This window comes from Pantoea sp. T14 (assembly GCF_036663535.1).
In the GTDB taxonomy this organism is placed as follows: domain Bacteria; phylum Pseudomonadota; class Gammaproteobacteria; order Enterobacterales; family Enterobacteriaceae; genus Pantoea; species Pantoea phytostimulans.
The window spans coordinates 1-51,928 of sequence record NZ_JAWUEB010000023.1 but is presented as its reverse complement, the minus strand read 5'-3'; the positions used below and the strand labels follow the sequence as shown (position 1 = coordinate 51,928).

The 51,928-nt window shown below is 51.7% G+C and carries 48 protein-coding genes; 14 read left to right on the top strand and 34 right to left on the bottom strand.

Translation table 11 applies throughout. From position 1 onward, the window contains the following. Positions 1-131 precede the first annotated feature (131 nt). Genes hemG through pepQ form a run of 4 tightly spaced genes read right to left on the bottom strand, consistent with a single transcriptional unit; the run spans position 132 to position 4,119 of the window. The gene (gene hemG / locus SC127_RS11240; RefSeq protein WP_243079690.1) at positions 132-668 is read right to left on the bottom strand and encodes a menaquinone-dependent protoporphyrinogen IX dehydrogenase; all 537 of its coding nucleotides are present in this window, start codon (positions 666-668) and stop codon (positions 132-134) included. An 18-nt stretch (positions 669-686) separates the two neighbouring features. After that, the gene (gene trkH / locus SC127_RS11235) at positions 687-2,138 is read right to left on the bottom strand and encodes a Trk system potassium transporter TrkH (protein WP_215847952.1); all 1,452 of its coding nucleotides are present in this window, start codon (positions 2,136-2,138) and stop codon (positions 687-689) included. 32 nt (positions 2,139-2,170) lie between these two features. After that, positions 2,171-2,788: an IMPACT family protein gene (locus SC127_RS11230; protein WP_243079691.1), complete on the bottom strand. Its 618-nt coding sequence runs from the start codon at positions 2,786-2,788 to the stop codon at positions 2,171-2,173. Further along, positions 2,788-4,119 carry a Xaa-Pro dipeptidase gene (gene pepQ / locus SC127_RS11225; protein ID WP_243079692.1) on the bottom strand — a complete coding sequence of 444 codons (1,332 nt, stop codon included), beginning with the start codon at positions 4,117-4,119 and terminating at the stop codon, positions 2,788-2,790. Before pepQ ends, SC127_RS11230 begins: the two co-directional genes overlap by 1 nt. Before the next feature lie 186 nt (positions 4,120-4,305). Between pepQ and fadB the strand changes: the two genes are divergently transcribed. Continuing rightward, entirely contained in the window at positions 4,306-6,489 is a 2,184-nt protein-coding gene (gene fadB, locus SC127_RS11220) for a fatty acid oxidation complex subunit alpha FadB (RefSeq protein ID WP_332626474.1), read from the top strand. A gap of 10 nt (positions 6,490-6,499) precedes the next feature. Beyond that, complete coding sequence (fadA, locus tag SC127_RS11215) at positions 6,500-7,663, top strand: acetyl-CoA C-acyltransferase FadA (RefSeq protein WP_243079694.1); 1,164 nt, start codon at positions 6,500-6,502, stop codon at positions 7,661-7,663. 72 nt (positions 7,664-7,735) lie between these two features. Here the strand turns inward: fadA and fre are convergent, their stop codons facing one another. The 3 genes from fre to pepE form a co-directional block, all read right to left on the bottom strand. After that, positions 7,736-8,437, bottom strand: a complete 702-nt coding sequence (gene fre, locus SC127_RS11210; RefSeq protein ID WP_215847956.1) for an NAD(P)H-flavin reductase — start codon at positions 8,435-8,437, stop codon at positions 7,736-7,738. A 41-nt stretch (positions 8,438-8,478) separates the two neighbouring features. After that, complete coding sequence (gene ubiD, locus SC127_RS11205; protein WP_332626472.1) at positions 8,479-9,963, bottom strand: 4-hydroxy-3-polyprenylbenzoate decarboxylase; 1,485 nt, start codon at positions 9,961-9,963, stop codon at positions 8,479-8,481. 80 nt (positions 9,964-10,043) lie between these two features. Beyond that, on the bottom strand, positions 10,044-10,769 hold the full coding sequence (pepE, locus tag SC127_RS11200; protein WP_332626470.1) for a dipeptidase PepE: 726 nt from the start codon (positions 10,767-10,769) through the stop codon (positions 10,044-10,046). A 208-nt stretch (positions 10,770-10,977) separates the two neighbouring features. Here pepE and rfaH point away from each other — a divergent pair, with 208 nt between their 5' ends. After that, entirely contained in the window at positions 10,978-11,466 is a 489-nt protein-coding gene (gene rfaH / locus SC127_RS11195; RefSeq protein WP_215847959.1) for a transcription/translation regulatory transformer protein RfaH, read from the top strand. On the opposite strand, the gene tatD is transcribed toward rfaH, so the two are convergent. From tatD to udp, 10 genes are all read right to left on the bottom strand, one after another. Next, positions 11,463-12,245 (bottom strand): 3'-5' ssDNA/RNA exonuclease TatD, encoded by a 783-nt coding sequence (gene tatD / locus SC127_RS11190; protein ID WP_332626468.1) that lies wholly within the window; start codon positions 12,243-12,245, stop codon positions 11,463-11,465. The two genes, rfaH and tatD, sit on opposite strands and share 4 nt — an antisense overlap. 100 nt (positions 12,246-12,345) lie before the next feature. Next, complete coding sequence (gene tatC / locus SC127_RS11185; RefSeq protein ID WP_243079696.1) at positions 12,346-13,104, bottom strand: Sec-independent protein translocase subunit TatC; 759 nt, start codon at positions 13,102-13,104, stop codon at positions 12,346-12,348. After that, positions 13,104-13,631 (bottom strand): Sec-independent protein translocase protein TatB, encoded by a 528-nt coding sequence (gene tatB / locus SC127_RS11180; RefSeq protein ID WP_215847962.1) that lies wholly within the window; start codon positions 13,629-13,631, stop codon positions 13,104-13,106. Before tatB ends, tatC begins: the two co-directional genes overlap by 1 nt. Positions 13,632-13,634: 3 nt before the next feature. Further along, on the bottom strand, positions 13,635-13,889 hold the full coding sequence (gene tatA, locus SC127_RS11175; protein ID WP_215847963.1) for a Sec-independent protein translocase subunit TatA: 255 nt from the start codon (positions 13,887-13,889) through the stop codon (positions 13,635-13,637). 111 nt (positions 13,890-14,000) lie between these two features. Beyond that, positions 14,001-15,638: a ubiquinone biosynthesis regulatory protein kinase UbiB gene (gene ubiB, locus SC127_RS11170; protein WP_332626465.1), complete on the bottom strand. Its 1,638-nt coding sequence runs from the start codon at positions 15,636-15,638 to the stop codon at positions 14,001-14,003. Then, complete coding sequence (gene ubiJ, locus SC127_RS11165; protein ID WP_243079698.1) at positions 15,635-16,240, bottom strand: ubiquinone biosynthesis protein UbiJ; 606 nt, start codon at positions 16,238-16,240, stop codon at positions 15,635-15,637. Before ubiJ ends, ubiB begins: the two co-directional genes overlap by 4 nt. Positions 16,241-16,252: 12 nt before the next feature. Continuing rightward, on the bottom strand, positions 16,253-17,011 hold the full coding sequence (ubiE, locus tag SC127_RS11160; RefSeq protein WP_215847965.1) for a bifunctional demethylmenaquinone methyltransferase/2-methoxy-6-polyprenyl-1,4-benzoquinol methylase UbiE: 759 nt from the start codon (positions 17,009-17,011) through the stop codon (positions 16,253-16,255). Between the two features lie 75 nt (positions 17,012-17,086). Continuing rightward, a complete protein-coding gene (gene rmuC / locus SC127_RS11155) occupies positions 17,087-18,586 on the bottom strand; it encodes a DNA recombination protein RmuC (protein ID WP_215847966.1) in 1,500 nt (499 codons plus the stop codon). Positions 18,587-18,671: 85 nt separating this feature from the next. After that, entirely contained in the window at positions 18,672-19,940 is a 1,269-nt protein-coding gene (locus SC127_RS11150) for a tetratricopeptide repeat protein (RefSeq protein WP_332626462.1), read from the bottom strand. Between the two features lie 97 nt (positions 19,941-20,037). Beyond that, positions 20,038-20,799 carry a uridine phosphorylase gene (gene udp / locus SC127_RS11145; RefSeq protein ID WP_215847968.1) on the bottom strand — a complete coding sequence of 254 codons (762 nt, stop codon included), beginning with the start codon at positions 20,797-20,799 and terminating at the stop codon, positions 20,038-20,040. A gap of 304 nt (positions 20,800-21,103) precedes the next feature. On the opposite strand from udp, the gene SC127_RS11140 reads away from it, so the two are divergent. Then, a complete protein-coding gene (locus SC127_RS11140; RefSeq protein WP_332626458.1) occupies positions 21,104-21,940 on the top strand; it encodes a dienelactone hydrolase family protein in 837 nt (278 codons plus the stop codon). 51 nt (positions 21,941-21,991) lie between these two features. Here the strand turns inward: SC127_RS11140 and metE are convergent, their stop codons facing one another. Beyond that, positions 21,992-24,262, bottom strand: a complete 2,271-nt coding sequence (gene metE, locus SC127_RS11135) for a 5-methyltetrahydropteroyltriglutamate--homocysteine S-methyltransferase (protein ID WP_243079703.1) — start codon at positions 24,260-24,262, stop codon at positions 21,992-21,994. A 144-nt stretch (positions 24,263-24,406) separates the two neighbouring features. Between metE and metR the strand changes: the two genes are divergently transcribed. Next, positions 24,407-25,333 carry an HTH-type transcriptional regulator MetR gene (gene metR / locus SC127_RS11130; protein WP_215847969.1) on the top strand — a complete coding sequence of 309 codons (927 nt, stop codon included), beginning with the start codon at positions 24,407-24,409 and terminating at the stop codon, positions 25,331-25,333. Between the two features lie 82 nt (positions 25,334-25,415). Next, positions 25,416-25,895 carry a DUF1456 family protein gene (locus SC127_RS11125; RefSeq protein WP_332626455.1) on the top strand — a complete coding sequence of 160 codons (480 nt, stop codon included), beginning with the start codon at positions 25,416-25,418 and terminating at the stop codon, positions 25,893-25,895. A gap of 115 nt (positions 25,896-26,010) precedes the next feature. Here the strand turns inward: SC127_RS11125 and SC127_RS11120 are convergent, their stop codons facing one another. Then, positions 26,011-26,871: a carboxylate/amino acid/amine transporter gene (locus SC127_RS11120; RefSeq protein WP_215847970.1), complete on the bottom strand. Its 861-nt coding sequence runs from the start codon at positions 26,869-26,871 to the stop codon at positions 26,011-26,013. Positions 26,872-27,236: 365 nt separating this feature from the next. On the opposite strand from SC127_RS11120, the gene glpT reads away from it, so the two are divergent. Beyond that, on the top strand, positions 27,237-28,577 hold the full coding sequence (gene glpT, locus SC127_RS11115; protein WP_332626453.1) for a glycerol-3-phosphate transporter: 1,341 nt from the start codon (positions 27,237-27,239) through the stop codon (positions 28,575-28,577). A 50-nt stretch (positions 28,578-28,627) separates the two neighbouring features. On the opposite strand, the gene yigL is transcribed toward glpT, so the two are convergent. Both yigL and pldB read right to left on the bottom strand, forming a co-directional pair. Continuing rightward, positions 28,628-29,428: a sugar/pyridoxal phosphate phosphatase YigL gene (yigL, locus tag SC127_RS11110; protein WP_243079706.1), complete on the bottom strand. Its 801-nt coding sequence runs from the start codon at positions 29,426-29,428 to the stop codon at positions 28,628-28,630. 55 nt (positions 29,429-29,483) lie between these two features. Next, positions 29,484-30,476: a lysophospholipase L2 gene (gene pldB / locus SC127_RS11105; protein ID WP_243079707.1), complete on the bottom strand. Its 993-nt coding sequence runs from the start codon at positions 30,474-30,476 to the stop codon at positions 29,484-29,486. A gap of 114 nt (positions 30,477-30,590) precedes the next feature. Here pldB and rhtB point away from each other — a divergent pair, with 114 nt between their 5' ends. Then, positions 30,591-31,214, top strand: a complete 624-nt coding sequence (gene rhtB, locus SC127_RS11100; RefSeq protein WP_215847973.1) for a homoserine/homoserine lactone efflux protein — start codon at positions 30,591-30,593, stop codon at positions 31,212-31,214. A 59-nt stretch (positions 31,215-31,273) separates the two neighbouring features. Here the strand turns inward: rhtB and rhtC are convergent, their stop codons facing one another. From rhtC to pldA, 3 genes are read right to left on the bottom strand one after another with little or no spacing between them, the layout of a single operon-like run. Next, positions 31,274-31,897, bottom strand: a complete 624-nt coding sequence (rhtC, locus tag SC127_RS11095) for a threonine export protein RhtC (RefSeq protein ID WP_332626450.1) — start codon at positions 31,895-31,897, stop codon at positions 31,274-31,276. Positions 31,898-31,909: 12 nt separating this feature from the next. Next, positions 31,910-33,736, bottom strand: coding sequence for an ATP-dependent DNA helicase RecQ (gene recQ, locus SC127_RS11090; RefSeq protein ID WP_215847974.1), 1,827 nt, complete (start codon positions 33,734-33,736; stop codon positions 31,910-31,912). 24 nt (positions 33,737-33,760) lie between these two features. After that, on the bottom strand, positions 33,761-34,639 hold the full coding sequence (gene pldA, locus SC127_RS11085) for a phospholipase A (protein WP_215847975.1): 879 nt from the start codon (positions 34,637-34,639) through the stop codon (positions 33,761-33,763). Positions 34,640-34,834: 195 nt separating this feature from the next. On the opposite strand from pldA, the gene SC127_RS11080 reads away from it, so the two are divergent. Both SC127_RS11080 and rarD read left to right on the top strand, forming a co-directional pair. Beyond that, the gene (locus SC127_RS11080; RefSeq protein ID WP_215847976.1) at positions 34,835-35,305 is read left to right on the top strand and encodes a thioesterase family protein; all 471 of its coding nucleotides are present in this window, start codon (positions 34,835-34,837) and stop codon (positions 35,303-35,305) included. Positions 35,306-35,359: 54 nt separating this feature from the next. Continuing rightward, positions 35,360-36,265 carry an EamA family transporter RarD gene (gene rarD / locus SC127_RS11075; RefSeq protein WP_332626446.1) on the top strand — a complete coding sequence of 302 codons (906 nt, stop codon included), beginning with the start codon at positions 35,360-35,362 and terminating at the stop codon, positions 36,263-36,265. Here the strand turns inward: rarD and SC127_RS11070 are convergent. From SC127_RS11070 to SC127_RS11030, 10 genes are all read right to left on the bottom strand, one after another. Continuing rightward, the gene (locus SC127_RS11070; protein WP_243079710.1) at positions 36,230-37,288 is read right to left on the bottom strand and encodes an AbrB family transcriptional regulator; all 1,059 of its coding nucleotides are present in this window, start codon (positions 37,286-37,288) and stop codon (positions 36,230-36,232) included. The genes rarD and SC127_RS11070 overlap by 36 nt on opposite strands. Positions 37,289-37,385: 97 nt before the next feature. Beyond that, positions 37,386-38,339 (bottom strand): magnesium/cobalt transporter CorA, encoded by a 954-nt coding sequence (corA, locus tag SC127_RS11065; protein WP_215847978.1) that lies wholly within the window; start codon positions 38,337-38,339, stop codon positions 37,386-37,388. A 188-nt stretch (positions 38,340-38,527) separates the two neighbouring features. Then, positions 38,528-38,584, bottom strand: coding sequence for a YsgD/CorL family protein (gene ysgD / locus SC127_RS22585; protein WP_370661507.1), 57 nt, complete (start codon positions 38,582-38,584; stop codon positions 38,528-38,530). A gap of 66 nt (positions 38,585-38,650) precedes the next feature. Next, the gene (gene uvrD, locus SC127_RS11060; protein WP_243079711.1) at positions 38,651-40,813 is read right to left on the bottom strand and encodes a DNA helicase II; all 2,163 of its coding nucleotides are present in this window, start codon (positions 40,811-40,813) and stop codon (positions 38,651-38,653) included. A 54-nt stretch (positions 40,814-40,867) separates the two neighbouring features. Beyond that, positions 40,868-41,584: a 5-amino-6-(5-phospho-D-ribitylamino)uracil phosphatase YigB gene (yigB, locus tag SC127_RS11055; protein ID WP_243079712.1), complete on the bottom strand. Its 717-nt coding sequence runs from the start codon at positions 41,582-41,584 to the stop codon at positions 40,868-40,870. Then, positions 41,581-42,486, bottom strand: coding sequence for a tyrosine recombinase XerC (gene xerC, locus SC127_RS11050; protein ID WP_243079713.1), 906 nt, complete (start codon positions 42,484-42,486; stop codon positions 41,581-41,583). The genes yigB and xerC overlap by 4 nt, the downstream gene beginning before the upstream one ends. Then, positions 42,483-43,187, bottom strand: a complete 705-nt coding sequence (locus SC127_RS11045) for a DUF484 domain-containing protein (RefSeq protein ID WP_215847982.1) — start codon at positions 43,185-43,187, stop codon at positions 42,483-42,485. Before SC127_RS11045 ends, xerC begins: the two co-directional genes overlap by 4 nt. Continuing rightward, the gene (dapF, locus tag SC127_RS11040; protein WP_243079714.1) at positions 43,184-44,008 is read right to left on the bottom strand and encodes a diaminopimelate epimerase; all 825 of its coding nucleotides are present in this window, start codon (positions 44,006-44,008) and stop codon (positions 43,184-43,186) included. Before dapF ends, SC127_RS11045 begins: the two co-directional genes overlap by 4 nt. A gap of 29 nt (positions 44,009-44,037) precedes the next feature. Next, positions 44,038-44,238 (bottom strand): LPS translocon maturation chaperone LptM, encoded by a 201-nt coding sequence (gene lptM, locus SC127_RS11035; RefSeq protein WP_243079715.1) that lies wholly within the window; start codon positions 44,236-44,238, stop codon positions 44,038-44,040. A gap of 147 nt (positions 44,239-44,385) precedes the next feature. After that, entirely contained in the window at positions 44,386-46,944 is a 2,559-nt protein-coding gene (locus tag SC127_RS11030; protein WP_215847984.1) for a class I adenylate cyclase, read from the bottom strand. Positions 46,945-47,260: 316 nt separating this feature from the next. Between SC127_RS11030 and hemC the strand changes: the two genes are divergently transcribed. From hemC to hemY, 4 genes are read left to right on the top strand one after another with little or no spacing between them, the layout of a single operon-like run. Then, the gene (gene hemC, locus SC127_RS11025) at positions 47,261-48,202 is read left to right on the top strand and encodes a hydroxymethylbilane synthase (RefSeq protein ID WP_243079716.1); all 942 of its coding nucleotides are present in this window, start codon (positions 47,261-47,263) and stop codon (positions 48,200-48,202) included. Then, a complete protein-coding gene (gene hemD, locus SC127_RS11020) occupies positions 48,199-48,939 on the top strand; it encodes a uroporphyrinogen-III synthase (RefSeq protein WP_243079717.1) in 741 nt (246 codons plus the stop codon). The genes hemC and hemD overlap by 4 nt, the downstream gene beginning before the upstream one ends. A gap of 24 nt (positions 48,940-48,963) precedes the next feature. Continuing rightward, positions 48,964-50,097 (top strand): uroporphyrinogen-III C-methyltransferase, encoded by a 1,134-nt coding sequence (gene hemX, locus SC127_RS11015; RefSeq protein WP_332626437.1) that lies wholly within the window; start codon positions 48,964-48,966, stop codon positions 50,095-50,097. Between the two features lie 2 nt (positions 50,098-50,099). Continuing rightward, positions 50,100-51,296 (top strand): protoheme IX biogenesis protein HemY, encoded by a 1,197-nt coding sequence (gene hemY, locus SC127_RS11010; protein ID WP_243079719.1) that lies wholly within the window; start codon positions 50,100-50,102, stop codon positions 51,294-51,296. The last annotated feature ends 632 nt before the right edge of the window (positions 51,297-51,928 follow it).

Sequence of the window (51,928 nt, the reverse complement as noted above, 5' to 3'; positions counted from 1 at the left end):
CTCCTGAACCGCCATCCCGTTGCCGGTTTGCCGTGTCAGTGGAGGCGCATTATAGGGAGTTCTTCCGGGCTGACAAGAGTTTATTTCAAATAAATTATTGTTCGATTTAATTTTCAACAAATCGTGTTTTTTTAACTCGTCTTGCCTGGTAAACGTGCAAATTCTTGGGCGAAACGCGTCACTTGTTGCCAGTCAGTGTATTCAACTTCTTTACTTGAATCAGTTTCGCCACCGGTCATTCGCATAATAAGCTGAATCATAATGCGATCGAACCAGCGATAACGCGGATAACGTAACGCGCCAGCAAACACAGCACAGCAATCTGGTTGCCAAGGAGACTGATTAAGAAACTTAGCGGTATACGCATTTGTTTCAGGCGAGCGTTTCTCTGGTTTGCGCGCAGTTAGGTTTACGGAGAAGAAGCCACTGGAACGTTGCTGTAGTTCACGCTGATGGCGCTTAACAAACTCTGCTACTGCCGGATGAAAATGCCCATAGCGAATTGAGGCCCCAATCAGCACGCGATCATACTGTGTCCATTCAACATTGGTCGTATCCAAAATATTCAGCACATCGCATGCCTGCTTTCCTTCCAGCTCTTTCGCTATAGAAGAAGCGATGAGTTGCGTTTGCCCATCGCGGCTGGAAAAAAGAATCAGTGCTTTCATTGTTAGTATCCTTATTTATTACTCACGCCAGAAAGTTGGCGTAAACAGCACCAACAGCGTGAATACTTCGAGACGACCAAACAGCATCGTGGAGATCAAAATCCATTTAGCCACATCATTCATTGAGGTGAAGTTATCTGCCACCACCCCCAAGCCCGGGCCTAGATTATTCAGCGTTGCGGCGACTGCCGCAAATGCTGAGAAGTCGTCTACGCCTGTGGCGATAATTGCTAGCATGCTGATCAGGAACACCAGCGCATACGCAGAAAAGAATCCCCAAACCGCTTCAAGAATACGTTCCGGCAACGCGCGGTTACCCAGCTTGATGGTATAAACCGCATTGGGATGGACGAGACGCTTCAATTCGCGATTGCCCTGCTTACACAGCAACAGGATACGAATGACCTTTAACCCACCGCCCGTTGAGCCCGCACAGCCACCGATAAAAGCAGAGCAAAGCAGCAGCACTGGTAAAAACAGTGGCCACCGCGCAATGCTATCAGTAGTAAAGCCAGCGGTTGTCGCCATAGAAACGACCTGAAAGAAAGCCTGGTTCAACGTTTGCCAGCCGCTGGCATAAACATTATGAAACCACAGCACCAGCGTACAAATCATAACCAACGTGAGCTGCACACCAATAAACATGCGAAATTCAGGGTCACGCCAGTAAACACGTAAGTTGCGTCCACTTAGCAGTGAAAAGTGCAAACCATAATTACAGCCTGAGATCAGCAAAAATACCGCCACGATAGTGTTGATAGTTCCACTATTAAAGTAACCGAGGCTGGCATCATGTGTAGAAAAGCCGCCGATAGCGATGGTCGAAAAACTGTGGCCGATAGCATCAAATACGGGCATACCCGCCAACCAAAGCGCGATTGCACAGGCAATAGTTAATAACACATAGATTAACCACAACGTTTTGGCCGTTTCAGCGATACGTGGCCGCATTTTGTTATCTTTCAGGGGACCGGGCATTTCAGCACGATATAACTGCATTCCGCCTACGCCCAAAATAGGCAGAATCGCCACGGCTAAAACAATGATTCCCATCCCGCCGAGCCATTGCAGCATTTGGCGATAGAAGAGAATCGCTTTAGGAAGAGAATCTAATCCCACCAGCGTGGTTGCGCCGGTAGTGGTCAATCCAGAGAAGGATTCAAAGAACGCATCAGTAATAGAAAGATGGGGTTGCTCGGCAAAAATGAACGGCATCGCACCCACGCTGCCCAGCACCGTCCAAAACAGCACCACAATAAGAAACCCTTCTCGTGGTTTTAGCTCGGTCTTCTGTTTGCGGTTTGGCCACCACAGCAGTGAACCAATAACTAATGCCATCATAAACGTCTGACTAAAAGCACGACCGGCACCGTCGCGATAGATCAGCGCGACCAAACCTGGCAAGATCATCGTGACCGAAAAGAGGATCACCAGCAGACCGACAATGCGGGTAATGGCGCGAAAATGCATTCAGCCGTTCCTTTAAAAAGAGAGTAAACAGATCAAGGTGTGAGCGAGAAAAGCGTCAACGCGCCTCGACTAAAGTCTGACAGATTTTGTCTGAATCCATCAATTTGTCCATAAGGTAAGGCCAGCGTCAGGGAAATGCGATCTTGATAATGACTCTCTGCGATCTTGCCCTCAAAGCGAAGCAACAGACGTTCAATATCACTGAGTTGTGCGTAATCACACTGAAGCGAAAAGAGTTTCATTGGCACCTTTAGGGTGCGCGTCAGCTGTTTCAAACCTTGCTGTACGCCGCCGCCATAGGCTTTTACTAATCCACCAGTACCCAACATAATGCCGCCGTAATAGCGCACCACGACGGCAGTAATTTCACCGATGTTTGCACCCATCAGCTGTGCCAGCATCGGTTTACCCGCCGTTCCGGAAGGCTCGCCATCATCGGAGAAACCCAGCTGCTGCGAGTCATTGGGAGCACCAGCAACCCAAGCCCAACAATGATGACGCGCACCGGGATGTTCATTTCTGACCTGCTGAACAAAGGCACGTGCCGCTTCTACCCCGTCGGTATGAGCTAACAGAGTAATAAAGCGGCTTTTTTTAATCGTCTCCTCACTGACGTTTACCGCGTCAGCGGGAATGTCGAAGGCGTTCATCAGGCAAGATTCAAATCGCGCGTCATGTTTTCAATACGATTGGCATGAATCACTACATTATCTTCGATGCGCACGCCCCCAAACGGCTTCAGCGCATCAATGGCTTGCCAGTTAATGTGCTGGCTAAACTTACCGGCACGCAACGAAGCAAGCAGAGAGTCAATGATATAGAAACCCGGCTCAATAGTGATCACCATGCCCGGCTCCAGCACGCGAGTACAACGGAGATAAGGATATTGCGAAGGTGCTGCAAGATGAGTGCCGTGATCATCCTGCATAAAACCAGCCACATCATGCACCTGTAATCCCAGCGGATGGCCCAAGCCGTGCGGCATAAATGGCCCAGTAATATCTTCAGCCACCAGCGCTTCTTCACTGAGCCCCTGAACTAAATCGAACTTCAGCAGCAGTTTGGCAATACGCTGGTGCATTTGCAGATGGTAGTCGGTATAACGCACACCTGCTTTCAAAGTAGCAATCAGCGCCAGTTCTTCTGCATTCATCGCTTCTACTAAGCTGGCATAGAGCGATCCGCTTTGCGCTGCATAGCTACGGGTTAGATCAGCAGCGTAACCAAGATATTCAGCGCCAGCATCAATCAAAAAGCTGTGGCGTTTCGCCGGTGGTTGATGATCCAACTTGGTGTAATGCAACACCGCAGCATGTTCATTTAAGGCGATAATATTACCGTAAGGCACATCGGTATCGCGATGGCCCGTTGCCGTCAGGTAAGACTGATTGATGTCAAACTCGCTGAGACCAGCAGAAAAGGCTTCTTTTGCCGCACGATGCCCCGCAATCGCCACTTTTTGCGCCTGACGCATGCAGGCCAACTCATATTCGGTTTTGATGCTGCGATGATAATGCAGGAAATCGATCACCGCTTTAGGGTTCACATTGCCCGAAGAAATACCCAACTGCCCAGCTCGCTCAATAACCGGGCCGATATACGCAACGTTATCGCGCTGCGCGGGCAGCAGTTGTCCAATCTCATCCGCTTTTTTCAGACCAATAACTTCAACGTCATCAGTCCAAAAACTGTTCGGCAGCGGCTCGACGTTGTGCCAGTAATCAACCGGAGAATAAAACCAGAGCTTGGGTTTATTTACGCCATCAATCCAAAGCCAACAGTTAGGAACTTGAGTGACAGGAACCCAGGCTTTGAACTGTGGATTCACTTTGAAGGGATAACTGTGATCATCCAGAAATACCGTCAGCAATTCGCCGGAGTGAATCAGCATTGCATCAAGCTTATTGTGCGCCAGCACCTGCTGTGCCCGTTTTTGCAACGTAGCGATATGCGCGTGATACAGGGTTTTCAGTGAATCCATGGCCGTTTCTCCAGAGTCGCGAAATCGCCGCAGTTTAGCACAGCCGCAAAGTGGATGCCGTGTTCCGGGAGGTTGTGATCTTGTTAGCAAATACCTGAAGAGCCGTTTGCAAAAAATTAACATCACTTCCACACTCACGATCATCTGGTATGACCAGATCACCTTTCGTGGTTTCAGGAGACGCACATGCTCTACCAAGGCGCAAATCTTTCTCTTCACTGGCTGGACGAAGGCATCGCCGAGCTGGTTTTTGATGCACCCGGTTCGGTAAATAAACTCGACACAAAAACGGTGGCAAGTTTGGGCGAAGCCATCGCCGTACTGGAACAGCAACCAACTTTACGTGGTCTGGTGCTGAGCTCGGCAAAACCAGCGTTTATTGTGGGCGCAGATATCACGGAATTTCTGTCACTATTTGATGCGCCGACCGAAAAGCTCAGCCAGTGGCTAACTTTTGCAAACAGCATATTTAATCGACTCGAGGATTTACCGGTTCCAACCATTGCCGCTATTGACGGTTATGCCTTAGGTGGCGGCTGTGAATGTATTCTGGCCACCGATCTCCGTGTCGCCACGCCCACCGCACGTATTGGCTTACCCGAAACCAAACTGGGCATCATGCCAGGTTTTGGCGGTAGCGTACGTTTACCCCGCTTGCTCGGTGCCGACAGCGCCTTAGAAATTATTGCGGCAGGTAAAGATGTTGATGGTTTGAGCGCACTGAAACTCGGTTTAGTGGACGCGGTGGTTGAAAGCGACAAGCTGCGCCAGGCTGCAATCACTATGGTCAAAGAGGCTGCGGTGAATAATAGCTGGCGTCAACGCCGCGCGCCAAAGCTGGCCCCCTTGAAACTCAGCCCGATTGAAGCAGCGATGAGTTTCACTATTGCCAAAAGCATGGTGATGCAAACTGCCGGAAAACATTATCCTGCACCGCTGACTGCAGTTAAAACCATTGAAGCCGCTGCTGCGCTGGATCGTAACGATGCGCTAAAGCTGGAAACGGCTGCGTTTGTACCGCTGGCGCAATCTGATGAAGCTCGTGCTTTAGTCGGTATCTTCCTTAACGATCAATATGTCAAAGCGTTGGCAAAAAAACGCAGTAGTGAAAGCGGTGCGCCATCACAGGCTGCGGTTCTGGGCGCGGGCATTATGGGTGGCGGCATTAGCTACCAGTCAGCGTGGAAAGGCGTGCCGGTTAAAATGAAAGACATCAATCCGCAGGCGCTAACACTTGGCATGAATGAAGCCAGCAAGTTGCTTAATAAGCTGCTGGAGCGCGGAAAAATTGATGGCAGCAAACTGGCGAGCGTCATTGCTACCATCCAACCGACATTGGATTACTCTGGCTTTGAGCAGGCCGATATCGTGGTGGAAGCCGTGGTAGAAAATCCGCTGGTTAAAGCTAAGGTACTGGCTGAAACCGAACTTCATCTGCGTCAGGACGCCATTCTGGCCTCAAACACCTCCACCATCCCTATCAGCCAACTGGCACAAGCGCTGCAACGTCCCGAGAATTTCTGCGGGATGCACTTCTTTAATCCCGTGCCGCGTATGCCACTGGTTGAAGTCGTGCGTGGTGAGAAAACCAGCGAAGCGACGATCGGTAAAGTGGTGGCCTGGGCCAGCAAAATGGGTAAAACGCCGATTGTGGTAAATGATTGCCCCGGTTTTTTCGTCAACCGCGTATTGTTCCCCTACTTCGCCGCTTTTAGCTTGCTGCTACGCGATGGAGCGGACTTCCGTCACATTGATAAAGTCATGGAAAAACAGTTCGGTTGGCCGATGGGCCCAGCGTGGCTGCTGGATGTGGTCGGCATTGATACTGCACATCATGCGCAAAGCGTCATGGCCGATGGTTTTCCACAGCGCATGAAGAAAAATTATCGCGATGCCATCGATGTCCTGTTTGATGCCAATCGTTACGGCCAAAAGAACGGCAAAGGTTTCTGGCATTGGGAAGAAGATAAGAAAGGAAAGCTGAAAAAAGTGGCAGATGCGGAAGTGGATACGCTGCTGCAACAGGTTTGCCAGCCGAAACGCGAGTTCACGGATGAAGAGATTCTTAACCGCATGATGCTGCCGATGCTGAACGAAGTGGTGCGCTGCCTGGAAGAACAGATTGTCGCCTCACCTGCCGAAGCGGACATGGCCTTGGTTTATGGCTTGGGCTTCCCACCATTCCGTGGTGGCGCGTTGCGCTATCTCGATACGCTGGGCAATAGCAATGTGGTTGATCAAGCGAAACGTTATACCTCGCTCGGTGCTCTCTACGAGCTGCCCGCGTTGCTGCTGCAGAAAGCTCACCAGCATGAAAGCTGGTACCCCGCCGCCAAACCCATTGATGAAGCTGCGCTGAAAAGCGCCTGAGGTAAAGAATATGGAAAATGTGGTGATTATTGATGCGGTGCGTACACCAATGGGCCGCTCGAAAGGCGGCGCGTTCCGCCATATACGCGCCGAGGATCTTTCGGCACACCTGATGCGTGAATTGCTGAGTCGCAATCCCGCGGTAAATGCCTCTACACTGGATGACATTATCTGGGGCTGCGTTCAACAAACGCTGGAGCAAGGTTTTAATATTGCTCGTAATGCGGCGCTGTTGGCAGAGATTCCGCACCGCGTGCCGGCAACAACCGTCAATCGTTTATGCGGTTCTTCTATGCAGGCATTACACGATGCGGCACGCACCATTATGGTTGGCGATGCCCACAGTTGCCTGATTGGCGGCGTTGAGCATATGGGGCATGTGCCCATGAGCCACGGCGTAGATTTTCATCCCGGATTAGGCCGCACGGTGGCGAAAGCCGCAGGTATGATGGGATTAACTGCCGAAATGCTGGCACACATGCATCACATCAGCCGTGAGCAGCAAGATGCTTTCGCGCTACGCTCACATCAGCGCGCATGGCAAGCCACACAACGTGGCGATTTTCAGCGCGAGATTGTCGCTACTTACGGCCACGATGTTGATGGTGTCTTGAAGCGCTATGACTTTGATGAAGTGATTCGTGAAGAGACCAGTCTTGAAGGGCTGGCAGCACTGAAACCGGCGTTCGATCCGGTAAATGGTACCGTCACAGCAGGCACATCATCTGCATTATCAGATGGCGCAGCGGCCATGTTGGTGATGAGCGAAAGCCGCGCGCGTGAACTGGGCCTGACGCCACGTGCACGTATAAGAAGCATGGCGGTGGTGGGTTGCGATCCTTCTATCATGGGTTATGGTCCGGTTCCTGCCAGCAAGTTGGCATTAAAACGCGCCGGGCTAAGCATCAGCGATATCGATATTTTTGAGTTGAATGAAGCATTTGCAGCGCAAACGCTGCCGTGCATTAAAGATTTGGGATTGTTGGAGCAGATGGATGACAAAATCAATTTGAATGGCGGCGCTATTGCACTCGGACATCCGCTGGGTTGTTCAGGCGCACGTATCAGCACCACATTACTGAACATCATGGAACGACGCGATGCCCAATTTGGCCTTGCAACAATGTGCATCGGCTTAGGTCAGGGCATCGCTACCGTATTCGAACGTCTTTAATACGTTGAGTCTCAACCTGGCTGTTTTTACCCGCCTGTCAGAGGCGGGTTTTTTCTGTTTGCCAATGCGTTATCAAATGAAGGCGAAAGCATCACCGTACATTTGTGCTTCAACCGCGCCGCGTTCGGCACAGAAGCGATCGCGGGCAATTTTCGCCATCTCAAAACGGCCGGCAATATAAATTTCATGCTCGCTCAGCGTACTGAAATCCTGCATTACCGCGGTAAGCACCGTGCCGGATCGACCTTGCCAGCCCTGTTCTGGCTGTTCAACGACCGGGATCACTTTGAGATTAGGATGCTTAACTGACAGCGCATTGAGCTCTTCCAAATCGTACAAGTGTTTCAACTCACGGCCGCCCCAGTAAATGGCAATATCGCGGTTCGGCTGCTGCGCCAGTGCGGTAAGCAGAATAGAACGCGCATAAGAGAAGCCTGTTCCACCTGCGATCAAAATTACCGGCTTAGTACTCTCTTCACGCAGCCAGGCATCACCATGCGGAATATCCACAGTAATTTGGCGATCGTCACGAATACGATCCATCACGGCCATTGCATACAGGTTCAGGTCGGAAGCCCCGATATGCAGCTCAATAATTTCTTTTTCCATCGGCGTCGATGCCAGCGAAAACGGGCGCTTATCGCGTTCGTCCATCACCACCATCAAATACTGTCCCGCGCGAAAATTAAAATCCGCTTCTGGAATCAGACGAACGCGATACACCGTGTCGGTAATCGCTTCAACTGAAGTTACTTTACAGCTTAACGTTGTCATGCGTTCCCTCTGTCGGGTCGTCTTTATGGTTGTGCTCACCGTCAGCGTTGTGGCGGCTGATCGAAAATACCTAACTCATCCCAGATGGCGTCAATGCGCGCCGTGACCGCAGGATCTTTCTCAATGGGCGTTCCCCATTCACGCTGCGTTTCACCCGGCCATTTGTTGGTCGCATCAAGTCCCATTTTCGATCCCAAACCGGAAACCGGTGAGGCGAAATCGAGGTAATCGATCGGCGTATTCTCAACTAATACCGTATCACGCGCGGGGTCCATACGGGTTGTAATCGCCCAAATCACATCGTTCCAGTCACGCGCATTAACGTCGTCGTCACACACAATAACAAATTTGGTGTACATGAACTGCCGTAGGAATGACCAGACGCCAAACATTACCCGTTTAGCATGTCCCGCGTACTGTTTTTTGATCGTGACTACTGCCAGGCGATATGAGCAGCCTTCAGGCGGTAAATAGAAATCAACAATCTCCGGGAACTGCTTGATAAGGATCGGTACCAGTACTTCATTCAGCGCCACACCTAAAACCGCAGGTTCATCTGGTGGGCGTCCGGTATAGGTTGAATGATAGATCGCTTGATGACGCTGCGTTATATGCGTCACGGTAAATACCGGGAAACTGTCTACTTCATTGTAGTAGCCAGTGTGGTCGCCGTAAGGGCCTTCAGGTGCCATGTCGCCAGGTTCGATATAGCCCTCCAAAACGATTTCCGCGCTGGCCGGAACTTCAAGATCGTTGGAGAGGCATTTCACGACTTCGGTCTTATTGCCACGAAGTAAGCCGGCAAAGGCATATTCAGACAACGTATCAGGCACCGGTGTCACTGCACCAAGGATGGTAGCAGGATCCGCACCCAGCGCGACAGAAACCAGAAAGCGCTCACCCGGATGCGCTTTACTCCACTCCTGAAAGTCGAGTGCGCCACCGCGATGCGAAAGCCAGCGCATGATCAACCGATTTTTGCCGATGACCTGCTGGCGATAAATGCCCAGATTTTGACGCTCTTTATGAGGGCCACGCGTCACGGTTAACCCCCAGGTAATAAGCGGCGCGGCATCACCAGGCCAACATTTCATTACCGGGATACGCGATAAATCCACTTCATCACCGCTGAACACCACTTCCTGACAAGGCGCATTGCGCAGACGTTTAGTCGGCATGTTCAGCACTTGTTTGAACTGCGGCATCTTGTCGAACAGATCGCGGAACCCTTTAGGCGGCTCAGGTTCTTTTAAAAATGCCAGCAATTTGCCAACTTCACGCAGGGCGCTCACCTCTTCCTGTCCCATGCCCATCGCCACACGTTTTGGTGTGCCAAACAGGTTGCACAGTACCGGCATGTCATACCCTTTTGGGTTTTCAAACAACAATGCAGGCCCGCCAGCACGTAAGGTACGGTCGGCAACCTCCGTCATTTCCAGTATGGGATCGATCTCTTGGGTGATGCGCTTTAATTCACCACGCTGCTCTAACAGCGCGAGGAAGTCTCTTAAATCATGATATTTCATGCGGCTTTAGCTTTCCGGCCAGAGTGAAGCGGCCATTATAAGGCCGAATATCTTGGTATGTTGAGGTTTATGCGGCAACCTTAATCGCAGCGAAAAGGAACCAGCGATTGCAGTGCGCTGACATCGTAACAATGCTGAATCGGCTGGTTGTGACGGAACAGTTTAAAATCTTCATCACGCACGCTGAAGTAATTGAGACGATCTTCGCTGACGTGCAGAAAACTGCCTTCACGCAGCGCTATTACGGATTCATCAGGATTAACGGCGCAGAACTCTGCCAGCCGCTCATCACGCGTTTCACCCATGTGACCGCTGACGTGGGCGTCAATATAATGAGGATTGATTTGAACCGGGAACAAACCTAGCGCAGGCAACACCACAGTGCTGCGAACTGGCATGTCATTGGTGGTGCGGATCGACGGTGTCGCCACGTTACAACCCGCGCTCCAACCGACGTAAGGCACGTTACGCTCACGGACTGCGCGCTGAATCGGCACAACCAGCCCTTTTTCATGCAGCATCTGATTCAAAAACCAGGTGTTTCCGCCACTGACCAGAATCAGTTCTGCCTGTTCAATCGCCTCAACAGCGGATGAAAAATCCTGGATAGAGCGCACTGAAATTCCCAGCGAAACGCTAAGATCGACGGCACGCTGTTGCTGGTCGCCGCGAATAATCGCATAGGGAATAAGCACAGCAGAAGTGATACCGCGCTGGGCAATCATCGCGTGCAGCTGAGGCTGCGCATAACCCAACAGCGGTGCATCATCCGCTAACTTGCCATTGCTCAACAGAAACAGTTCCATCAGGTGATCCTTTTCGCATAGGTAATGGGCATCGAGTCTGATACAGAGGATAGCGGGACGTCAATTTCCAATCCGCTTTTCTGAAGCCATTCCGCATGTTAAGAAAAGTCTCAGTTTATTTTAGCGTCTCACCCCTTTCAGCGTTTCGATGCGCTATAACTCTGGCAGCAGGTTTGGTATTCTTAGCGTCCATTCGATGGGAGCAGTTATGGAATCCTGGTACTTACTTTATTGCAAACGTGGACAGCTCTTGCGCGCTAAGGAACACCTGGAGCGGCAAGAAGTCAATTGCCTCAGCCCGATGATCGCGCTGGAAAAAATTGTGCGCGGCAAACGCACTACAGTAAGTGAACCGCTGTTCCCTAACTATTTGTTTATCGAATTTGATCCAGAAGCCATTCATACTACGACCATTAGCAGCACACGCGGCGTCAGCCACTTTGTGCGTTTTGGCACAACACCCGCAACCGTCCCTTCTGCTGTTATCGAAGCGCTGCAAACCGATGCACCGCAAATTTTGCTCGACCCAGAGACGCCGCAAATCGGTGACGAAGTCATCATCATCGAAGGCACTTTTGAAGGTCTGCGCGCTATTTTTGCGGAACCAGATGGAGAAACGCGTTCTATATTGCTGCTAAACCTGCTCAACAAGCAGGTCATGCGTAGCGTAGATAACAAACAGTTTCGCAAGGCTTAAAGCAGACGAAATAGCGTTCGCGCATTGTGATCGACGCGCGCAGTCAACGCCTTAACATCCTCTCCTCGCCAGGTAGCAACCTGTTGAACAATATGCGGTAAAAAACAGGGCTCATTGCGACGGGAAGTCGGACGTGGCCGCATATCACGCGGCAACAAATAAGGCGAGTCGGTTTCCAGCAGCAGACGATCCGCTGGAATCAACGGCAGCATCTCACGCAGTTCCAGTCCTCGACGTTCGTCGCATACCCAACCAGTAATGCCTACCGACAAGCCTAAACTCAGGCAAGCCTCCAGTTCGTCACGCGTGCCGGTAAAACAGTGCAACACCGCGCCGGGCAGTTTAGGCAACCAAGGCTCCAGTACCGCAACGAAGCGATCGTGCGCTTCACGGCAGTGCAGGAAAACCGGCATATTCAATTCCGCCGCTAAAGCCAACTGAGCATCAAAAGCATATTCCTGCTGTTGATGCGCCGATAAATTGCGATTGAAGTCGAGCCCGCATTCACCAATCGCCACCACTTCGGGTTTTCCCGCCAAACGGCGTATTGAGCTGGCGATTTCAGCTGACCATTCGCTGGCATGATGCGGATGTACGCCTGCCGTAGACCAGCAGAAGTTTGGCTGGCCCGCCGCAAGCCGCTGCGCTTGCTGGCTTTCCAGCGCATTGGTGCCGGTAATCAGCATGCCGGTGACGCCCGCTTCGCGCGCGCGTTTAACCACCTTTTCCCGGTCGGAGGCGAATTGCGTGCTGGTCAGGTTTACACCGATATCAAACATACTTTTTCCCATTTGTAAGAGAGATATAAACAAAAACCGCCCAGAAGGCGGTTTGGATTCAACTTTATCCCGCCGATGCGGGGCGCTCTTAATAGAGACATCAGGATTCGGTGTTCTGTTCCTCATCCTGCTCTCGGCGGCCTTTCCCCACATAGTAACGTGAGAAGAATACGCCGACTTCAAACAGGCAGTACATCGGAATAGCGAGCAAAGTTTGGGAAAAAACGTCCGGCGGCGTCAGCAGCATGCCAACGACAAAGGCACCCACCAAAATATAAGGGCGTTTTTTTCTTAAATCATCTGGATTAGTGATACCAGTCCAGCAAAGCAGCACAATCGCTACCGGCACCTCAAACGCTACACCAAACGCCATAAATAACGTCATGACGAAATCGAGATAGTTGGTGATATCGGTCGCGATGGTAACGCCCTGCGGTGCCGTTTTGGCAAAAAAGCCAAAGGCCAGCGGAAACACAATGAAGTAGGCAAAAGCTACACCGATATAAAACAGCAGCGTACTGGAGAACAGCAGCGGCATGACCAGCTTGCGTTCATGACGATATAACGCTGGCGCTATAAAGGCCCAAACCTGATACAGAATCACCGGCACTGCGAAAAATACCGACACAATAATAGTCAGCTTTATCGGCGTAAAAAACGGTGATGCGACATCCGTTGCGATCATGCTAGCGCCGGCCGGCATCTGACTAATCAGCGGCGAGGCAACCAGATGATAGATATCGTTAGCAAAGTAAATCAGCGCCAGGAAGATCACCAAAACGGCGATGATACAGTTCAGCAGGCGCTTGCGCAGCTCAATCAGATGGCTGATGAGCGGTTGGGTATCTTCAACGGCCATTATCGTTCATCACTTGCAGAAGAGGTTGTTGCTGTGCTGTGGGCGGTGGCTGACTTTTCAAGTTTCACCGCTGGCGTGGCTTCGACGCTACCGGGAGCCTGGGCAGGCGCGCTGGCCTGGCCTTCCGCTGTCGCCGGCGTCACAGGATGAGAAACCTGCGCTGACTCGACAGGTTTCTGCTGCGGAGCATGAATGGTGTTCGCTTCGTCTTCCTCTTTTTCGATATCAATGCTCTGTTGATAGGAGCGCTTCATCGAATCCGCCGTTTTACGCAGCTCTTCCATTGAGTCTTTTAGCTCAGGCGAAAGCGTGCCGCGGCCCGCTTCTTCGACCTTCTTCAGGCTGTCTTGCAACTCTTGCAGTTTCAGCTCTTGCGCCAGCTCGTTTTGCACATTGGCTGCCAGCGAACGTATCGCCCTGATCCAGCCGACTACGGTTTTCACCGCAACCGGTAAACGTTGCGGGCCGAGAACAATCAGCCCGATAACGAACACCAATACCAGTTCACTAAAACCAATATCGAACACGGTTTACACCTGCTTGTCGTTCTTGGCTTCTTCTTTGTTAGCCGAGGTTTGCTGTTTGTCCGCCAGCGTTTTGGCGTTGAAGTCAGCGTCCTGCTCGTTCGGGTGATCCTTTTTATTGTCCTCATCACCCATGGCTTTTTTGAAGCCACGAATTGAGGAGCCCAAATCCGAACCCAGATTGCGTAATTTATTGGTACCGAAAAGAAGTACAACAATCACGGCAATAATTAACAATTGCCAAATACTGATACCGCCCATGGGATAGCCTCTAATATTCTGTGAAAAACTGTTGAATAATGCACCACAGAGAGCCTGTATAAATTCAGGCCTGAGCCAGCGACATTACCGCGTTTTGTGCTGGAGTGACAATCAGTTTGTCTTACGCCAGCCAATTAACCAAGAGACAATCCCCGCTGCCATTAACACGGCAGGAAAGAAGTCCCATTCCGGTCGACTCAAGAGTACCGCCGTGCCGCTTAACAACAGCGTGGCACCGACGCCAAACAGATACTTCGCCTGATGATGGCGGGTACGCTGCGCATTGAGATCGCCCACTAACTTATCGACGCTATGCCGCAAAAGCTTATGCTGACGCATGCTGTCGTAAAACAGTTCCGGCAGTTCAGGCAATTTTTCTGCCCAGAATGGCGCTTTTTCTTTCACCGCACGAATGATTGCCGGGATACCGATCTGATCCTTGATCCAGTCTTCAAGGAAAGGTTTTGCCGTCTTCCACAAATCCAGTTGCGGATAGAGCTGACGTCCAATCCCTTCTACATAGAGTAGCGTTTTTTGCAGCAAAACCAGCTGCGGCTGTACTTCCATATTGAAGCGACGTGCCGTATTAAACAGATTCAGCAGCACGTGACCAAAAGAAATCTCAGCCAGCGGCTTCTCAAAAATCGGTTCGCAGACGGTACGGATAGCAAATTCAAAATCTTCAACATTCGTATCTGGCGGAACCCAACCAGAGTCGACGTGTAATTCAGCGACCTTTTTGTAATCACGGTTAAAAAAGGCGATGAAATTTTCAGCTAAATAGCGTTTATCTTCTTTGTTAAGCGAGCCCACAATGCCGCAGTCGATGCCGATATATTGCGGATCTTCTGGATGATCGTAGCTCACGAAGATATTGCCGGGATGCATGTCTGCATGGAAAAAGCTGTCGCGAAAAACCTGAGTGAAGAACACCTGAACGCCGCGCTCGGCGAGCAATTTCATGTTCACGCCGTGTTGTTCAAGCGTCACTACATCTGAGATAGGGATGCCATAAATGCGCTCCATCACCAGCATTGTTTCGCTGCAGTAGTCTGAATAAATCTCAGGCACATACAGCATGCGGCTATCTTCAAAGTTACGACGCAGCTGAATAGCATTCGCCGCTTCACGCAGCAAATTCAATTCATCAATCAAGGTTTTTTCATAATCACGCACCACTTCAAGCGGGCGCAAACGGCGACCATCTGGCAGCAAGCGCGGCACCCAACGCGCTAAGCGATAGATCAGCTGCATATCTGCTTTGATCACAGGCAGGATGTCTGGGCGGATCACCTTGATAACGATTTTCTTACCATTGGATTTCAGCGTCGCGGTGTGAACTTGCGCTATCGAGGCCGACGCCAGCGGTTTGATATCAAAATCATCAAACCAGGTTTCAATCGGTGCACCCATCGAGGCTTCAATCTGCGCTTTCGCTTTGACGCCATCAAAAGGCGCAACACGGTCCTGCAAAATAGCCAGTTGGTCAGCAATCATTGGCGGGAATAGATCGCGACGCGTTGATAGCATCTGGCCAAATTTAATCCACACTGGCCCAAGCTGCTCCATGGCCATACGCAAACGCGCACCAATCGGCTCTTCAACGTGCTTATTGGGAATCCAGAAAACGCAGCGACGCCACAGACGAAGCGGAAGGGTAATGCGCATTTGAGGGATTAATTCATCAAGGCCGTAAGTTAAAAAAACCTTGATAATGAAATACAAGCGGCGGATCTCACCAAAACTCATTTCGCCTCCAGCTGCGCTAAACGCGCAGTGAGCGCATCAAGCGAACGTTCCATCGCGTCTACCTCTTCGGAAAACCAGGCTAACTCCAGCGCGCCGGGTGCAACGCGCCACTCTTCAGTAATCGCCTGACCTAAATAATCTTGGCGCCGTTGCACTTCGCCTTTTACAAAACGCAAAGCACGCTGTGCGCCTTGGCTAATGCCTTGGGCCGCGATATCACCGATCCAGGGTGCCAAATATTCGGCGGGATCCAGCTCAGCCAGATCCATAAGTGCAGAAAATTGCTGCACCACCTGCAAGTCGCCTTCAACCTCCAGTTCACCGCTGCGGATCAGGCTGGTGAGCTGTTGACGATCGCGCAGTTTCGGCAATGTTTTTAGCTGGGTGATCACCGTGCAATCGCTGACATCCTGCCAATCACCCAACACATCCAGCTGTTGCTCGCTGAACACCAGCACTAAAGGATTGGAAAATTCGCTCAAACGCAGCGTCAGTACTTTACCTGCCAAACGTTGGCGCGCAGCTTTCAGGCCGCGGTCGCGATACAGCACACGGTTCAGTGCACTCTCAAGTCCGGCAGTGATTAGGGGCGTTAAGGTCATCACCATAGTCGTTTAGAACTTAAATCCACGGTGCAGCGCAACGATGCCGCCGGTCATATTGGAGTAGGTGGTATTTTCAAATCCAACATCGTTCATCATCGCCTTCAGGGTTTCCTGATCGGGATGCATACGGATTGACTCGGCCAGATAGCGATAGCTTTCTGCGTCTTGTGCCACCAACTGGCCAATACGCGGCAGGATGTGGAAAGAATACGCATCGTAAGCTTTGCTTAATGGCTCAAGCATCGGCTTAGAAAACTCCAACACCAGTAAACGTCCGCCCGGCTTTAATACGCGAAACATCGACGCCAGCGCTTTCTCTTTTTCGGTCACGTTACGCAGACCAAAAGAGATGGTGATGCAGTCAAAGTAGTTATCCGGGAACGGCAGCGCTTCGGCATTTGCCTGCACGTAATTGACGTTGCCAACCACGCCGAGATTGCGCAGTTTTTCGCGACCCATTTTCAGCATGGAACTGTTGATGTCAGCCAGTACAACCTGACCCGTTTCACCAACCAAACGAGAGAACTTTGCGGTTAAATCACCGGTTCCGCCCGCCAAATCTAATACACGTTGACCACGGCGCACGCCGCTGCTGTCAATGGTAAAACGCTTCCAGATGCGATGAACGCCAAACGACATTAAGTCATTCATCACGTCATATTTTGCCGCTACGGAATGAAACACGTCCGCGACTTTGTCAGCCTTCTCGCTTTTAGCGACCGTCTGAAAGCCAAAATGGGTAGTTTCCTGCTGTGATTCATCTGCCATCGGTTTTACCTGCTCCACAAACAATTCTTCACGAAGTGTATCAGAGTCACGGAAGTCAGGCACGCAGCGCCCATGTTATTCATGGAGGCGTCTCACACGTAAGTCGCTGTCATCCGCTTCGTTTTCATCTTCTAACTCATCTTCAGCATCGCTTTCTGGCTTTGCACGTTCCACCAGCAAAGGATTGATTGAGCGCTTCACTTCAACCCCAAGGTCCCGAAAACCTTCGCTTTGCGCAATGAGATTTCCGCGCCCTTCTGCCAGCTTCTTCATCGCCTCGCGATAGCTGTTTTGCGCTTTATCCAGATTGACGCCAATCCCGCTCATGTCATCCACAAACAGCCGCATCTTGTCATACAGTTTTGCCGCACGCTCGGCGATACGCTGTGCATTGCGGCTTTGATGTTCATAACGCCACAGATTATTGATGGTACGTAGCGCCACCAGCAGCGTGGTTGGGCTAACGAGCATGATGTTCTGCTGTAGCGCTTCACTGATCAGTTCTGGCTGGCGATCAATAGCCAACAAAAAGGCTGGCTCAACCGGAATGAACATCAACACATAATCCAGCGATCGTAAACCCGGCAATTGTTGATAATCTTTGCGCCCGAGCAAGCGAATGTGTCCGCGCATTGCGCTGATATGTTCCTGAATCGCCTGCTCGCGATCAACTTCATCTTCCGCGTTGAAGTAGCGTTCATAGGCAACCAGCGTCATTTTAGCGTCAATCACCACATCCTTATCTTGCGGTAAACGAACGATCACATCCGGTTGCATCCTGCCCTGCTGTTCCGACTGAATGCTGACTTGAGTTTCATATTCGTAGCCTTCGCGCAGACCTGATGCTTCCAGCACCCGGCTCAACACCACTTCGCCCCAGTTTCCCTGGATTTTATTATCGCCTTTCAGCGCTTTAGTAAGGTTAACCGCTTCCTGCGCCATCTGGGCATTCAGCTGCTGGAGCTGACGAATTTCATGTGTGAGCGTATGGCGTTCGCGCGCCTCAAGGCCAAAACTTTCATGAACCTGACGCCGAAAACCATCCAGCTGTTCACGCAGCGGGCTAATCAGGCTGTTTAGACTTTGGCGGTTCTGTTCATCGACGCGCCGCCCGCTGTTTTCAAAAATGCGGTTAGCGAGATTTTCAAACTGGGCGCTCAGGCGCTGTTCACTGTTGGTCAGCAGACGCTGCTTCTCTTCCGTGGCGAAACGCGTCTCTTCCAGTCGGATGGTGACTTCACGCAGCTCAGCTTCCTGAGCACTATTAACTTCCAGCTGATTACGCAACTCGCGATTCAGCTGCTCGCTTTCGCTGCGCCAATAATCCAACTGTTGCAGACGCTCATTCGCCCCGCTCAACGCACCATGCAGTTGACGAAGTTCTTGCTCGCGTTGCTGAGATTGTTGTTGAAGTTGGTCGATATGCAGCTGCTGGCGCTGTTGTGCTGCTTCCAGCAAGCGACGCTCGGTAGCAAAACTGGCGAGTTGTTGACTGGCGCGCAGTTGCGCCAGTATCCAGCCAATGCCCAAGCCTGCCAGCGCCAGGCAGGCGCTGATAATGATGTGCTGATCCATGATTCCCTCGCCAGATGCGTTGCTGAGGGAAAAGGTAGAGTCGCACTGTATGAATGTCCAGACAATTCTGCCCGGCGTTAAGGCGTTATAACGCTCTGACGCTCAGCGTGCCTGCTTGCCAGTCATCAATCAGGAAAAACGGCATCGGCAGCACCCATTCTCCTTTTTTAACTTTCGCCGGATAATTCCAGGTATTGCCGCCGTAAGTGATTTCAACCTGCTGCTCTTCGCCGTCAACGCCATTGGTTTTTCCTGCCATGCTGGCAAAACCAGCGTTGCTGCCTACATGGAAACTGTCCGTTTTCCAACGTATCGGTGCATGTGCTGGCCAAGGCTGCGCCTGATAAAAATTAAAGATATCATCGTGATTGAGAATACTTTCTCGCACTGTTGGCCATAAGGCGACTTTCAGGAAGTACTGATCGGTAAAGCGTTCGCTGCCTTCATATTGTGCAATGAAGTCACGCATCGACTGTTCAACGTTGTTAAATACGCCATGACAGCCGCCCCACATTCCTGCCAGCAATAATTCGGTGTGTGAATAATAGTCACGCATATGGTGGAACCAGTATGGCGAAGCTAGCCAGGCGTTAACCGCCGCCACTTCACGTTCCGAAAGCAAGGAATCTGCGTCACGCACGATGTAGCGTTTTACCGCAGGATCATCCATCACCAGGAAACGCCAAAGCGTAGGGAAAATAGTTTTTTCATGCGACATATCTACTAACTGTACATGCCGCTGCTCAAGGCGCTGCCAGACATGTTTCGGCACGGTGTCGTCAAGATAGACTCGGCAAACCCAGCCCGGATAGAACTCTTGTGCCACCTCCACGTTTTTGATCAGCGTTTCGCAATAGCGCGGCTGACCACCATAAAGGCTAAACGAAATCACGTTTTGTTCAGGCTGGCTAAGATCGATGGGTTCGGGTTGCGGTGCAGGATAAGCGTAGCGCTGGCCTTGACTAAAACGTGCATCTGACTGATTCAGTGATTCCAGGCCATAACGCGCCACTTCTTCATTTTTACCTAACCAACCGCAGACTTCTGTCAGGCCATCCAACCAGGTTTCCGAAGCGGTGGCACGCAATGCAGCAGGTGCCTGATAGATTTTTTGGTAAATTTTGTAGGATTTATTGTATTGACCCAGACGCATCAGGCAGAGCGCATAATCGCTCAGCACTTGCATTTGATTAGGCATAAAACGCAGAACTTCTTCACAGCATTTCATCGCCTGCTGGAAATTATTCTGGCTCATCGCGACGCGGAAGCGCGCGGCGCTGTTTTCCATTTGCGCTTGCAGCGCAGCGGGATTAGGTCCAAAGGAAGGTAGACGTACAGGAATCGTATTGCGCATAAGAAAGTTCTCAGGTTCAGCTGAAATGGCGCGCATCTTAAGGGAAGCAGCAGGTTAACCTTTATAAGCCCGGTCTTGAAACCTGCTGCCGCGCGCGTTATAGCAAGCGACGCGCCGCTTCTACAACAATCTTCACCGCATCGCTTTCGGTCTGTTTCATGGTCGCCGCATCTGGAATCTCTTTCTGCGTACGATTCACGATAACGCCCGCCACCATACCGGCTCGCAGCCCTTGGCTGGCGCACATGGTTAACAGTGTAGCGGATTCCATCTCATAGTTGAGAACACCCATCTGTTGCCACTCTTTCATTGAACCTTGAAAGCGGCTGACGACGCGTCCTGAAACAGTGTCATAGCGTTCCTGACCTGGATAAAAGGTGTCGGAAGATGCCGTGATACCAATATGGGTAGCTGCGCCACACTCCTCTGCTGCCGCAACCAAGGCAGTCGTGCAGGCAAAATCCGCTACTGCGGGGAATTCCATCGGTGCAAAGTGCAGGCTGGCACCATCTAAACGCACTGATGCGGTTGTGACTAATACGTCACCTACATTAATGTGCGGTTGAATCGCGCCGGTGGTACCAACACGCAAGAAGGTGCGCACCCCAAGCTGGGCCAGCTCTTCAACCGCAATGGAAGTGGAAGGCCCGCCGATACCGGTTGAGCAAACAATCACCGGTTTACCATCCAGTTTTGCTAGCCATGAGGTAAATTCACGGTGCGAAGCCAGATGCTGCGCATCGTCCATCAGTCCGGCGATTTTCTTAACGCGCTCCGGATCGCCGGGCACAATGGCTAAAGTCGCCCCTTGCAGATCGGCTTTGGTAAGACCAAGGTGGAAAACGTCAGACTGTGTCATTTCAGACTCCTGATTAAAAGAAAGTAGCGCGCCACTTTACGTCAGCCCGCCCGATAAATATGTGATAACACTCACTTCATAAAATGAAAGTTACATTTTTTATCAGAAAACATGCGATCAATATCACACATTGAGTTTAAGTAATCCCGCACTGCTACAAGCTGTACTGTGAAGCCAGTCAGCGCAATGTTAAAGAGGTAGGTGATTTTATCTGTTGCTGACTCTGTTACCCCTTGTCTGGTCCGCGCGAAATCTGGCCAGGCTATAGTTACGTGATTGCGCTATTGCTTGCACGGAGAAAACAATGAAAACCGAAGATAATATGGCACAAAAATCAGCGGGAGGCGGCTTTGCACCTGCAGTGCAGCCGACTGCTTCTACGACCATTTTTACTGAAAGCCCCGACATTCAATTCGGCGAAACCTCAGTCCCAAGCCAGGGCGAGAACATGCCTGCTTTTTTTGCCAAACCCAAAGGTGCTGAAGGCCCATTGCCGGTCGTGCTCGTCGTGCAGGAAATTTTTGGCGTACATGAACATATTCGCGATATTTGCCGCCGTCTGGCGCTAGAGGGTTATCTGGCGGTTGCACCTGAACTCTATTTTCGCGAAGGCGACCCGAACGAGTACACCGATATTCCCACGCTATTTAAAGAACTTGTGAGCAAAGTGCCCGACACACAAGTGCTCGCCGATCTCGATCACGCGGCCAATTGGGCAGCGCGTAACGGCGGTGATATTCGCCGGATGGGCATTACCGGCTTCTGCTGGGGCGGTCGTATCAGTTGGCTTTACGCAGCACATAATCCACAGTTGCGTGCCGCCGTGGCGTGGTATGGCCGCGTAATGGGAGACAAAACCATGAAGCAGCAAAAACATCCAATTGATATTGCTGTCGATCTTTCCGCGCCGGTGCTGGGTTTATATGGCGGGCAGGATGAGAGCATCCCCCTGGAAAGCGTGGAGCAGATGCGTCAGGCGATACATGCTGCAAATGCCAAAGCTGAAATCATCGTTTATCCCGAAGCAGGCCATGCTTTTAATGCCGATTATCGACCCAGCTACCACGCAGAGTCAGCCAAAGATGGCTGGACGCGCATGCTGGCCTGGTTTAAACAATACGGTGTTGCGCCATCCGCTTAACCAATAAAAAGGGGGCGCCTGAGCGCCCCAAAGATTCAACTCAACACACCTTTACACTTTTTCACCACGCAGGTTTTTCGCTGCTGTGACCATGTTCGCCAGCGCTTGGCGCGTTTCGGTCCAGCCACGCGTTTTCAGGCCGCAATCTGGGTTCACCCACAGACGCTCTTCTGGAATACGCTTAGCCGCCTTCTGCAACAGCGCTTCTATCCATTCAACGCTTGGTACATTTGGCGAGTGAATGTCATACACGCCTGGACCAATTTCGTTCGGATATTCGAAGTCTCTAAACGACTCCAGCAGATCCATATCTGAACGTGAGGTTTCGATGGTGATCACGTCCGCATCCAGCGCCGCAATAGAATCCATGATGTCGTTGAACTCGCAATAACACATGTGGGTGTGAATCTGCGTGTCGTCTTGCGCTACGGCAGCATTCAGACGGAAAGCATCAACGGCCCATGTCAGGTATGCAGCCCAATCAGATTGATGCAGCGGCAGACCTTCGCGCAGTGCGGGTTCGTCGATCTGGATGATGCCGATGCCCGCCTTTTCCAAATCGACTACTTCATCACGCAGCGCCAGCGCAATTTGCTTAGCGATGGTTTCACGCGTCACATCTTCACGGGGAAATGACCAGCAAAGAATGGTTACGGGACCGGTCAACATGCCTTTTACCGGCTTGTCCGTCAGTGATTGCGCATACTTCGCCCACTCAACGGTGATCGCTTCAGGACGGCTTATGTCACCAATGATTACCGGTGGCTTAACGCAGCGAGAACCGTAACTTTGTACCCAACCGTTTTGTGTAAAGACGAAGCCATCAAGATGTTCACCGAAATATTCGACCATGTCGTTACGTTCAGCTTCACCGTGCACCAGTACGTCCAGACCTAAGCGCTCTTGCTCAACAATCGCCTGCTTGATGTGCCCGGCAATGCCGGTGCGATAGTGGTTGCCATCCAGACGACCCTGCTTGAAATCCAGACGCAGGCCACGAATCTCTGTGGTTTGCGGGAAAGAACCGATGGTGGTGGTTGGCCAGGCTGGAAGGTTAAAGCGTTGACGCTGTGCCTTAGCACGCTCGCCATAAGGGCTTTGTCGTTCACTATCCTGTGCGGTGATCGCTTGCAGACGTTGACCCACTGCAGCGTTGTGTACACGGCTAGAGTGAGCACGAGCACGAATCGGCGCGCTCCAGGCTTCCAGCGAGGCGGCATCATCATTATTTAATGCCTGACTCAGCAGTGAAAGCTCAGCACATTTCTGTAGGGCAAAAGCAAACCAGCTTTTCACTTCTTCATCCAGACGTGTTTCCACGCTCAGATCAATCGGACTGTGCAGCAGTGAACAGGAAGAGCCGATCCACAATTGCTCACGCTGACTCACCAGCGGTTGCAGGCGTTTAAACCAGCTACTCAGATCAGCACGCCATACGTTGCGGCCATTAATCACGCCGAGCGAAAGTAACCAGGAAGCAGGAAGTTGCTGGTTCAGTTGCTGAATGTCATCACGACCATGAACCAGGTCAACGTGCAAACCCTGTACCGGCAGTTCACGAATCACATCAAGATTCTGACTAATACTGTCGAAATAGGTCGTTAGCAGTATTTTGCTTTGGCCTTGCAGCACAGCGTAAGCCACTTTAAAAGCGTCGCGCCAGGCCTGCGGCAGTTCCAGTGATAGCGCAGGCTCATCAATTTGCACCCACTCAATACCACGCTTAGCCAGCTCATCCAGAACCTGCTTATACACCGGCAGAATATCGTCCAGCAGTGATAAACGATCAAATTGCTCGCCCTTGACTTTACCCAGCCACAAATAGGTCACCGGACCAAGCACTACGGGTTTGATTTTATGGCCCAGTGACAGCGCTTCGTCTACTTCATCCAGCAGCTGCGTCCAGGTCAGTTTGAACTGCTGACCTTGAGTGAATTCCGGCACCATATAGTGATAATTGGTGTTAAACCATTTGGTCATTTCAGCGGCTGCAGCCGGTTCGCCGGTCGGTGCACGGCCACGTCCCAAACGGAACAGCGTATCGAGATCAACTGAACCCTCTTTGTTCTGGTGACGAGCAGGCACGTTGCCCAGCAGCAAGCTGGTGGTCAAAACATGATCGTACCAAGCGAAATCGCCAACCGGTAGCAGATCCACGCCGGCATCTTTCTGTTGTTGCCAGTGACGTGCACGCAGCTCGCGGCCCACTGCCAGTAACGCTTCCTGGCTGCTGTTACCCGCCCAGTAGCTTTCCTGCGCTTTCTTCAGTTCACGACGCAGACCAACACGAGGGAAGCCGAGAGTATGGTTCAGAATGGTCATTTGCTGTTCTCCAGATATTCTTTCTCTTTGGCTTGAAGCTGGCAGCCAAAGATGTTTAGCCGTCCAGATGTTTACACCGCTATATTCTGCGGGTACTGTATGTTCCTCAAGCGCAATTTGTTCATTTCGATGTGAAGGACTCTCATGATCGAACTCAAGCACCTGCGGACGCTTCAGGCTCTGCGTAATACTGGCTCGCTGGCTGCTGCTGCTGCCCAGCTTCATCAGACGCAATCTGCGTTGTCACATCAGTTCAGCGATCTGGAACAGCGGCTGGGATTCCGCCTGTTCGTCCGTAAAAGTCAGCCGTTGCGATTTACGCCGCAGGGAGAAATTTTATTGCAGCTGGCTGAGCAGGTTCTGCCGCAAATACAGCAAGCGCTGCAAGCCTGCCATGAGCCGCATCAAACCACGCTGCGCATCGCAATTGAATGTCACAGCTGTATTCAGTGGTTAACACCTGCGCTGGATAATTTCCGCCAAAGCTGGCCGCAAGTGGTAATGGACTTCAAATCTGGCGTCACCTTTGATCCGCAACCCGCCTTGCAACAAGGCGAGCTGGACGTGGTGCTGACGTCCGATATCCTGCCGCGCTCTGGCCTGTTTTATTCACCGATGTTTGATTTTGAAGTCCGCCTTGTTCTGGCGCCGGATCACCCGCTGGCGCAGGTTGAGCATATTTCGCCAGACGATCTCGCTGACGAGGTATTAATGATCTATCCGGTGCAGCGACAACGCCTTGATATCTGGCGTAACTTCCTGCAACCCGCCGGCGTCAGCCCGGCACTGAAAAGCGTTGATAACACGTTGTTGTTGATTCAGATGGTGTCGGCGCGCATGGGCATTGCCGCCTTGCCACATTGGGTGGTTGAGAGTTTTGAGAAACAGGGATTGGTGGTAACTAAAACCTTGGGTGATGGATTATGGAGTCGGCTTTACGCCGCCGTACGTGACGGCGAGCAGCGCCAGCCGGTGCTGGAAGCCTTTATTCGTTTCGCTCGCCAGCACGCCTGTGAGCATCTGCCGTTTGTGCGCAATGCCCAGCTTCCGGGTACCGTACTGCAACGCTAATCAATCGCCACAAACCTGCGCGAGCGCGGGTAAAATCCCCTATAATGCGCAGCCTGTCGACTGACCATAAGAAGATTTCACCATGACTAACAATGATATTCTGCGCAGCGTGCGCTACATGCTCAATTTGAGCGATGCCAAAGTGGTGGCGATTTTTGCGCTGGCAGGTTGCGATGTGCCAGAAACCGATGTGCAGACGTGGTTAAAAAAAGATGACGACGCCGCGTATCGTCCCTGTCCTGACGTGTTGATGGGTTATTTCCTTAACGGGCTTATTTTCCATCGCCGTGGCAAAAGTGAAGATATGCCAGCGCCTTCCATTGAGCGCAAAATGAACAACAACATCTTTATGAAAAAACTGCGCATCGCTTTCGATTTGAAAACTACTGACATTCCTGACGTACTGAAAAAGGCTAACTTCACCGTTTCTCAAGCTGAAATTGGCGCGATCTTCCGTAAACCTGATCACAAAAACTACCGCGAGTGCGGCGATCAGATTATGCGTAATTTCCTGAAGGGACTCGCGATGATTCATCGTCCAAAGACGGGTAAACCGGCTTAAGTTCGCCTCACGCTCATTGCAAAAATATAACGGCGAAGCCCTGAGTAAAGGCTTCGCCGTTTTTACGTTGCTGCTTCGCCTTTTCGACGAAAAGCCGCCTGGCCACAATCAATAATTATGTCGGACTCTTTCCAATAACCCAGCGTTTATGCACCCATAACGAGGCAATAATTACCGCTGCCCCCGCGATAAAACTCGGCCAATGCGGCTGCTGCTGCCAAATCGCCAGATTCACCAGTAATCCAGCCGGCACATGCATATTGTTCATGATGCCCAGCGTGCCTGCATCGACCTGCGTTGCGCCATAGTTCCACATGAAATAACCCAGACCCGAGGCTGCTACGCCTAACCACACCAGAATGCTCCACTGCAGCGAAGTCGTCGGTAATTTATTCGGATTTCCCCAAATGCACCAGGCGATCGCGGCAATCAGCACCGCGCCAAGATAGAACCAGGAAAAGGCGGTGTGTTGCGGCATTGGACGCGTTTCTTGCAGGCGTTTGTAACCCACCATGCCAGCCGCAAAACAGATATTTGCCAGCTGCACCAACAGCAGACCAAACCAGAAATTTTCGCTGACTTTGTCATAACGAATAATCGCGGCACCCGCTACGGCCAATAGAGCGCTAAAGATATAGCCGATACGCAGTGGACGCTTGCTTATTACGTCATAAATCAACGTGACATAGAGCGGCGTCATCACCGTGAACAACAAAAATTCTGACACGCTGAGATAGAGATAGGCTTCGAAACTGATCAAATACATGATGCCGAGCTGCAACATGCCCACCAACATATAAAGCAACAGCGTTGAAGGACGATAACCACGCCAGCGCAGGAAGGGCAAAAACACCAATGCCGCCAAAGCCAATCGCATTAAAACTGAGAACCAGGTATCCACCTGTCCCGCCAGATATTCGCCAATCAGGCTGAATGAAAAAGCCCAAAGTATGGTGGTAACAATCAATAACAGCACGCTAACGACCCCGATATAAACGAAGTGGCCAGTGTAAACAATGTGCTTTGATAAGGTTGCGCTATTTGGTTTACAACTGAGTATTAATGGAGCAATCAAACCTTTGCTTGCTTTTTTGTGAACCCTTTACACTTCAATGAAAATCCATCACTTCATGCCCTCTCGATAAAACGCGCGTAATGATCCATTTTTTGGATTTAAACGCGCTTTACTGTCACAAAACTGTAACAAATGCGCGATTCATCACAGTAACGCTACGCAACCATTATTATTCTGTGCGCGAAATGGAACACCAGAGTAAATCTTATTTTTATAATCCACGTTGCTGGGAACGAAAACCATAATGCGCCCGGAGGGCCACTCCTATGCTGAGTATCTTTAAACCCGCGCCCCATAAGTCGCAGGTTGCTGACGAATATATCGATCCGCTTTACCGCCGCCTGCGCTGGCAAATTTTCATTGGCATCTTTTTTGGCTACGCCGCTTACTACCTGGTCAGAAAAAACTTCGCTCTCGCCATGCCTTATTTGGTAGAACAAGGATTTTCCCGTGGCGATCTGGGTTTCGCGCTTTCCGGTATTTCCATCGCGTATGGCTTTTCCAAATTCATCATGGGTTCCGTTTCGGATCGCTCGAATCCACGCGTTTTCTTACCGGCTGGATTGATTCTGGCTGCGGCTGTGATGCTGATAATGGGCTTTGTGCCTTGGGCAACGTCCAGCATCATGGTGATGTTTGTGCTGCTGTTCGTGTGTGGCTGGTTTCAGGGAATGGGCTGGCCACCGTGTGGTCGTACTATGGTGCATTGGTGGTCGCAAAAAGAGCGCGGCGGCATTGTTTCGGTGTGGAACTGCGCACATAACGTGGGCGGCGGCATTCCTCCACTGCTTTTCCTGCTCGGCATGGCTTGGTTCAATGACTGGAAAGCGGCGCTGTATATGCCTGCTTTTGGTGCGATTGCGATCGCAATTATTGCTTTTGCTTTAATGCGCGACACGCCCCAATCCTGTGGTTTACCGCCTATTGAAGAGTATAAAAACGATTATCCGGTGGATTACGACGCCAGCCATGAAGAGGAACTCACGGCTAAACAGATCTTCATGAAGTATGTTTTACCCAACAAACTGTTGTGGTACATCGCATTGGCTAACGTGTTTGTTTATCTGCTGCGTTACGGCATTCTTGACTGGTCACCGACTTACCTCAAAGAGGTCAAACATTTCAGCCTGGATAAATCTTCCTGGGCTTACTTCTTATATGAATACGCTGGCATTCCCGGCACCCTGCTGTGCGGCTGGATGTCAGATAAAGTCTTCCGTGGCAATCGTGGTGCAACCGGTGTGTTCTTCATGACATTGGTGACCATCGCTACAGTGGTTTACTGGCTAAATCCGCCAGGTAATCCCAGCATTGATATGGCTTGTATGATCGTTATCGGCTTCTTGATTTACGGCCCGGTAATGCTGATTGGCCTGCATGCGCTGGAGTTGGCACCGAAAAAAGCGGCAGGCACAGCGGCAGGTTTTACGGGTTTATTCGGCTATCTGGGCGGTTCGGTTGCAGCCAGCGCTATCGTGGGTTACACGGTGGATTATTTCGGCTGGGACGGTGGATTTTTAGTGATGATTGTCGGCTGCGTGTTAGCAGTGATTCTGCTGCTGCTGACAATGGTCAGCGAACATAAACACAAAAAACAGTTGGCCTGAGTCGACACAAAAAAGGCCGGTTAACCGGCCTTTTTCTTTCAAACGTTTATCTATGATAAAAACAGAGCGCGCAAGGTTTGCGGCACAGCGTCCTCGACATTACTGCCAATCACTTCGACTTCAGGCAAGGTATCTTTTAAACGCTGGGCAGCATTCAGCATGATGCAGCTTTTGCCCGCCATACTCAGCATTTCAACATCATTCATGCCGTCCCCAAAAGCGATGCACTCTTTCAAGGAGTAGTTGAGCAGCTTTGACACCGCTTCCAACGCATGGCCCTTGGAAACGCCGCCCGCCATCACTTCCAGGCACGTCGGCAGCGAGAAGCTAACGTTAACGCGGTCGCCCCACCGTGCTTCAATCGCCTGCTCCATGGGAATCAGATGCTCAGGATTTTCACAGGTAAAAAAGACCTTGCTGATACCGTCGGTTGGCAGCATGCCTGGCTCGTAAACCTGATAATTGAACACCGATTCGCGGAAATAATCTTGTTCTGCCGGACGCGAACGGCTAACAAACCATTCGTCGTCACGATAAACGTGCGTCAGAATTTCAGGGTGATGATATTGCAGGCCGTAAAGATCGCCCGCGATGTCCTGATCCAGATTGTGACTAAAGATCAGTTCACCATCGGCATTGTGAACACGCGCACCGTTAGACGTGATCATGTAAGCCGGGATACCCAGTTTATCGCGCATCTGACCAACATCAATGTGATGGCGGCCCGTAGCGAAAACGAAGTGAATATTGCGTGCCACCAGTTGTTGCAATGTTTCGCGGGCAAACGGTGTGATGCGATGTTCGGGAGAAAGCAGCGTGCCATCCAGGTCGGATGCAACGATGTAATACATGAAAACCTCGGGTATTTAATTCAGGTGGCTGCAGCCAGCAAGGTAAATGAAAGAGTTAGCAGTGGGCTGAAAAAAAGTCGACCACGGCGTTCAGCGCTTCGGCGCGCATTTCGTCTTTTTCAAACAAGATCTCATGCCGCGCACCTTCTATAACTAGCGGCTTATCGCCTGCGCATGGATGACCTGCAGACGCCATCGCGGCGCAGAAGAGATCCTGCGAACGGTTATCGACGACACGATCGTCGCTGGCTTGTAACAGCAGCACCGGCGTCGTGATTTTATCGGCCTGACTAATAATGTTACGTCCGGCATGAATCCCTTCGCGAACCCAATGATAGGTGGGCCCGCCGACGCGAATCGCCGGATCGTCAGCGTAAAAACGCAAATTACGGCGATAACGTTCCGCGCTGTGTGTCAGGCGGTTAATGCCAAACGGATGCGCTCGCCAGCGTCCTGTGCCTAGTGCATAACCATCGCGCAGGGTCGGGCGTTTTTCAGCCCAATCAAGAATACGGTGCGCCATCCACTCCGGTAACGGCAAGGCAATACCGAACATCGGGGCAACCAATGCCACACCGTGAAAAGCCTGCGGCTGACGCGCCAAAAACAGCGTCAAAATTGCGCCGCCCATAGAGTGCGCTAAAGCATAGCGCTGTTGATAATGGCCACCAACGATCTCTTTTAAGTAGAGCGTTTCCAAATCATCAACGTAGTGGGTAAATTCGTCCACATGTCCACGATGCGAATCTTCCAGTAAACGATCCGATCTTCCCTGACCACGATGATCGAGAATGATCACATCGAAACCGCAATGAAACAGATCGTACGCCAGCTCGGGATATTTTACGTAACTCTCGATGCGGCCCGGCACAATCAAGATAACGCGCTTATGTTGCGGCGAGGTGAAGCGCACATAGCGCAAAGTCAGGTTTTCTACCCCAATAAACTCACACTCTTCTCGGCCGTGCCAAAAATCCAGTAAAGGCCCGGTTGCAAAGGCGGCAAATGCTTTTTCACGCCGAAGCCAACTGGCTTTGTGTTGATTCATTCACCCTCCTGTTTGCCCTGAAAAAAGAGTCTGATTCGCCGCGTGTCGCCCATAGCGCCGCGCTTATTTCTGGCGTATTGTGTCACACTTCCGTCGATACAGGGAACGTAACCCATGACCATCGAATGGTGGCTGACCTATCTTCTCACCACCTCAATTCTCAGTTTATCGCCAGGTTCTGGCGCAATTAACACCATGAGCACGGGCATCAGTCACGGCTATCGCGGGACAGTTGCCTCGATAGCGGGCCTGCAGCTTGGGCTGTCGCTGCACATTGTTTTGGTGGGCGTGGGTCTCGGCGCACTGTTTTCTCAATCGCTGCTGGCGTTCGAGATGTTGAAATGGGCTGGCGCCGCTTATCTGGTTTGGCTTGGCATACAACAATGGCGCTCCGCCGGTGCCATTGATCTCAATGCGGTTTCTAAAGCCATGCCGCGACGCCGTCTGTTCAAACGTGCCGTGTTGGTGAATCTCACCAACCCGAAAAGTATTGTGTTCCTGGCCGCGCTGTTTCCGCAGTTCATTCTGCCGCATCAGCCACAGCTGGCACAATTTCTGGTGCTGGGCATCACCACAGTGGTCGTCGATATCATCGTGATGATTGGTTATGCCACCTTAGCGACACGCATTGCCGTGTGGATTAAGGGGCCAAAGCAGATGAAATTGCTGAATCGTCTATTTGGTGGGATGTTTATGGCCGTTGGTGTGTTGCTGGCCAGCGCGAGAAAGATTGCCTGATTTATCCTGCTGAATATTGCCCAGCCCGTTCGGGAGCGAACGGGCAAGCAAAGCCGTTCTTACCGCGAAATAATCAAGTGAATGCCGAATCCAGCAAACAGTACGCCTGCCATACCATCTATCCATTTCGCTAAACGCTGATACCTGCTACGCATCCACGGCATGGCAAAAATAGCCGCTACCAACGTAAACCACGCAAACGTCTCGCCGATGATCAGCAGGAATAATCCCCAGCGCTCCATCGCGCCGACATCATTACCAACAAACAGCGAGAACACGCTGCCGAAGTAGATGATCGCTTTTGGATTCGAGAGGTTAGTAAGAAAACCTTTCAGGAAGCTCATGCCTTTTTTCGGCAGCGCGACCGTCGGCTCAGAGGGCTGAGACTGCTTGTGGCGCTGGCGTGCTGAGCACATCAGCTGCCATCCCATCCACAGCAGATAAAGACCGCCGCCGACCATAATGATCTGATGCAGCCAGGCCATTTTTTCCAGAATCAGATGCAAGCCCATCAGCGCTACACCCGCCCAGATCACAATACCCAGCGTGATACCAAACACACCCATCATCGCCTCTTTACGTGAGCGACTGGCGGCAGTTTGAGAGACAAAAAAGAAATCCGGGCCAGGGCTCATCAGTGCAACCAAATGAACCAGCGCAACGGTAGCGAATAACATCAACATAATTAGCGTCCTTTACTCTTCATCAAGATGTTCTTTAATCATCACCAAAAATGGCTTACCAAAACGCTCCAGCTTGCGTTGACCTACACCGTTGATGCTTAACATCTCTGATGCGCTCACCGGCATCTGTTCTGCCATTTCAATCAGCGTTGCATCGTTGAATACCACATAAGGCGGGATGTTTTCTTCGTCGGCAATGGCTTTACGCAGCTTGCGCAATTTGGCAAACAGCTTGCGATCGTAATTGCCGCCATGAAATTTCGCTGAGCTATTGCTCTTGGGTTTGGCGGTAATCAGTCGCGGTACCGCCAGCATCAACGGTACTTCACCGCGTAATACCGGTCGCGCCGCTTCCGTCAGCTGCAAAGCGGAATGCATAGCAATGTTTTGCGTCACAAATCCCAAATGGATGAGCTGACGCAGCACGCTGACCCAATGCTCATGGCTGTGATCTTTGCCGAGTCCATAAACCGGTAATTTATCGTGGCCCTGTTCGCGAATACGTAGATTGTTTGCCCCACGCAGCACTTCGACAATGTAACCCATGCCGAAACGCTGACCGACACGATAAATACCTGACAACGCTTTTTGCGCCTCAACTAAACCGTCATACCGCTTAGGAGGATCAAGGCAGATATCGCAGTTGCCGCACGGCTGCTGGCGACCCTCGCCAAAGTAATTAAGCAGCACCAGACGGCGACAGGTTTGTGCTTCTGCAAACGCATTCATCGCATTCAGCTTGTGCCTTTCAATGTCCTGCAATGGACCGGGTACTTTCTCTTCCAGACATTTACGTAGCCATGCCATATCAGCCGGGTCGTACAGCATCATCGCTTCTGCCGGCAACCCATCACGCCCGGCGCGACCGGTTTCCTGATAATAGGATTCGATATTGCGCGGAATATCGAAGTGCACCACAAAACGTACGTTGGGCTTGTTGATTCCCATACCAAACGCCACCGTGGCGACCACTATTTGTAAGTCGTCACGTTGGAACGCTTCCTGCACGCGAGCGCGCTGTTCACTGTCGATGCCTGCGTGATAGGCACCTGCGCTCAGGCCACGGCTCTGCAAACGCGCAGCGGTGTCTTCAACCTTTGCTCGGCTGTTGCAGTAAATGATGCCGCACTTGCCTCGCTGATCCTGGACGTAACGCAACAGCTGCTCGGTGGGTTTGAATTTTTCCACCAGCGTGTAGCGAATATTGGGACGATCAAAGCTGCTGATCTGGATAAGCGGATCGTGCATGTGCAGCAGGTTAATGATGTCATTACGCGTGGTTTCGTCGGCGGTAGCGGTCAAGGCCATTACCGGCAAATCGGGAAAGCGCTGACGCATTTTTCCCAATGCACCATATTCCGGGCGGAAATCGTGGCCCCATTGCGAAATACAGTGTGCTTCGTCAACAGCCAACATTGCTGGCTGCCAGTGCGCCAGACTGTCGAGGAAGTTATCCATCATCAGGCGCTCTGGTGCGATATAGAGCAGCTTAATGCGGCCAGTACGGCAATCTGCCATTACCGCTTGCTGCTGCTCACGCGTCATCGTCGAATTCAGGCAAGCCGCCGCCACACCGTTTGCCAGCAGCTGATCCACCTGATCTTTCATCAGTGAAATCAGCGGCGACACCACCAGCGTCAGCCCTTCCTGCACCAGCGCGGGGATCTGATAACACAGCGATTTACCGCCGCCAGTAGGCATCACCACCAGACAATCTCGCCCGTTCAGCGCTTCATTAATAATGCTTTGCTGACCGGGACGAAACTGCTGGTAGCCGAAAGTATCTTGTAATACTTGCTGTGCCAGCGCTTCCTGATTAAGAACTGCCGAGGTTGCCACGCTATTCCTGCTTTAAGTCGTTGGTCAGAAGAGGTCGTTCAGCGTCACGCCGACACCAATACGCGTCTGGCGATGATCGTAGTCGATCAGCGATTCACCATAACCGCTAAATAATTGGGTGTAAAAACGCACGTGTTCCGTGATGGGATAACTCCAACCCAACTGCGCGCCACCGAAGCCGGAGTTCCAGTTGTAGTTACCTTCCATACTGAAAATACTGTCGCCCATCATATAGCCGAGTTTGAGACGGTAATAGCCCATATATTTGGTGATATCGGGATTATCATCGCGGCTGCTGCTTTCCGGTAAACGGTACCACGGCTTCACTTCGGCGAGGAAGTTGCCGTTTTGTGCCATCAGGCGGGCATACAGACGGTTCCAGCTACGCGAAGTGGGATCGCTGCGACCATTCGATTGATGGTTAAAGCCCATTTCAACATCACGTAACGTCCAGCCTGCGAACGAGTAATCGGTCGCCCAGCCAAGGAAAATTTGCGGTTCGTAGTTGGTTTCACGAAACGGAGCAGACTGGCTTTGGTTCGACAGCTGCCACCATGAACGTTGTGTATAAGATGCACCCAGCACCGAGTTGTCACCCAAAATCCCGCGCCACAGCGGAAAGGCCAGGCTGAGCTGGAACTTCACTTCATCTTTACGCGCTTCTTTGGCCCAATTGTAAGAGGAGATCGCCTCTTTATTGATATCACTGGTATAGGTATAGAGTAGATAGTTGCTCTCATACGGATACAGCACAAACGGGTTATCATGTTTTTCCAACATGTTCGCAATAATGCTGCCGCGAACCTGCGGTACGTCATGGATCTCTTTAACCGTGGCTTCTTCTGCTTGCGCCAAAGTAGGAAGTAACAACGTTGCCGCCAACAAGGCGCGATGCTTACGCATAAAATTCTCCGGTGAAACGCTGCGTATTTGAAAAGAGCGGTGTGGGTGTCTTAAAAAGCAGGCCATTCTACACGCAAATGGCGCTTAATATGAGCGCTGATTTCCTAAACTGGAAAGCCTCTCGCTAGCGGCATAGAATACACATCTCATTAACATTTGGGCGCCACGTTAGCGTTATTTTTCAGGAAAAAAACCATGTCATCAGTACTGCTGACTCAGCAGGAAGCGCGCCGTCTTATCGGCGAAATTTTTGTTTATCATATGCCCTTTAACCAAGCGTTAGGACTTGAGCTGGAACGACTGGAGCCAGATTATGCGGAGCTGAGTTTCGCTAATAAAACCATGCTGGTGGGTAACGCTGCTCAGGCAATTTTGCATGGCGGCGTTATCGCTTCAGTGCTGGACGTTGCAGCAGGCATGGTTTGTGTGAGCAATGCTCTGACTCGTCAGGAAAGTATCAGCGAAGATGAGTTGCGTCAGCGTCTGTCGCGCATGGGAACCATTGATATGCGCGTAGATTATTTACGGCCTGGGCGCGGTGAGCGATTTACCGCCACCAGCAGCCTGTTGCGCGCCGGTAATAAAGTGGCGGTCGCACGCGTTGAGCTGCATAACCAGCAAGGCGATTACATCGCCACGGCAACCGCGACCTATTTGATTGGATAACTTATACGACGTGCAAGCGTCGCCGTTTTTTGGATAGTCGTTTTCGGAAGGTCTATGGATACGCAACAAACGCGCCAGGGCATTGGCTTTGCTCTTGGCGCTTATTTTATTTGGGGCATCGCACCCGCCTATTTCAAACTGGTAAAAGAAGTCCCACCGACTGAAATCATGACGCATCGGGTGATCTGGTCTGCACTGTTTATGTTGCTTTTGATCACCCTAAGCCGCAGTTGGGGAGTCGTTCGCGGTGTATTACGTCAGCCCAAAACAGTGCTGATTTTAGCGGCCACCGCGCTGACTATCGGCGGCAACTGGCTGCTGTTCATCTGGGCGGTAAATAATCAGCACATGCTGGAAGCCAGCCTTGGCTACTTTATTAATCCGCTGATCAACGTGGTATTCGGCATGCTGTTTCTGCGCGAGCGCTTCCGTCGTCTGCAATGGCTGGCGGTATTTCTGGCGACGCTGGGTGTTGTCGTGCAGCTGTGGCAGTTTGGATCGCTGCCCATTATCGCGCTGGGCCTGGCCTTGAGCTTCTCTTTTTACGGTCTGGTGCGTAAAAAGATTCAGGTTGATGCGCAGAGCGGAATGTTGATCGAAACGCTGTGGCTGTTTCCGCTGGCGGCAATTTACCTGTTTGGTTTTGCCGACAGCAGCACCAGCCATTTGGGCGCGAACCCAATGAGCTTGAATATAAAGCTGATTGCAGCCGGTATTATTACTACCATTCCGCTGATGCTGTTCGCCGCCGCGTGTAGTCGCCTGCGCCTTTCCACCGTCGGCTTTTTCCAGTATCTCGGTCCAACGCTGATGTTTTTACTGGCGGTGCTTTTTTATGGTGAAACCATCACGCCAGATAAAATGGTGACTTTTGGTTTCATCTGGCTGGCACTGCTGGTGTTTGTCTACGATGCGGTTTCCACCTCAATTCGCGCTCGCTCGCGTGTGGGCGTAGCGTGAAATAAAGCGGGCTAATGCTGGGCCGGTCAGCAAAATGGTGAACAAGCGCAGCGTTTGTAACGCCATCACAAAAGCAATATCGACCCGGCTACCCGCCGCGATGATCGCCACCGTATCAAGCCCGCCGGGGCTGGTGGCGAGATAGGCTGTCATCAAATCAATGTGTAATACCCGCGTGAGCATCCAGGCTAAACCGCCACACAACAGCATCAGCCCGATGATTGAGATGATCATTTGCGGCAAAGTCCGTAGCGCCAATAAAAACACCGGTCGGGTAAAGCGCAGGCCGACGCTCCAGCCAATTAACGCATACGCCAGCGCCAGTAGCCATTCAGGCACCTGCAACAGCGCGACACCGGTTGAGTGCAGAGCGGCACCGACCAACGCAGGCAGAAGCAGCGCACCAGAAGGAATACGCAGCCGGGTGCCGAGCCATGCGCCAGCAAACATCACGCCGAGCGTGACCCAAAACCCCTGATTCAGCGGCGGGAACCAGAGCAGCTCAACACTGTGCGCGGTATCACCCAGCCCTATACGCGCCACAATCGCCGCCGCCGTGGCGACAAAAAGTACGCGTAAATATTGCATGAAAGCCACCAGACGGACGTCCGCGCCAAAATCCCCCGCCATTGCGACCATCGCAGAAGCGCCACCGGGCGACGATCCCCATGCACCCGTTGGTCCGGGTAAATGGCTAAAACGCACCAGCAGAAAACCAGATAAACCGCTAGCGGCCAGCGTCAACACCAATACCGCTAACACGATCGGCCAGTCTTGCAGCAGCGGCGTCAGGATGGATGGCGACAGGCTTTGCGCAATCATGCAGCCTAATACTGCCTGCGCCAGCAGGAAAAAACGCTTATTGATACGTAGCGTTGCGCCTGACAATCCCATTACCACGCCGACAATCATCGGCCCAAGCAACAGCGCGGCAGGAACATGAAAATAGTGGAACAGCGCACCCAATAAAATTGACGCGAACAGCAGCAAAGTCCATTGCGCGCGCAACGAGAGAGAATCCATAAGGGAGAAATGTATTGAGGAAACGAGGATTTAGATTACGCAGAATTGCCAGCGGGAGCCAGTAAAACGGGCCGTAATAAACGGCCCGTAACAAAGATTACAACCAGTTTTTACGTTTGAAATAGAGATAAGGCGCCAGCCCCGCAAGGATCATCAGGCCAATTGCTGCCGGATAACCAAAGCTCCATTTCAGCTCAGGCATGAATTCGAAGTTCATGCCGTAGCTTGATGCCACCAGCGTCGGCGGCAGGAAGACCACGGAAACCACCGAGAAGATCTTGATGATGCGGTTCTGTTCAATGTTGATAAAACCCATTGCCGCCTGCATCAGGAAGTTCACTTTCTGGAACAGCGATTCATTATGTGGCAACAGTGATTCGATATCGCGCAGGATTTCACGCGCCTGCTCCAGCTGATTGCCCGGTAAACGCGCCTTGCGCACCAGGAAGTTGAGCGCACGCTGGGTATCCATCAAACACAAACGCACTTTCCAGCCGATATCTTCCAGCTCTGCCAAACGCGACAGCGCCTGATCGTACTCTTCGCCCTGCTGACCTTCCATGATCACCCGGCTCAGTTTTTCCAGCGCGCTGTAGATGTTTTCGATTTCATCCGCCAGCTGTTCGATTTTGGTTTCAAACAGATCGAGCAGCAGTTCAAAGGCGTTGCCGTCGATCAGCGTTTGATTACGGGCGCGCATGCGATAGAGGCGAAACGCCGGCAGTTCGCGCTCACGCAGCGTATAAAGACGGCCTTCACGAATGGTAAACGCCACAGTGGAGTTACCAGCGTGATCTTCTGCATCTTCATAAAAGAAGAAGGAGTGAATATGCAGGCCATCTTCATCTTCGAAGAAACGCGCAGAGGCTTCGATATCTTCCAGTTCAGGACGCGTCGCCAGACTTTGGCCTAACTCAGTTTGTACCCGCTCACGCTCGCCCTCTTCCGGTTCGATCAAATCGACCCAGACTGAAGAAGTGAGTTGGTGCGTTTCGTCTTCCAGTTCAAGACGCGTCAGGCGGCTGTGATCAAGTTTAAATGCGCTCAGCATAGCAATACTCCCCATTGCAGACTTAATGGGACAAGCCAGTACGCCGTTCTACAAAGCAGAACGGGCACGGCTAACACCTGAACACGGAAACTCACGTTTCAAGGGTAAATCAGTGCTGACTCATGCGACGAGATTAAAGAAGGGAGGTCGCTGATAACCGCTAAGGCTACCCGCGTAAAGAGGTAGCCTTAGATGTTATTCCTGTTAACCAGGTATTCGAGCCAGCATCGACTGGGCGTGTCCAAGGCATTGTCCTCTCATGATAATAGTGGGCGCATGTTACGCTGAGACGAAAAAGTCGTCAACCGATGCTAAAGCGTTTCCAGTTTGGCGTAAGCAGCAACTAACCATTTGATTCCCTGCCCCTGAAACGCCACCTGAAGTCGGCTGTGTTCGCCGCTGCCTTCCAGATTGATGATGGTTCCTTCACCAAATTTGGCATGTTTTACTCGCTGCCCCAGCGCGAAGCCGCTGTCGTTTTTCGTTATTGGCGTTCCCATACGTTGATGGTTGACCGGGCGCGTTACGCTGGCACGCAAACGTACTTCTTCAATGCAGGCTTCCGGTAATTCGCCGATAAAGCGCGAAGGACGGTGATACACCTCTTTACCATATAAGCGACGGGTTTCAGCGTAGGTCAGCGTCAGTTTTTGCATGGCGCGCGTCACGCCAACGTAGGCAAGACGACGCTCTTCTTCCAAACGTCCGCCTTCATCCAGCGACATCTGGCTAGGGAACATGCCCTCTTCCATGCCAACGATAAAGACCTGGCTAAACTCCAGCCCTTTAGCTGAGTGCAGCGTCATTAACTGCACCGCATCCTGCCATTTATCCGCCTGGCCTTCGCCCGCTTCCAGCGCAGCATGCGATAAAAATGCCTGCAGCGGCATCAAATCTTCGTCTTCATCTTGATAGCTGAACTGGCGTGTTGCCGTGACCAGTTCCTCAAGGTTTTCGATACGCGCCTGGCCTTTTTCGCCTTTTTCCTGCTCGTACATCATCCACAGACCTGAATCTTTTATGACCCGATCGGTTTGTACATGCAGCGGCATTTCTGCGGTTTCGGTTGCCAGCGAATCAACCAGCTCACAAAAGCGTTGCAGCGCGGACGCCGCTCGACCCGCTAAGGCGCGCGTCTGCAATAATTCACGCGTCGCTTGCCACAGCGTCAGCTGTTTTTCCCGCGCAGTTTGCCGCACGACATCCAGCGTACGATCGCCCACGCCACGAACGGGGGTATTGACGACGCGCTCGTAGGCCGCGTCATCGTTACGGTTGGCCATCAGTCGCAAATAGGCCAGTGCGTCTTTGATTTCCTGACGCTCGAAGAAGCGCATACCGCCATAAATACGGTACGGCATACTGCTTTGCAGCAAGGCTTCTTCCAGCACGCGTGACTGAGCATTGCTGCGATAGAGAATGGCGCAATCTATCAGCGCATTGCCGTTTTCGTGCCAGGCTTTGATGCGATTCACCACAAAGCGCGCTTCATCCAGCTCATTAAAGGCGCAGTAAATTGAAATCGGCTCGCCGTCGCTGCCATCGGTCCACAGCTCTTTGCCGAGGCGACCGTTGTTATTCGCGATCAAGGCGTTAGCCGATTTCAGAATATTATTGGTTGAGCGATAGTTTTGCTCAAGGCGGATAGTTTCTGCGCCAGTAAAATCTTGCAGGAAGCGCTGAATGTTCTCGACCTGCGCACCACGCCAGCCGTAAATCGACTGATCGTCATCACCGACAATAATGACGCGTCCGCTGTCACCTGCCAGCATGCGGATCCATGCATATTGAATGTTGTTGGTATCCTGAAACTCGTCCACCAGCACGTTGGTAAAACGTTCGCGGTAGTGATTCAGAATGTGCGGCTTGTTAAGCCAGAGTTCATGCGCACGCAGCAGCAGCTCGGCAAAATCCACCAATCCAGCACGATCACACGCTTCCTGATAAGCCTGATAAATACGCAGCCAGGTTTGCTCCACCGGATTGCCATAGCTTTCGATATGCTTTGGACGCAGCCCTTCATCTTTTTTGCCGTTGATGTACCACATGCCCTGACGCGCAGGCCATTGCTTATCATCAAGATTCATCGCTTTGATCAGTCGCTTTAACAGACGCAACTGGTCTTCGCTATCGAGGATCTGAAAATCCTGCGGCAAATTAGCATCCAGATGATGCGCACGCAGCAAGCGGTGCGCTAAACCGTGGAAAGTGCCGATCCACATTCCGCCCTGGCTGGTGCCAATCAGCTGTTCGATACGGTGACGCATCTCTGCGGCGGCTTTATTGGTGAACGTTACTGCCATGATTGAGTAAGGCGAGCAGTTTTCCACCGAGAGCAGCCAGGCGATACGGTGCACCAGAACGCGCGTTTTTCCGCTGCCCGCGCCTGCTAATACCAGCAGGTTATTGCGCGGGGCCGCAACGGCCTCGCGCTGTTTGTCATTCAAACCGTCGAGCAGTTCAGAAACGTCCATAAGCACCAATAAGTCAGAGAGTGTAAAGCAAAAGACTGGATATATTTACAGCCATTATAGCAGTGAGGTGAGCGATGCCAACTGTGAAATTTCAACATGCGGCAGCAGGCGCGCATCATTGATGTGCATAAGATTGCCCTGCCGCAGGTTGATCCAGCAGGCTTGCATGCCGCAGCGCAGCGATCCGGCCACATCGGTAGTGAGATCGTCACCCACGTGCAGGATGTGTTCCGGCGCGATGTTCAAACGTTTTGCGGCCAGATGATACATATCTTCCCATGGCTTAGCGCGACCATCCGGGCCGGCACGCAACGCAAACTGGAAGTAGTCAGCAATTCCCAACTTTTCTAACTTCGCATTGCCGTTGGTGATGGCCACCAGCGGCACTTTTTCCGCCAACATTTTCAGCGTTTGATGCGTCTCTTCTGGCATTTTCACTTCGCTACGCCATTGATGGAAAACCTCCATCACCTGCGCAGCCCCGGCAAAGGCTTGTTCTGCGGGAATGCCAGCATTCAACATCGCCAGCTCAACCGAACGACGACGCCATTCCGACACATCATGGTAGATATCGGGCTCCCGCAGCAGCAATTCATCACGCAACGCCTGATACGCTTCCGCCGTGAAAGTTTGCAGCGAGGGATGGAACGCCTGTAGCGCAGCGTGGGATTCTTCGGTGGTTTTACGTATCACCGGATAATTGTCGTAAAGCGTGTCATCGAGATCAAAAGTCATGGCTTTGATGGCACGTAAGGGACGATAAAACTTCATTCTTTCTTTCCTCGTTTGGCGCGGGGATGGGCAGCATCGTACACCGAAGCCAGATGTTGGAAGTCGAGATGGGTATAAATTTGCGTAGTTGCAAGATTGGCATGCCCCAACAGCTCCTGCACCGCACGGAGATCGCCACTCGACTCAAGTAAATGGGTTGCAAAAGAGTGGCGAAGCTTGTGCGGATGGATATGGCTGGCTACGCCCTGCTTGATGCCCCACTCCGCAAAGCGCTTCTGCACGTTACGCGCCGATATACGACAGCCACGCGTGGAGAGAAACAGCGCATCATCCTCGCAGCCAAAGCTGGCGCGCAGCGGCAGCCAATGTTCAAGCCAGGTTACAGCAGTACGACCAATCGGTACGCGGCGTTCTTTGCTGCCTTTACCTGTTACCCAGACTTCACCTGAAGCCATATCGACATGGCGACAATCCATGCCTACCAGTTCAGAAAGACGCAATCCACCGCCATACATCACTTCCAGCATGGCGCGATCGCGTACCGCTAGCGGATCATCAAGATCGATCTCAAGCAGCTGATTCACTTCATCAACATCAATATTTTTAGGTAAATGACGCGCTTTTCTCGGGGTAACAATGCCTTTTGCAGGATTGGCACTTAACATGCCCTGACTGACTTGCCAGTCAAGAAAACTGCGCAACGCCGAAAGACGCAGCGCGAGGCTGCTGGCGGAAAGACCGGTGCGGCGACTGCGTGCCGCCATGCTGCGCACCTGTGCCGGTTCCAGCGTCGCCCAGGCGCTGATTTTCATCTCATTCGCAATAATCACCAACGCGGCGAGCTGGCGCGCATAGTTGCTTTGCGTGAGCGGACTGAGCTGGCGCTCCACTTTCAGATAGCGCAGAAATCCGTCGACGGCATCCTGCAGCGAATGACTCATGCGCGCTCTACCCAGCGCATCAACAGTTCAGGCATCATTTGTGACAGATGCTGCAACAGCAACGTGCCCATGCCCGATTGATAATGCTGGCTGTCGCGGCTGCTGAAAATCAGCACGCCCAAATCGCCATGTTCGCCCATTAACGACATCGCCACCGAGCCAATCGCTTTGGCTTGCGGCAGCAGCAACAGCAATTCCGGGCCATTAATGCTGCCGAGATAATGGTGTTCATTGCCAAAACGTTGAATACGCAGCGGCTCAAACAGCTGGCGTGAAAGGCTTAGCTGAATAAAATCAGACGGCGCGCCAAGACGCCATTGATCATTGAACAAACGAATGTTTGCACCCGCCAGGCCCAGCTCACGCGCCCAGCGGTGCAGGCGATTTAACATCTCCTGCAGAGAATCGGCCGCCGCTAAATGTCCCTGTAACGACAGCAGACGATCAAACAGCTGGTGATTATTAGTGGCTTGCTCCATCAGCAGCGTGATCTCTTCTTCCAGCTGCTGGATATGATTGCGCTGACGTGCCATGTGCCATTCCACCAGCGACACGCTGCCACGTACCGGATGCGGCACTGCCATTTGTTCGACCTGCCGCGCATTGCGGATAAAGAAATCGGGATTTTGCCGCAGGTAATCGTTAACGGCTTGATCGTCCAGCAAGACCGTATTATCGGCTTGCTCTTCGATATTTTTCATAGATGAATAAACCCATCGTAGACGTGTGTGGCTGGGCCGGTCATGTAAAGTGGTTCTCCAGCCCCTTTCCAGGCGATATGCAGCGTGCCGCCGGGTAAATCAACACGCACTTTTGGTGCCAAAATTCCCTGCTGGATGCCACAAGCAACGGCTGCACATGCACCGCTACCGCACGCCTGGGTTTCGCCCGCACCGCGTTCATACACGCGCAGACGAATATGTTCAGGATTGACGATTTCCATAAAGCCAACGTTGACGCGCTCTGGGAAACGTTCATGGCCTTCAAGAATTGGCCCTAATACTTCAACCTGTGCCGTTTTTACACTTTCGACCTGAATCACGCAGTGCGGATTCCCCATTGATACCGCGCCAAACATCACAGTTTGTTCAGCAACGCGGAGCAGATAAATGTTTTCCGCTTTGTTGGCGCGAAAAGGCACCTGCTGAGGCTCAAAGTCAGGCAAGCCCATGTTGACGCAGACCAGATCGTCCGGCGTTACGCTTAACACCATGCGGCCCGCCTGCGTGCTGACGCGGATGTCGCTCTTGTTGGTCAAGCCTTTCAGTTGCACAAAGCGGGCAAAACAGCGTGCGCCGTTGCCGCATTGCGACACTTCGCTGCCATCTGCGTTGAAGATACGATAGTGAAAATCGAGGTCAGGATCGTAAGGTGGCTCAACGATAAGCAACTGATCAAAGCCGATACCCAAATGACGATCGGCCAATCGGCGAATCAGTTCGGGCGAAAAAAAGACATTTTGCGTCACAGCGTCCACAACCATGAAATCGTTGCCGAGGCCGTGCATTTTGGAGAACTGCATTTTTTGCTCCGCCGGATGCGCCATTGAAATTAGTTCGCTTGAGTGCTCGAATCGTCAGTCACTAATCCGCTCACATCCGCTTTGGAAGCCTCTGTTTTTTGCGACTCAGTCGGTGTTTTTTGCGTTTGCGGCTTATCCTTCGGCGGGAAGTAAAGCGGTCCTTTTAACCCACAGCCTGCAAGGCTCGTTAATGCCAAGGCAATTCCCAACAGGCTAATTACTTTCTTCATTCTTTATGCTCTTCATGTCCTTTACCTGGATGCTTATCATCGCAGTTGAAGTCGGAAAAGCAACAGGAAATCCCCGTAAATAGCGTGAGCGTTGTGACAAGCTGTGAAGATGGCGGCCGCGCATTCATGCTGTGCGGCCCACCAGAATCAATGCATCTGATAACGCGGCTGGTAGTCGCTGTTGTCGTTGTCTGGCTGAGAAGCACACAACTGCGTCAGCGTCTGGCTGCGGAAAGGAATCACCTGGAAACGCTCGCCGGTGTTCACAATTTGATAGAACTGCGGCAGGTTAAAGTTGATAAAGCTGGAGCCGTAGGTAAACCGGTCATGCGAAGATGAATAGAACCGGCTAACGTCACGCACCAGCTCCTCTTTACTGCCTTCACAGTGGTGATAAACCTCAACCCGATTAGTTTCATCCAGAATATAGATATTAAAACCACGCTCATCGGTGGTGTCTTCAAAGAAGAACTGGATGATGCCTTCACTCGCATAAGCGTTGACGACCGGCGGTAGCGGCGTCTGATTGGTTTCGACTTTAATCGACAAGCCATGCAGTTTGTTGTTGGAAATCGCTCCATAAAACTCGACGGCATTTTCCAACTTCTGCACCGAGACGCTCATGCGTTCGAAGAACAGGCCCCAGGTTTCACCCGCCATACGCAAGGCTTTAAAGCGGCCCGGCTCCTGTCGCGTACTGGAAAGGCGCAATTCGATGCATTCCGACACCAATTGCTGCACACGAGTACGAATTAAACCACGCAGATGCTGGCTGTAGCAGAATACTTCTACCGTATCGGGTGGCGCGGCATCCTGATGCATTTTGCCCAGAATGGTTTTCAATCCTTCAATCATCGCCTGCTCGCCGCTGAAATGCAGCGTACGTACTTCATTCCACGAGTTGCGGTACAGCAGATCGATGCTGCCAATCAGACATTGCTGCTGTTGACCAAAGCTGAACACATCCAGCTTACGGAAATCAAAATGCACTACCTGATTACGAAACGCCGAGGTGGGATCGTATTCAAGATTCACAATGATCGCGAGATGACGAATTTCGCACGGGCTGTACAACGCTTTTGGCGTAGGTGAAGGCACACGCAGCGGGAAATGGCTGGAAACATCATTCACTAGCTCCTGCAAACGTGCCAAGTCGCAAATCTCATTACCTTTTATATGCAGCCGCGTTTTGCTGGTCATTAACCCGTTGAACCACGCCCACGCCACCAGTTTATTGAGGTAGCGGTTATATTCCAGCGGCTGATGGCTGATGATCGAGTTCATGTCCGGCGACTGATTATACAAATACCAGCCGGAACGATTGGCACGTCCCGGCGGCACATGGATAAAGGTCAGATTCTCTTCCGAAAGATCGGGCGAAATTTGCGGGTTAACCAAGGTGACTTTACCCGGCAACGCTTCAAACGCTGCGTACAGTTTACGTGTCAGCACGCCGATATCCTGCGGGCTGGCGCTGACACTTAAATTGTTGCGGCGCGCAAAGCGGATCAAGTTGCGATAACTCTGCATCATCGCATCCAGTAATTCATTATGGGCTTCACGAACCCGCTCGATTTTCCAGCCTGCACGATTATCGAGAATGGCCAGTTTTTCTTCGTCCCAGCCCCACTCTTTAACCAGCTGCGACAAAATCTCACGGCGCCAGCCGGTGCGATGTGAATGCTCTTCACTGGTGAGCTTTTCACACACTTTGAGATAGAAGCAGCGGCGCACTAAATCAAGGCGTGGCTGATCGTCAACGCTGGTCAAATAGTGCGTGACGCGTTCCAGCATCATGCAATAAGGATCAAGACCGAAGCAGACGATTTCACCATCATGCAGACGTTGCTTGATATCCATCGCCAGCAACTGCGTGTTGGGGTATTCCCAGCTGTACGCTTCCAGCAGCAAGGTTTTCAACACCGCTTTATAAGGCGAGTCGATACTTTTATAGAGCTGCCACAAGCTGGCACCGAAGTACTCTTCTGCCGACAGCGTGCCGAGGCCGCCTAAATCCAACCATTCGTTGGGTGTCAGCACACCTTTGGCATAAAGCGACATGACGTATTCGTCATAATGATGCTCTTCTTCGCCTGGAACCATATTCCACAGAATACGTTTACCTGCCATGCGAACCGCGGTGCGGTAGAATTCATCCAGCAACAAAATATGTTGTGTTGAACCACAGTCTTCGCCACCGAGGTTACCGCTTTCGTTATGTCGAAAACGGTTTTCATCAATCAGGAAGAAACTGACTTCTACGCCCATCGACACACACCATTTCTGCAGCAAGGTACACTTACGTTGCAGATTGAGGCGCTCTTCATTGTCGAGCCAGGATTGATGGCAAACCCAGATATCAAGATCCGATATGCTGTTTTGTCCTACGGATGACGTACTGCCCATGGAATAGATGCCGGTAATCGGCATTTGCCCTTTCGGCGTATCAGCCAACGTAAGGTCATGATCGCCGGTCAAGTCAGCCAGCAAACGGTGCTGGTTTTCTTCAGGCGTGAAGAAGCTGATGCCATGTGGAACGTTACCTTCAAGATAACCCGGCATCAGCGGATGTTGATAATGTAATAAGGTTGGCAGCAGACTGTAGACGCGCTGGAAAGCGGGTCCCATGGCAGCCAGCGCGCGATCAATACGCAGCTGGTTGATAGCATCCAGTCTCTGTTTCAGTGTCTCAATGTAGAGGTACAAGACGTTTCGCCTGATTGTCCTAATGTTTAAGCACCCTGTTTCCAAAATCTGCCGCTTTATAATCAAGATGTCGTGCAGATTATTGCTGGAAACGTGATCAATCTATCACTCGGCAGATTGACCGTAAAGAAAGTTGCGCTACTTAACAGTTTAGCACGTTCCTGCTGGCGTCCTGCCTTTTCAGACTCTGGCTCAAAGCTCCACCGTGATAAACACGGGCGAAATCTGAGAGCGGACTGTTTTCAATCCGTTGAAACTGACAGCATTCCCCTATCGATGATAGGATATTCGGTGAACGATCAAAATGGTTAACAGCATGTTAGACAAAATTTTCAGAATTGCTACAAGACAGAGTCCACTCGCTTTGTGGCAGGCACAATATGTACAGCAGCGCCTCATGAGCGCCCATCCAGGCTTACGCGTTGAGCTGGTTCCGATGGTCACCAAAGGTGACATTATTCTTGATACGCCGCTGGCTAAGGTCGGCGGTAAAGGCTTGTTCGTTAAAGAACTCGAACAGGCTATGCTGGAAAATCGTGCCGATCTGGCGGTGCATTCAATGAAAGATGTGCCGGTGGATTTCCCCGAAGGTTTGGGACTGGTGACCATTTGTGAACGCGACGATCCGCGTGACGCGTTTGTCTCTCATCATTATGCCTCAATCGACGAACTGCCGCAGGGTGCGATAGTGGGTACCTCCAGTTTGCGACGCCAATGTCAGATCAGCGCACGCCGCCCTGATTTAGTGATTAAAACCTTACGCGGCAATGTTGGAACGCGCCTGGGCAAGCTGGATGCCGGTGAATATGATGCCATTATTCTCGCCGCAGCCGGGCTAAAACGTTTAGGTCTGGCCGATCGCATTCGCCAACCCTTGCCTGCAGAGATTTCTCTGCCTGCGGTGGGCCAAGGTGCGGTGGGCATAGAATGCCGCCTTGATGACACGACGCTGATTGGCTTGCTGCAAGCGCTGAATCACGAAGACACGGCCGTGTGTGTAAAAGCTGAGCGTGCGATGAATACACGCCTCGAGGGCGGTTGTCAGGTTCCTATCGGCAGCTTTGCGCTGCTAGAAGGTGATCAACTTTGGCTGCGCGGCATGGTAGGTGCGCCGGATGGTAGCGTGATGGTCAGCGGCGAGCGCCGTGGCCCACGCGATCAAGCTGAGCAAATGGGAACCTCACTGGCGGAAGAGTTGTTAGAAGGTGGCGCGCGTGAAATTCTGCGTGACGTTTATCAAGGCCAACCGCCTGCATGACCATTTTGGTGACCCGCCCGGAGCCCGCTGCGGCAGAATTAGTAACACGTCTGCATGCGCTGGGTAAACAGGCCTGGAGCCTGCCGCTGATTGAATTCGCGCCGGGCGGCGATCTTGATCGTCTGCCACAACAATTGGCAGGTTTACGTCCCGGCGATTTGGTTTTCATGCTGTCGCAGCAGGTTATCCACTTTGTCCATCCCGCGATGCAACACGCAGGCGCAGCGTGGCCCGCCGACGTAGACTATTATGCAATTGGCCGCAGCACCGCGCTGGCGTTTCACACTATTAGCGGCCTGCATGTGACCTATCCCCACGCGCAAGAAACCAGCGAAGAACTTATCCAGCTGAATGTGTTGCAGCGTGTAGGCCATAAGCGCGCCTTGATATTGCGGGGTAATCAGGGTCGGGAGTTGCTCGCAGACACTTTACGCAGCCGGGGCGCGGACGTCCTGTTTAGTGAATGTTATCAGCGCTGCCAAAAGCATTATGACGGGGCGATAGAAGGCAAACGCTGGCGAGAGCGCGGTGTTACTACTTTAGTCGTGACCAGCGGTGAAATGTTACAACAACTTTTTTTGCTGTTCCCCGCAATTGACCGTGAGGAATGGTTGCTTAACTGTCGGCTGCTAGTCGTCAGTGAACGTTTGGCTACCCTGGCCGCAAATTTGGGTTGGCAGGATATTCAGGTAGCCGATGGTGCCGATAACGACGCGCTGCTGCGTGCGTTACGCTGAACTTAACAATGGGATGTGCCACATATGACGGAACAAAAAGACTCCTCCGCCATGGTTGAAGAAACCACCCCAGCGGTTGAACGCTCTCCTTCCGCCAGCAACAAACCACCGCGTAATAATAAAAACGGTGGCATGGTGCTGGGTGCGGTAGCGATTGTGATCGCCCTGGCAATTGGCGCCGGTTTATACCTTAATGGGAAACATCAGGCCGATTTACAAGCACAAACCAACCAAAGCCTGAGCGAACAACTTAGTGCCCTGCAACAGCAGGCCAACAGCGACAAACAGCAGCTGACGCAGCAGTTAACCAGCACTGAAAGCGCCTTGAAAACGGCGCAGGCTCAGCTGGAAGGTTCCGCGAAAGAACTGACAACGCTGCGTGAGAAAGTGGCGGTGATTTCTGGCAATGATGTACGCAGCTGGTTGTTAGCCCAGGCAGATTATCTGGTGAAACTGGCGGGCCGCAAATTGTGGAGCGATCAGGATGTCACCACGGCAGCAGCGTTGTTGAAAAGCGCTGATGCCAGTTTGGCTGACATGAACGATCCTAGCGTAATGAATGTACGTCGTGCGCTAACGCAAGATATCAGTACCTTGTCAGCAGTAACGCAGGTCGATTATGACGGCACGATTCTCAAGCTGAATCAGTTATCGAACGGCGTGGATAATCTGCGTTTGGCCGACAACGACAGCGATGATGCCCCGATGGACAGCGACGGCGGCGAGCTTTCCAGCTCGGTTCGTGAATGGCGTCAAAATCTGGTTAAAAGCTGGCACAACTTTATGGATGATTTCATTACCATCCGCCGCCGCGACAATACTGCGCAGCCGTTGCTGGCACCGAACCAGGATGTCTACTTACGTGAAAATATCCGTTCACGCCTGCTGATTGCTGCGCAGGCTGTTCCACGCCATCAAGACGAAATCTACAAACAATCAATCGATACCGTTTCGACTTGGGTGCGTGCCTGGTATGACACCAACGACGCCGCCACCAAAGCCTTTCTCGCCCAGCTGGATGAGTTGAGCCAACAGAACATCAACATGGATTTACCCGAAAACCTGGAAAGCCAGCCGCTGCTGGAACAGTTGATGCAGACCCGTGTGCGGAACCTGTTAGCGCAACCTTCCGTCGATGCTAATCAGCAGGGAGGCTAAGCATGCTCAAGGTATTTATCCTCTTTGTGCTGCTGATTGCTGGCGTGGTCCTTGGACCGATGATCGCTGGCCATCAAGGTTACGTGCTGATTCAGACGGATAACTGGAACGTCGAAACCAGCGTGACCGGTTTAGTGATCATCTTGATTATTAGTTTGTTGGTGATTCTGGCGGTGGAATGGCTGTTGCGTCGTCTGTTCCGTACTGGCGCGCGTACACGCGGCTGGTTTACCGGACGTAAACGTCGCCGTGCTCAGCGACATACGCAATCAGCATTAATGAAACTGGCAGAAGGCGATCATAAGCAGGTCGAGAAACTGTTGTCGAAAGATGCCGATCATGCGGATGTGCCCGTAGCGAACTACTTGCTGGCAGCGGAAGCAGCGCAACAGCGTGGTGATGAAGTGCGAGCAAATCAGCATCTTGAACGTGCATCTGAACTCTCTGAAAACAATACTATTCCTGTCGAAATTACTCGCGCCCGCATTCAACTGGCCCGCAATGAAGATCATGCCGCGCGTCATAGCATAGATCGCTTGCTGGAAGTGGCGCCGCGCCATCCTGAAGTGTTACGTCTTGCAGTACAGGCCTACATCCGTACCGGAGCGTGGAGCGCATTGTTAGATATTCTGCCTGCAATGCAGAAAGCGCAGGTTAGCGATGACAACCAACGTACCGCACTGCAACAGCAAGCCTGGCTTGGCCTGATGAGTCAGGCGATGGCCGATCAAGGCAGCGATGGCCTGAAGCGCTGGTGGAATAACCTGAGCCGCAAAACGCGTCAGGAAACGGCACTGCAGGTGGCGATGGCGGACCATCTCATTGAATGTGATGACCACGACACTGCGCAGGAAATCGTGCTGGAAGGATTGAAACGCCACTACGACGATCGTCTGGTGCTGCTGATGCCTCGCATCAAAAGCGGAAACCCAGAAGCGTTGGAAAAAGCGTTACGACTGCAGATCAAGCAACACGGCGCAACGCCACTACTGCACAGTACGCTGGGTCAGTTGTTAATGCGTCATGGTGAATGGCAGCAGGCCGCCGAAGCGCTACAGCAAGCCTTGGCGCAGCGCCCAGATGCTTTTGATTACGCCTGGCTGGCAGATGTATACGATCGTCTGCGTCGCCCAGAAGAAGCGGCGAAAATGCGGCGGGAAGGTTTATTGCTGACGCTAAAAAATAATCCTAACGCGTAATAGGTAGGATGTGTACAGCCGGGCTTGCCCGGCTTTTTTTTGCCTGTCACTTTTATTGTCTATTGCCATATTGCAGATAAAAAAACACCTGCCATAAGCAGGTGTAAGATCAGGTCGATAAGACAACTGGACGGTACCCGACTCAACGTGGTGTCTCTTGATCCTGTAAAGCTCACGCGATACAGGCAGGCAGACAACAGGTACCCAAAATTGGCTCTGCGTCATTCCCAGGTTTATGTAGCATCCGCTAACATAAGAGGTGGAATGAGCATCTACAAAGATATTATTGCATAAATCGTGCCAGATTGGGATATTCCTAAAAAATCATTATCTATCTGTAGGTTAAAACTGACAGACAAGAGAGAAAATTACGGGAAACGAAAAGTGTGTCGGTTAAAAGCGACAGGTAAGAGAAAGGCTGTATCCATTCAGAGACAATCTCAGTAAAACCAAGTAAATACCTTATTAAACAAAAGATTATTCGTCTCACATCAACGACAGCACGCTTAAATCACTCCGCGACTTTTCTACAGGCGAAAAAAAACCTGCTTCAGGAAGCAGGTTTCTAAAAGTGGTCGGCGAGAGAGGATTACGCTTCTCGCTGAGAAGCGCCCTGCGGGCCGTTGCTGAAG

Bases quoted from the DNA above. Each gene is read 5' to 3' on its own strand.
- SC127_RS11230 (WP_243079691.1), bottom strand. From the start codon at position 2,788: ATGAACGCCTTCGACATTCCCGCTGACGCGGTAAACGTCAGTGAGGAG.
- hemC (WP_243079716.1), top strand. From the start codon at position 47,261: ATGTTAGACAAAATTTTCAGAATTGCTACAAGACAGAGTCCACTCGCT.
- hemG (WP_243079690.1), bottom strand. From the start codon at position 668: ATGAAAGCACTGATTCTTTTTTCCAGCCGCGATGGGCAAACGCAACTC.
- pepQ (WP_243079692.1), bottom strand. From the start codon at position 4,119: ATGGATTCACTGAAAACCCTGTATCACGCGCATATCGCTACGTTGCAA.
- lptM (WP_243079715.1), bottom strand. From the start codon at position 44,238: ATGAAGAAAGTAATTAGCCTGTTGGGAATTGCCTTGGCATTAACGAGC.
- fadA (WP_243079694.1), top strand. From the start codon at position 6,500: ATGGAAAATGTGGTGATTATTGATGCGGTGCGTACACCAATGGGCCGC.
- tatA (WP_215847963.1), bottom strand. From the start codon at position 13,889: ATGGGCGGTATCAGTATTTGGCAATTGTTAATTATTGCCGTGATTGTT.
- SC127_RS11140 (WP_332626458.1), top strand. From the start codon at position 21,104: ATGAAAACCGAAGATAATATGGCACAAAAATCAGCGGGAGGCGGCTTT.
- yigL (WP_243079706.1), bottom strand. From the start codon at position 29,428: ATGTATTACATCGTTGCATCCGACCTGGATGGCACGCTGCTTTCTCCC.
- uvrD (WP_243079711.1), bottom strand. From the start codon at position 40,813: ATGGACGTTTCTGAACTGCTCGACGGTTTGAATGACAAACAGCGCGAG.
- fre (WP_215847956.1), bottom strand. From the start codon at position 8,437: ATGACAACGTTAAGCTGTAAAGTAACTTCAGTTGAAGCGATTACCGAC.
- SC127_RS11070 (WP_243079710.1), bottom strand. From the start codon at position 37,288: ATGGATTCTCTCTCGTTGCGCGCGCAATGGACTTTGCTGCTGTTCGCG.
- pepE (WP_332626470.1), bottom strand. From the start codon at position 10,769: ATGGAACTGTTTCTGTTGAGCAATGGCAAGTTAGCGGATGATGCACCG.
- ubiJ (WP_243079698.1), bottom strand. From the start codon at position 16,240: ATGACCTTAACGCCCCTAATCACTGCCGGACTTGAGAGTGCACTGAAC.
- rhtC (WP_332626450.1), bottom strand. From the start codon at position 31,897: ATGTTGATGTTATTCGCTACCGTTGCGCTGGTTCATTTGGTTGCACTG.
- rhtB (WP_215847973.1), top strand. From the start codon at position 30,591: ATGACCATCGAATGGTGGCTGACCTATCTTCTCACCACCTCAATTCTC.
- hemY (WP_243079719.1), top strand. From the start codon at position 50,100: ATGCTCAAGGTATTTATCCTCTTTGTGCTGCTGATTGCTGGCGTGGTC.
- fadB (WP_332626474.1), top strand. From the start codon at position 4,306: ATGCTCTACCAAGGCGCAAATCTTTCTCTTCACTGGCTGGACGAAGGC.
- SC127_RS11125 (WP_332626455.1), top strand. From the start codon at position 25,416: ATGACTAACAATGATATTCTGCGCAGCGTGCGCTACATGCTCAATTTG.
- ubiB (WP_332626465.1), bottom strand. From the start codon at position 15,638: ATGAGTTTTGGTGAGATCCGCCGCTTGTATTTCATTATCAAGGTTTTT.
- glpT (WP_332626453.1), top strand. From the start codon at position 27,237: ATGCTGAGTATCTTTAAACCCGCGCCCCATAAGTCGCAGGTTGCTGAC.
- ubiD (WP_332626472.1), bottom strand. From the start codon at position 9,963: ATGAAATATCATGATTTAAGAGACTTCCTCGCGCTGTTAGAGCAGCGT.
- metE (WP_243079703.1), bottom strand. From the start codon at position 24,262: ATGACCATTCTGAACCATACTCTCGGCTTCCCTCGTGTTGGTCTGCGT.
- trkH (WP_215847952.1), bottom strand. From the start codon at position 2,138: ATGCATTTTCGCGCCATTACCCGCATTGTCGGTCTGCTGGTGATCCTC.
- hemD (WP_243079717.1), top strand. From the start codon at position 48,199: ATGACCATTTTGGTGACCCGCCCGGAGCCCGCTGCGGCAGAATTAGTA.
- tatD (WP_332626468.1), bottom strand. From the start codon at position 12,245: ATGTTTGATATCGGTGTAAACCTGACCAGCACGCAATTCGCCTCCGAC.
- hemX (WP_332626437.1), top strand. From the start codon at position 48,964: ATGACGGAACAAAAAGACTCCTCCGCCATGGTTGAAGAAACCACCCCA.
- ubiE (WP_215847965.1), bottom strand. From the start codon at position 17,011: ATGGCAGATGAATCACAGCAGGAAACTACCCATTTTGGCTTTCAGACG.
- pldA (WP_215847975.1), bottom strand. From the start codon at position 34,639: ATGCGTAAGCATCGCGCCTTGTTGGCGGCAACGTTGTTACTTCCTACT.
- rfaH (WP_215847959.1), top strand. From the start codon at position 10,978: ATGGAATCCTGGTACTTACTTTATTGCAAACGTGGACAGCTCTTGCGC.
- pldB (WP_243079707.1), bottom strand. From the start codon at position 30,476: ATGAATCAACACAAAGCCAGTTGGCTTCGGCGTGAAAAAGCATTTGCC.
- metR (WP_215847969.1), top strand. From the start codon at position 24,407: ATGATCGAACTCAAGCACCTGCGGACGCTTCAGGCTCTGCGTAATACT.
- udp (WP_215847968.1), bottom strand. From the start codon at position 20,799: ATGACACAGTCTGACGTTTTCCACCTTGGTCTTACCAAAGCCGATCTG.
- rarD (WP_332626446.1), top strand. From the start codon at position 35,360: ATGGATACGCAACAAACGCGCCAGGGCATTGGCTTTGCTCTTGGCGCT.
- tatC (WP_243079696.1), bottom strand. From the start codon at position 13,104: ATGGCCGTTGAAGATACCCAACCGCTCATCAGCCATCTGATTGAGCTG.
- SC127_RS11080 (WP_215847976.1), top strand. From the start codon at position 34,835: ATGTCATCAGTACTGCTGACTCAGCAGGAAGCGCGCCGTCTTATCGGC.
- SC127_RS11150 (WP_332626462.1), bottom strand. From the start codon at position 19,940: ATGCGCAATACGATTCCTGTACGTCTACCTTCCTTTGGACCTAATCCC.
- corA (WP_215847978.1), bottom strand. From the start codon at position 38,339: ATGCTGAGCGCATTTAAACTTGATCACAGCCGCCTGACGCGTCTTGAA.
- dapF (WP_243079714.1), bottom strand. From the start codon at position 44,008: ATGCAGTTCTCCAAAATGCACGGCCTCGGCAACGATTTCATGGTTGTG.
- xerC (WP_243079713.1), bottom strand. From the start codon at position 42,486: ATGAGTCATTCGCTGCAGGATGCCGTCGACGGATTTCTGCGCTATCTG.
- rmuC (WP_215847966.1), bottom strand. From the start codon at position 18,586: ATGGATCAGCACATCATTATCAGCGCCTGCCTGGCGCTGGCAGGCTTG.
- yigB (WP_243079712.1), bottom strand. From the start codon at position 41,584: ATGAAGTTTTATCGTCCCTTACGTGCCATCAAAGCCATGACTTTTGAT.
- SC127_RS11045 (WP_215847982.1), bottom strand. From the start codon at position 43,187: ATGAAAAATATCGAAGAGCAAGCCGATAATACGGTCTTGCTGGACGAT.